The organism is Prosthecobacter fluviatilis (assembly GCF_042655725.1).
GTDB classification, from domain to species: domain Bacteria; phylum Verrucomicrobiota; class Verrucomicrobiia; order Verrucomicrobiales; family Verrucomicrobiaceae; genus Prosthecobacter; species Prosthecobacter fluviatilis.
On sequence record NZ_JBHSMQ010000002.1, the window covers coordinates 686,312 to 743,362 of the forward strand.

A 57,051-nucleotide genomic window follows, 5' to 3' on the forward strand; every position below is an offset into this window, starting at 1 on the left:
GGCTGCTTCAGGAGCGCGAGTATGAGCGCCTGGGTGAGGCCACGCCGCGCAAGGCCAATGTGCGTGTCATCGCGGCAACCAACCGAAACCTTCAGGAGTGGGTGGCTGAAGGGCGTTTTCGCGAGGATTTGTTTTACCGGCTGAATGTGATTTCGGCCGTGATGCCTCCGCTGCGCGAACGGCCTGAAGATCTCATCCCTTATGCAGAACGTTTTTTCAAATTCTTCACGCGTGAGTTTGGTCGCAAAGTCCGTGGATTCAGCCATGAGGCTCTGCAGGCTCTGCGTGCGCATGACTGGCCTGGAAATGTGCGCGAGCTGCGCAATGCCATCGAGCGTGCGGTGATCCTGGCCGAGGGGGAGCAAATCACTCCATGTGATCTGCCTGAGGCCGCTCATGCCGCGCGCTCAGGAGCTGAGGATTCCAAGCTGACCGTCGGCGGGCGCGTCAGCATCGAGCTCCTGGAATGCGAGCACATTCGCCGTGTCATGGCCAGCACGGCTTCGCTGGATGAAGCTGCCCAGGTGTTAGGCATCGATTCCGCGACACTTTACCGGAAGCGAAAGCGCTATCAGCTGGACGGTCCCTGAGTCAGGGAAACGACGATTGCTTATGCCTTCCGCAGGTGCAAAAAAAGGGCGGATGAAAATGATTCATCCGCCCCGGAGGATGTTGTTTTTTACAGGCCCAGTGAAGCGCCTACATTGGCATTGATGCCAGCTCCAGACTGGCTGCGATGATGACTGTGCCTTGGTGATTGTGCGCGGGCTCGCGCATTGACGTGGGTTTCACAGCTTGGCATCAGGCAGACAATCACTGCGAGGAATGTCAGGGGGAGAATGTTTTTCATGGTGTGTTTCAGGTGTGGATGGTGCGATTGAGGGTCTGCTGCAGTGGCCGTCCGTCAAAAGATGCCGAGACGTGTCGAGCTGTTCACGTTGAGAGGCAGTCTGGTATTGGCATTCACCCGGGCATTGACCCCGCTCTTTTTCCACTGCCCGTAGGGGACTGGTTTGGCCCTGTAATGATCGTGGTGATAACGGTCATGGTCATGCCATGAGTTGGAGTAGTACTTCGGCGGCGGGGGAACTCGGCGATAGGCGGGGTATCCTGGGCGTGCCGCGACGTAGCCGCCTCCATCCACGTAAGTTGAGCAACTGGACAAGCCCATGCTTGCTGCTGCCAGGGACAGGATGAGTATGGTGTGTTTCATAGTATGGGTGTGGTTTCTTCTGGTTGTGCCAGGTTGGACATACACTTGAGCTAGAACTGGACCTTGTGATCGGTTCTGAATTAAACCTGTTGATCCACAATGGTTAATGCGATTGGCGTGAGGTGGTTTAACCTGCCGAATCTTGCATCTTGCATGGATTTCTCATGCCTGGGCCGTGCATGTTGCAAGGCTTCGGGGGCAACGACTGGAAGAGAAGACCACAGGGCAAGCAAGCAAGTGCCATGGTCAAATCTGTTTACCAGCAAAGAGAAGAGCATCGGAGCCGTCTATCACTGCCACCATGAAACACCTAGCATCCCTCCTGCTGTTCTGCGGGACACTCGCAGCTGCCGAACCCTTCATCGAAAAACAGGATCTCTTCATCGTCGGAGACAATCCAGCCTTTAAGCTCTACCACATTCCCGGGGTCGTCGTGACTGCCAAGGGAACCGTGCTGACCTGGTGCGAGGCACGCAAGCGTGCCGCCGGAGTCAGTGACTGGGATGACATCCGCATCCTGCTACGCCGCAGCACCGATGAAGGCAAAACCTGGAGCCCTCCGCAAAGCATCGCCAACGTTGAAGGCCCGAAAGCGAAGAACCCCTTCGCGCTCAAGATGAAAAACGTCGATCCCAACGACGTCACCTACAACAACCCCGTTCTGATTGCCGACAAGGACGGCACCGTGCACATGCTTTTCTGCCTGGAATACGAGCGCTGCTTCTACCAGCGTAGCGCGGATGACGGCCTCACCTGGAGCAAGCCCGCCGAGATAACCTCCGCCTTTGCCGCCTTCAAAAAAGACTACGACTGGAAGGTGCTGGCCACCGGCCCGGATCACAGCATTCAGCTCAAAAATGGCCGTCTCGTCGTGCCCGTCTGGCTCTCTACCGGCGCCGGTGGCAATGCCCACCGCCCCAGCGTCACTGCCACCATCTACAGCGACGACCAGGGCAAAACCTGGAAGGCAGGCGAGATCGCCGTGCCTTGCACGGACGAATGGATCAACCCCAACGAAACTGTCGCCATCGAACTCAATGACGGCAGCGTCATGCTCAATGTGCGCAGCGAGTCGAAAGCCCACCGCCGCCTCGTCACCATCAGCAAGGATGGTGCCACCGGCTGGAGCACCCCGAAGTTTGACGACGCCCTGCTTGAACCCATCTGCATGGGCGGCATCGTGCGCTACAATCACGACGGCCAGAGCCTCATTCTCTTCTCCAATCCGCACAATCTGGAAAAAGAGAAAGGCAAAGCCGAGCCCGGCAAAAACCGCGACCGTAAAAACGTCAGCGTGAAGCTCAGCCGTGATGAGGGCAAAACCTGGCCGGTGAGCAAATCCATCGAGCCCGGCCCCAGCATGTACTCCGACATCGCCGTCACGAAGAGCGGCACCATCCTCTGCTTCTATGGCCGCAGTGGCGACGGTTCAGCGCTGGCCCACTTTGCCGGCGGACGCTTGACGCTCGCTCGTTTCAATCTTGAATGGCTGACGGCTCCGGAGTGAAGATGATGCCCGGTTTCCTCTGATGAGGGTTGTTTGTTCGGCTTTGCATTCGCTGCTCTGCGGACGCCTGACGTCCGCAGAGTCTTTTAAGCCACGGTTCACGCCACCATGCCGTTCAAGGGAGCGTAGATTTCCACAGGGGGCTGCGCAGGGCGGGCACTCACACTGAATCAGGGCTGCTGCGGGGGGGCTCACTCCCCGTGCTCACGCCGCCATGCTTTGAGAATGGCGTCCAGCAGACCCGGGAAACGGCTTTCCAGCTCCTTGCGGCGCACCTTGCTCGTCAGCTCCACGCCACGGCGTTCGCTGTAGATGATGCCTGACTCACGCAGGATGCGGTAATGCTGCGAGCAGGTGGACTTCGGCATCGTGCATTTCAGGCGGCTGGTGGTCTCCACGCAGTTGAGCCCTTCCTCGGCCTTGCGCAGTTCGGCCACGATGCTGAGACGCACCGGATCTGACAGGGCGTGCATGATTCCTGCGACGGTGAAACTTTCGGCTGGAGGATGGTGGAGAGGTCTGATGAACGGATGCTACATTAATTTCGCTTGCAGTTCAATCATTCTATTGTTCGGTATTTGTGAACTAAAGAACAAACCTCATGCCCACTCTCTTTGATCCCCTCCAGCTCGGCCCTCTTCACTTGCCCAATCGCATCTTTCTAGCCCCGCTTACCCGGGCTAGGGCCGGGCAGCAGCGTGTGCCAAACGCTCTCATGGCCGAGTACTACCGCCAGCGTTCCAGCGCCGGCCTCATCCTCACGGAGGCCACTTCGGTGACCCCCATGGGCGTGGGGTATGCGAATACCCCCGGCATCTGGTCTCAGGAGCAGGTGGAAGGCTGGAAGCTCGTCACCCAGGCGGTGCACGAGGCCGGAGGGCGCATCTTCCTGCAGCTCTGGCATGTGGGGCGTATTTCGGATCCGATGTTCCTAGATGGCGCACTGCCCGTGGCTCCCAGCGCCATCGCGGCCGCTGGACATGTGAGTCTCGTCAGGCCTGAAAAGGCCTTCGTCACCCCTCGCCCCCTGGAGCTTTCTGAAATTCCGGGCATCGTCGAGGCCTATCGCAAAGGCGCTGAAAATGCCAAGCTGGCAGGTTTTGACGGTGTGGAAGTGCACGGTGCCAATGGCTACCTGCTGGACCAGTTTCTTCAGTCCAAAACCAATCAGCGCACGGACGAGTACGGCGGCTCCGTGGAAAACCGCGCCCGCCTGATGCTGGAGGTCACGGATGCCGTCATCTCCGTCTGGGGTGCTGACCGCGTGGGCATGCACCTCGCTCCGCGTGGCGATGCGCATGACATGGGAGATGCCAATCCCCTGGAGACCTTCAGCTACGTGGCGCGCGAGTTGGGCCGTCGCAAGATCGCCTTCATCGCCGCACGTGAGCATCAGGCTCCGGACAGCATCGGCCCTGCACTCAAGAAGGCCTTCGGGGGCGTTTATGTGGCCAATGAAAAATTCACGCTTGAGTCTGGCAATGCCATTCTGGCTGCAGGCGATGCAGATGCCGTGGCTTTTGGCGTGCCCTTCCTTGCCAATCCCGACCTCCCCAAACGGCTGGCCCAGCAGGCCCCCCTGAATGCGCCTGATCCCTCCACGTTTTATGGGGATGGCGCCAAGGGGTACACGGATTACCCTGCGTTATGAAGACGTCCCCGGGCCTCCTTTACTCGGTGCTGGACCTTTCTCCGATACTGGAGGGGGAGACTGCCGCGCAGTCCTTCCGCCACTCGCTGAATCTGGCCCAGCATGCAGAGAAGTGGGGCTATCACCGCTACTGGGTGGCTGAGCATCACAACATCCCCGGCGTGGCCAGCGCGGCCACGTCGGTGGTCATTGGGTACATCGCAGGCGGCACCACCACCATTCGTGTGGGCTCGGGCGGCATCATGCTGCCCAATCATGCACCGCTGGTCATTGCGGAGCAGTTTGGTACGCTTGAGTCTCTGTATCCCGGCCGCATTGATCTTGGGCTGGGCCGTGCACCTGGTGGCGACCAGGCCACCGCCCGCGCGCTGCGGCGTGGGCTCAGCAGCAGTGGCGATACCTTTCCCGCAGATGTGCAAGAGCTGCAGCAGTATCTTGGCAGTGCGCTGCCCGGGCAGAGTGTGCGGGCCGTGCCGGGGCAGGGGCTGAATGTGCCGCTCTACCTGCTGGGCAGCAGCACCTTCAGCGCTACGCTGGCGGCTGAGCTGGGGCTGCCTTTTGCCTTTGCCTCCCACTTTGCACCTGAGCTGCTGCATCAGGCGCTGGACATCTATAGGAGCCAGTTTCAGCCCTCTCGTGCGCTGGAGGAGCCGCATGTGATGATCGGAGTGAATGTCTTTGCCGCAGAGACAGATGCAGAGGCTCAGCGGCTCTTCACCTCCCTGCAGCAGGTGTTTCTCAATCTCGTGCGTGGCAGGCCGCGGCAGTTGCTGCCGCCGGTGGAAGGCATGGACCGTCTGTGGACTCCCACGGAGGCCGCATATGTGGACCGCATGACGCGCTGCTCCGCTGTGGGCGGTCCGGAGAGTTTTCGCCAGCAGATCGAAGTGCTGCTGAACGACACCGGGGCGGACGAAATCATCGCCACGGCACACATTTACGACCAGCAGGCCAGGCTGCGTTCGTTTGAAATTGCAGCAGATGTTTTTCAAAGTCTGCGTGGCTCTGCACACTGACTCAGTTCATTTTCATCCCAAACACGAACACACCCCAACGATCATGGAATACAGACAACTCGGCGGCTCCGGCTTCAAAGTGCCGGCTCTTACTCTCGGTACCGGCACCTTCGGTGGAGGCACAGAATTTTTCAAGGAATGGGGCGCGTCCGATGTCGCGGAGGCCTCACGTCTCATCGACATCTGCCTGGAGCATGGACTGAACATGTTTGACTCAGCAGACATTTACTCAAACGGGCTGGCAGAGGAGATTTTGGGGCAGGCCATCAAGGGCCGCCGCGATCAGGTGCTCATTTCCACCAAAGGCACCTTCCGTTTTGGTGAGGGGCCAAACAACGTGGGTTCCTCGCGCTGGCATCTCATCCGCTCCGTGGAGGGCAGCCTCAAGCGCCTCGGCACAGATTACATCGACCTCTACCAGCTTCACGGCTTCGATGCCATGACCCCGGTGGAGGAGGTCGTGGGCACGCTGGACGATCTCGTGCGTGCAGGAAAGATCCGTTACATTGGCGTCTCCAATTTCTCGGGCTGGCATCTCATGAAGTCTCTGGCGCATGCCGACAAGTTTGGCCTGACCAAGTATGTGGCCAATCAGACCTATTATTCACTCGTCGGCCGTGAGTACGAGTGGGAGCTCATGCCGCTGGGGCTGGACCAGAAAGTCGGCGCGGTGGTCTGGAGCCCTCTGGGCTGGGGCCGCCTCACCGGCAAGATCCGTCGCAGCCAGCCAAAGCCGGAAAGCGGCCGCCTCTCGCAGAAGCTCAGCAGGGAAATGGGCCCCCAGGTGGAGGACGAATACCTCTTCAAAGTCGTGGATGCCCTGGATGAAGTGGCCGCCGAAACCGGCAAGACTGTACCTCAGGTGGCGCTGAACTGGCTGCTGCAGCGGCCCACCGTCTCCTCGCTCATCATTGGTGCACGTAATGAAGAGCAGCTCCGCCAGAACCTCGGCGCCGTCGGCTGGAATCTCACCACCGAGCAGGTGGCCAAGCTGGATGCCGCCAGCGAGAAGCCAAAGATCTACCCCTATTGGCATCAGGCGGGCTTTGATGAGCGGAATCCTTTCCCAACCAAGTAAGCCGCCTGCTTCTGCATGGCGCTGATGCCGGGCCCGGATCTGAGCTGGTTTTACCAGAAAAATCAGTCCGGGCTCATTTTCTCGCTCTCTTGGTATGATGGCGGCGGCATCTCATGTTGCTTCAATGAAATCACAGTCAGGAGCCAGGAATAAGCTCGCGTAGAGAGCGCCATCCTCGGAAAGTGCTTCGACATTTGCAGAAACGATCCACTGTGGGCAGGTAGTAACATCCTCCATCTGCAAAGGCGGATATTGCAGCGAAAGGCGGTGCCGAAATTCGTTACAGGGCGTGATTTCACCGCCCTATGAACTGGCTTTCTTTAATCCTGTCGCTGCTCATCACGGTTCCCATCTTGAGCGGCGCCCCCGCAAGCAAACCGGACGTCCTTGTCATCTTGGTGGATCAGTGGAGCCCCCGCTATCTGAGCTGGGAAAATCCGCAGGTGCGCACCCCGCATCTCGACAAAATCGCCGCCGAGGGCATGGTCTTCGACCGCTGCTACACCACCTCTCCGGTCTGCATGCCCGCCCGCGTGTCTTTGCTGACGGGCCTGTATCCGCACAATGGCGGCCACGGAATCTGGGGCAATGCGCTGAACTACCATGGGTCACCTGAAGAGGCCACCATGTTCCGGGACATCAAGGCGGCTGGCTACACCACCGCACAGATCGGCAAGACTCACTGGACCTCCGGCCCCAGCGTGCGCGAGGCGTTTCCGAAGATCGAAGACTATCACCGCGCCCTCGGCCTGGACTATGTCTGTGATGTCTCCGGCCCGGTGGACTCGGTCACGGAAAAGAACTCTTATGCCGAATATCTGCGCAACCTGGGCTTGCTCGAAAAAGTCGCCGAGGAGATGCATGATCGCTATGTGAAGTGGGAGTTTCAGCCCAAGCCAAGCCTTGTGCCGCCAGAACACTACCACGATGTATTTGTGAGCCGTGAAGCGGCGGACTTCGTCGGAAAACAGCCCGCCGCTCAGCCTCTTTGCATCGTGTTGAGTCTTCATTCGCCTCATCCGCCGCTCGATGCCCCTGGCGGATATGCCACCATGTATGACGCCGGGAAGCTCACGCTGTCTCCCAGCGTGCCCGAGACTTTCCGCCGCGAGATGCGCACCATCGGCCATCCTGAAACACGCGAGATGCTGGCAAACTACCTCGGCAAAATATCCCTCGCGGACGACTGCATCGGCCGCGTGGTGGAGGCCTTCCAAAAGCGCGGCACCTGGGGGCGGACACTCGTCTGCTTCACTGCCGACCATGGCGAAATGATGGGCGCTCACGGCATGCTGACCAAAGGTCGCATGTATGAGGAGTCCGCGCGCGTGCCGCTGGTGGTGCGCCTGCCGGGGCAGGTAAAGGCCGGACACACGAAGACACCCGTGCAGATGTTTGATGTCTATCCCACCGTCGTCGAAGCCATCGGCGGCACCCTCTCACCACGCCGCCAGGCCGTCTCGCTGCTGCCGGTGGCGACAGGCAAAACCACCTCGGTTCGCAAGCTCGCCATTAGCGAGATCGGCACCCATTCTCCTCTGAACATGATGGCCTCCGACGGCCGCTGGAAATGGTGGGCAGATGAGAAAGGCGAATTCCTTTTCGACCTCGACGCCGACCCCTACGAGATGACCAATCTCGCCGCTGATCCAACCCATCTGGCAAAGCTCCACGAACTGCGGCAGGACATGCTGACACACCTTCGCTCCACGCAGACCAATCTCTCCGAAGGCTACAAGTCCAAGGTCCAGCGCATGCGCGAAGCCGAAGGGCTGCCCATCAAGGGCAAAAAGAAAGCTGCCGGCAAACTCCCATGAAATTCATCCTCCCTCTCCTCATCCTGTCGCTGAGCACTCTGGCTGCGGCGGACTTCAATGTGCTCTTCATCATGGCGGATGATCTGCGGCCCGAACTCGGCTGCTACGGCGCAAAGCACATCCATTCACCCAATATCGACAAACTCGCCGCTCAGGGGACTTTGTTTGAGCGCGCCTACTGCCAGGTCGCGGTCTGCAATCCATCACGCGCCAGCCTGCTCGGCGGCGTGCGCCCGGACACCACAGGCGTGCTGGACAATCAGCACTTCCTTCGTCCGCAGTTGCCGGACATTGTCACCCTCCCGCAGCATTTCAAAAACAACGGCTGGCACACCCTCTCGCTTGGAAAAATCTTCCACCACAGCGAGCGCGAGCCGGGAGACGATCCCCAGTCCTGGAGCGAGCCTTCATGGTATCACAGCCTGCCAGATCGGAGCTGGTTCAACAAGGAGACCGATGAAAAACTGAAGGCCATCAAAAAACTCCCAGCCGACAAACGGCCCAAACTCGTGCGCGGTCCACCCTATGAAGCCGCCAGCGAACCCGACGAAGTTTACAGCGATGCCAAGATCGCCGCCAAAGTAATCGAAACCCTTCAGCGCCTCAAAGCCATCGACAAGCCCTTCTTCCTCGGTGTCGGTTTTCACAAGCCGCACCTACCGTTCACCTGCCCGCAAAAATACTGGGACATGTATCCGGCGGACACCATCAAGCTTCCAGACAACTACCAGCCCTCTCCCGATGTGCCCGCTCCAGCCCTGCACAACTGGTATGAACTCCGCAGCTATGGCGATGTGCCTGCGGCAGGCGGCATCCCCAATGAGATGGCGCTCAATCTCATTCGCGGCTATCGCGCCTGCACCAGCTTTGTCGATGCCCAGATCGGCCGTGTGCTCGATGAACTGGACCGCCTCGGGCTTCGTGAAAAAACCATCGTCGTCCTGCTTGGCGACCACGGTTATCACCTCGGCGAAAACGGCATCTTCACCAAGATGACCAACTTTGAGCTGGGCACCCACGCCCCCCTGATCGTCAGCGCACCGGGGCAGAAGCCCGGCCAGCGCACGCGCGGCTTCGTCGAGTTTGTGGACATCTACCCCACCCTCGCAGAACTCTGCGGCCTCAGGCTCCCACCACATCTCGAAGGCACCAGCTTTGCTGCCTTGCTCACCAATCCCGAACAGCAGTGGAAGGCCGCCGCCTTCAGCCAGTACCTGCGTCCCGGCAAAGAGAAGTTCATGGGCCGCTCTGTACGCACTGACCGTTGGCGCTACACCGAATGGAGAAACATGAAGCATGAAGTCGTCGGCACCGAGCTTTACGACGAGACCGCCGATCCCCAGGAAAATCATAACCTCGCCAAAGAAACCGCCTGCGCCGAGATATTTGACGCCCTGGCAAAGCAGTTGCACGAGGGGCCAAAGAAAATGACCTCAGCCACAGCGAAGACCCAGTCACCATGATCACCCGTCGGCAGTTCATCCACAGCGCAGGCCTGCTCACCGCCGCCAGGCTCCCTGCGGTGGACCCATCACGCGCCGCACCCCGGATTCTGTACAGCAACGACACCACCAATATCACCTCCTGCATCAGCCCCTTTCACAAGGAGCGGGAGTCCTTTCGCAAGGAGATGCTCGAAGCCACCGTGGATGAGGTCACAGGCCTCGTGGACGCACACCTCCTCCAGCCCGGCCTCGGCATGGTGCCCATGTGGCCCAGCAAGGTCCTCCCACTCTCGGAGCACTACGCCTGGATCAAGCAGCGATATGGCATGAAGCCCGATCCCTTCGGCCAGTTTGTCCTGGATGGCGGTGACATCGTTCAGGTCTTCATCGACCGCTGCCGTCAGCGGCAACAGGCTGCGTTCATCTCCTTCCGCATGAACGATGCGCACCACAAGGAGTTCAGCGATCCCAAGCCCGGTGACAAACCAGGGAGCAGCATCGGCATGAGCGTAACGAAATTTTACGTCGAGCATCCCGAATACCGCATCATACCAGGCTCCCTGCGAGGAGCCGATCTCGTCCAAAACTGGGCCGTTCCAGAAGTGCTCGCGCAAAAGTTCGCCCTCATCCGAGAACTCTGTGAAAACTACGACATCGACGGTCTTGAGCTCGATTTCCTCCGCTTCTACAGCTTCTTCCGCGTGGAAGAAACACCCCTGGATCGGCGACGCGCCATCATGACCGGCTTCATACGCGAAGTGCGCGCACTGCTTGATCAAACCACCCGCAATGGCAAACGCCGCTGGCTCTGCGCCCGCGTGCCCTGCCATCTCCCCGCATTGGATATTCTCGGCCTCGATTTGAAATCCCTCGTCGCCGCTGGTCTCGACATGGTCAACGCCTCCGAGCATTACTTCACCACCCAGCAGCACGATCTGGCCGCGATCCGCGGGCAGACACACGGAGCCAGACTCTACTTCGAACTCTGCCACACCCTCTGGAAAGGAGACAAAGTCGCCAAAGGCTACGATGTCTTTCCCTTCCGCCGTGCTACTCGCGAGCACCTCCACACCTCCGCGCACCTTGCCTATTCGCGCGGTGTGGATGGCATCAGCCTCTTTAATTTCGCCTACTACCGCCAGCATGGCCAGGGCGAAGGCCGCGGCGTCTTCGGCGAGCCACCGCTCGAAGCGATCAAAGACCTGCGCGATCCAAAAGCCCTCGCACGTGAACCTCAGCACTGGTTCATCGCTCAGGGCTGGCGTGCCCCCGGCATGAAGCCGATCCCTGTGCCGCGCAAAATCGAGCCGGGCAAACCCGCCAAGTTCAACTTCGACCTCGCTCCGCCCGCAGGTGGCTGGAAACAAGATGCTCGCATCCGCATTCAATCCGACAAGATCCTCGGCAGCAGTGAATGGACCGCAACCTTCAATGGCGAGCCCCTCGTTTCGAGCAGCGATGTCTCCGAGCCTTTCCCTGTGCCTTACCCATCCCTGCTTGGCAAACCAGAGGAGCTGCGCGCGTGGACCCTTCCTGCCAAACTCCTGCGCGACGGCAAAAACAGTCTCGAAGTCACGCTCAAATCCGGCGAGCCGGTCCCGATAGTCTTTGTCGATCTCGCCATTGGTCAGTCCGGTTGACCAGCAAGGCGGGCGACGTTCTTACGTCTGGTTTCAGACAACCCCATGAAATCACTTCTGCTCGCCCTTGCCTTGTCCTCCTGCTTTGCCACCGCTGCGGTGGTTGAGTCTGATGTGTGTGTCTATGGCGGTACCAGCGGTGGTGTGGCGGCTGCGGTGCAGGCGGCGCGCATGGGGAAAAAGGTTGTCATTGCAGAACCAGGACGCCATCTCGGCGGCATGACCAGCGGCGGCCTCAGTGCCGTGGACATTGGCGATCCCCGCTCTGTCGGCGGCATCGCCCGCGAATACTTCACCAAGCTCGCCGCCACCGCAGGTGTCACACTTGCCTGGGACAAAGCCTTTGAGAGCAAAGCCGGCGGTCCCGCCACCGGCGGCGCTTATGCCATCGAACCCCACAAGGCGGAGCAGGTCTTCAATGACATGGCACGTGTGGCCGGAGTAAAAGTGCATTTCAAAGCACGTCTTTCGTCGGTCAAAAAAGACGGTCCACACATCACCGAATTCGCCACCGAGGACGGCACCGTCTTTCGCGCGAAAGTCTTCATCGAAGCCACCTATGAGGGTGACCTCATGGCAAAGTCCGGCGTGAGCTACACCCTGATGCGCGAGGGCAATGCAAAGTATGGCGAAACGTACAACGGCATCCACTACGCCGAAAAATTCCTGCCCCACGCCACATACTCACAGCCCGGAGAAAATGGCCGTCTCAAAGGCGGGCAGGGCGTGTGGGATCGCGATTTCCCGCTCGATCCTTACCTGGTCAAAGGCGACCCAACGAGCGGCCTGCTGCCCCTGATTCAATCCGGCGAACCCGGCACTCCCGGCGATCCGGCCCCCGGTGTCCAGGCCTACTGCTTCCGCCTCTGCCTCACCACCAATCCGGCCAACATGATCCCCATCACGCCGCCTTCCGACTACGATCCCAAGCGTTACGAGATCGTCGTCCGTTTCATCGAAGCCTGCCTCGCCAATGGCGATGCCATGGACCTCCGCTGGTTCTCAAAGCACGACGCATTACCAAATGACAAATGGGACTTCAACACCGCGACCTTCGGCGGCAATCTCCCCGGCGCCTCACACGCATGGCCGGAGGCCACCTGCGCGCAGCGTGAGAAGATCGCAAAGCAGCACGAGGATTACCATCGCGGCCTGCTGCACTTCCTTGCCACCGATCCCCGCGTCCCCGAGCAGGTGCGCAAAGACATGCAGCGCTTCGGCCTGCCCAAGGACGAATTCACCGACAATGGCGGCTGGCCGCACCAGATCTACGTGCGCGAGGCACGCCGTATGATCAGCGATCTCGTGCTCACCGAGCACCACACCTTCGGCCGCCAAAACGCCCCCAAGCCCATCAGCCTTGGCAGTTATGGCACAGACACGCATGAGATCCGCCGCATCGTGAAGGACGGCTTCGTCACCCGCGAAGGAAAAACCGCTGGTGGTCGCGATGGCGCACCACCCTATGGCATCGGCTACGAAGCCATCGTGCCAAAGCAGACCGAGTGTGACAATCTGCTCGTCACCTTCGCCCTCAGCGCCAGCCACACCGCCTTCAGCAGCATTCGCATGGAGCCCGTGCTCATGTGCACCAGCCAGAGCGCCGCCACCGCCGCCTGCATCGCGATTGATGACAAAACTCCCGTGCAGCAGGTGGACTACACCAAGCTCAAATCACGCCTTGAGCAGGACGGGCAGATCTTGGAATGGAAGCATCCCGTCTCCAGGAAAAAGTCCGCGCATTGAAGTGGCGAAACCTCTTGCTGATGCTCGCGCGGCGGGAATGTATGCCGCCACGAATGGAACGCGAAAATTTGCCTCTGGACCGCCGCTTGCGGCAGGAAATCTTGTTTGCCCGTGAGCGCGTCTACCGCTTTGGCCAGCCCACGCCCATGGAGCGTCTCATCCTGCCCGGCTCAGAGCCCGGCCCTGAAATCTGGGTGAAGCGCGAAGACCTCTCCCCCGTGAAATGCTACAAGTGGCGCGGTGCCTGCAACGCCATGACCGAGCTCACCCCGGAGCAGCGCGCCAAAGGCGTCGTCACCGCTTCCGCTGGCAATCACGCACAGGGCGTGGCCCTTGCTGCCAAAACCCTCGGCATTCACGCCCGCATCTACATGCCGCGCTCCACGCCCAAGGTGAAACAAAACGCCGTGCTGCATCACGGCGGCGCATTCGTCCGCATCATGCTCGCAGGCGACAGCTACGACGAAGCCGTGACCTCCGCACGGGAAGACGAGCGCAGCAGCGGCGCGACCTACGTGCATGCCTATGATGATCTCAAAGTCATGGCAGGGCAGGGGACCCTCGCAGATGAGGTCGTGCTCTCAGGCCACGGCCCTTTCGATGCCGCCTACCTTCAAATCGGCGGCGGTGGCATGGCCTCGGCCGTTTCCTGCTGGCTCAAAACCTACTGGCCCCACATGGAGGCCGTCGGTGTCGAAGGCGTGGGCCAGGCTTCCATGAAAGCCGCGCTCGCCGCAGGCAGCCCCGTCGAACTCCATGACCTCGACATCTTCTGCGATGGCACCGCCGTCCGCAAAGCCGGCACCCACCCCTTCGGCATCTGCCAGCAGTCTCTGGATCGCGTCGCCACCGTCACCAATGCCGAAGTCAGTGCCGCCATCCGCGTGCTCTGGGAGACGCTGCGCTGCATCTCCGAGCCCTCCGGGGCTATGGGCCTTGCCGCAGTCATCAAAGACCGCGCCGCACTTGCAGGGAAAAAAGTCCTCATCGTCATCACGGGTGCCAACATCGACTTTCTCCAGCTCGGCCTCATCGCCCAGTCCGAAGGCTCCAGCAGCACCGCTTCACGCGCCCTGCGTGTCCGCATTCCCGAGCGCCCCGGTGCCATGCTTGCCCTGCTGGATTCCTGCTTCGATGGCCTCAACATCGCCGACTTCCAGTACGGCCTGCACCGCACCGACGAGGCATGGCCCGTCTTCACCGTCACATCGGAAAATGCCGACACCCTGGCCGCGCTCCCGGCACGCCTTGAGTCCGGCGGTTACCTTTGGGAAGACCTCACTGGAGCCGTGGATGTTGCCTTCCGCGCCATCCCGCTGCGCGGTGATCTGCTCACCCATCCCGTTTTCCTGCGTCTCGACTTTTACGAGCGCTCCGGTGCTCTCCACGACTTCCTCTCCCGCCTCATCCGCGACCGCGCCAGCCTCTGCTACTTCAATTACCGCCAGTCCGGCGAGCGTATCGGCCGCGCCCTCATAGGGCTCGATTTCCACAGCGCCGAAGCCCGGGCCGCCTTCCTCGCCGAGCTCCCTGAGCACGGCGAAGGCTACCGCTCCTGCAAGCCGGTGGATGACGCTGTGCTCGCTCGCATGACGGCATAGCACCGGGGTTCCTCGGAAGAATCATGCCTCACCCTCGTATGCAACCGCCCATGTCTGCCAGATCCCATCTTCTCCCCATTGCCACCGGCCTGCTCCTTTTCACAGCCAGTCTTCTCCATTCCCAAACTCCTGCCGCCCCTGTCGAGACAGACCAGCGTCTTCACGCCGATGGCAAAAGCTGGAAGTTCAACAAAGCCGTCATAGTCGACAAATCACGCCCGCGCGTGCTCCTCATCGGAGATTCCATTCTTGGCGGCTACATGAATCCGGTGATCGAGGCCATGAAGGGCAAAGCCTATGTCGATGCCTGGATGCACCCACACGCTCAGTCGGAAAATCTCAACAAACTGCTCGCCGCCGCTTTGCAGGAGCACGGCCCCTACGACATCATCCATTTCAACATGGGCCTGCATGGCTGGCAGCCGGGCCGCATCAAGGAAGGCACCTTCAAGCCGCTCACGCTCGCCTTCATCCAGGTCATCCGCACCCAGCTTCCCAAGGCAAAAATCATCTGGGCCAGCAGCACGCCGGTCACCGTCAAAGGCAGGCCCGGCGAGGCGGATCCCGTCATCAATCCCATTATCATCGAGCACAATCGTCTGGCTGCCGAAGTCATGGCTGAGGCGCATGTGCCCATCGACGACCTCTATGCACTCCTGGCTCCGAAACTGGACCTCGCCCGTGGCGACCAGTTCCACTGGAAACCCGAGGCCTATCAGTTGCTCGCCAAGTCAGTGACCGAATCCCTCCTGCAAAACCTGCCAGCCGCAGCTTCCAAATAGCCACGGTCACACGGTGGTCTGCTGATTTGACCCTGCAAGCCCTCCCGGTCTTGTCGGCCGAGTTTGTGGCTTCAACACTTTGAATCAGTGCTGGAGCGGGTGATGAGAATCGAACTCACGTATCAAGCTTGGGAAGCTCGTGTTCTACCATTGAACTACACCCGCGACTGACTTGAGCCAGTTCACACATTCTGGCTGGCCGCAGGAGCCTTGTCAAATGCGCTGCGTCAGATTGAAGGAGGCATCGGGGGCATGATCAGCGCCCGGTTCATGCCACCCCTGCCGTAGGTGGCCGAGGGTGATGCGAGGAAGGAATTGCGTTTGGTGGAGTATTCTCGGTACAACCGGCTGTAGGTGGCCGCCAGGCGCTGACGCAGCGCCGCATTTTCTGAGGTTTTGGGCAGTTTCCTCACACTGTGGCGCAGGTAAAACATGGCCTGCCCCACGCTGACATAACGGATGTCCGGCCCCTCGGCAGGGGGGGCTGAGTGAGTGGAGCCAAACCGGGCAATCACCTGGGTGTCTTTTCCCTTCGGACCGATCATGTGGCCGGCCATCGACTCTGTGCCGAAGTCATCATATGCAAACGGAGGGCCGGGAATTGCGTTTGCATTGGCACCGCAACTGACGAGAAAAACAATGCAGAAACAGGCTGCCAGAGCAGGGAGCAGGAGTTTTTTCATGTTTCTCCTCATACCACAGATGGCAATGAAAGCGAATCCTGGCTCGTGGAAGAGCATTGGCATAAAGCCTAGATTTTTTAGGGGTTTTAACTTGCCGGACTCTGGCCAAAACGCTTCTTCCCCAAGCTGGGCTTATGGTTCCTGTGAAAGCTTGTCGGGTCTGTCAATTTGAGGCGAGGCCGCATTTTGATGGTTGAGACGGCTCCTGCCAGACGTAATTTTGCTCCATGAAGCGTGCGTCACCTCCATCTCTTTTTGCCACCGTCCTAGCAGCCTTGCTGTTTGCTGCTTCAATTCTGACGGCACAGCAGCCGCAGCGCATCGATGAAAAAGACCTGCGAGACTGGGCTGACCGTGGTGACGCCGACGCTCAGTTTGAGCTCGGCCTGCGTCTGATCACCGGGGAAGGTTTGAAAAAGAACACCGAGGAAGGGGTGAAATTCGTCGAAAAAGCCGCCAAGCAAAAGCACCTGCGTGCGCAGCACGTGCTTGGCAATCTGTTTGAGGACGGCGAAGGGGTCAAAAAAGATCTGGCCAAGGCCGCAGAATGGTATCGCAGTTCGGCAGAGCTCGGCTTTGCTCTGTCCCAGCATCGTCTGGGGGTCATGTACGAGGAAGGCAAAGGTGTGAAGAAGGACACGGCAAAAGCCGCAGAATGGTTCAAGAAGGCCGCTGATCAGGGGGATCCCCCCTCACAAACTGCCTATGCCTCCAAGCTGGAACGCGGAGATGGCATCGCCAAAAGCGCCTCCAAAGCGGCGCTCTGGTACCTCAAGGCTGCACAGCAGGATTTCGTGCCTGCGATGACCCGTCTGGCAAATCTCTACTACACCGGGCAGGGGGTGCCGGTGGACTACCGCCGTGCCGGTGCCTGGTATCGCCGTGCCGCACGTTCTGAAGATCCCTGGGCCTCCAACAACCTGGCTTGGTTCCTGGCCACCTGTCCGGAAGATAACCTGCACAATGGCGAAAGCGCCGTGCTTCTGGCACGCCGAGCCTTGAAGCTTGTCGCCGAAGTCGTGCAAAGCGACGAGCAGCCATACGAAATGATCGACACGATGGCCGCCGCGCTCGCCCGCAACGGAGAATTTAAAGAGGCCGAGCTCTGGCAGAAGCGCTGTATCGCGCTTCTCAGCGAGGACAAAGACCTGCCTGAAGAAGACCGCAAAAAGCTGCAGGAGGAGTTCGATTCCCGCCTCAAACTCTACCAAAAAGCCACCCCTTTTGCAGAGCCTGACCCCAAAGGTGAAGAAGGCGCGGAGCCTCTTCCCCAGGACACGATTCTTCAGGATGAAGGGCTGCCCGAGTCCAAGCCAAGGAAAAACACACCCAAGAGCGGTCGTGGCACGGTGGTTTGACGCGTAGAGAGATCGCTTTCTCCATTTTTTGTAGCCTTTCTCATCCCGTTAAAGCTCAATATTCGCATGCTTTAGCGCAATATCTGCAAGACCAAGCCCCGCATGTGCGGTTAAACCGCACACTCTTTTCATCCGGCACTCCGCCCCTCTTCCCCCTCACTCATGTCTGCTGCTGTCGTCCGTTCTGCTGCCCTTCCGCCTCCCATTCCAGGCCTGAACCGGCGTATCCGCCAGCCGAAGAAAAACATCCCGCAAACCAAACAGGACCGGGACCAGATTCTCGGCTGGGTGCGTGCCTATGCCGAGGAGAACAGGCTTGTGCCCCCGGTGCCAATCGCTGAGCTCCAGGAGCATACGGACAAAATTCTCGCCATCCACGCCATCGACAAAATCCATCGCGACTACGTCGGCGTGCTCCTTGCCAATGAAACCTGGCGTGAGTCTCTCGCCACGGTGCCTTTTGAAAAGCGGCTGCTGCTGATGCCGAAATGCCTCCGGGTTGAAAGCAAATGCCCGGCCCCCTTTGATGAGTTCGGCCTCCTCTGCAAGCAGTGCGGCCTCTGCTCCATCCAGGATTTCCAGAACGAAGCTGAAAAGCTGGGCTATGCCGTCCTCGTCGCCGAAGGCAGCGCCATCGTCATGTCCCTCATTCAGACTGGCAAGATCGAGGCCATCGTTGGCATTTCCTGTCTGCCTGTCCTTGAGCGCACCTTCCCCTACGTCGAGGCCGCCGCCATCCCCGCCGTCGCAGTGCCCCTGCTGCAGGACGACTGCATCGACACCCTCGTCGATATCGACTGGGTCTGGGACTACATCCACCTCACCAGCGACGACAAAACCCGCCGCCTCAATCTCAACGCGCTCCACGACGAGGTGAAAACCTGGTTCACCTTGGATTCCCTCAATGCGCTCATGGGCCCCTCCCGTGGCCACAGCGACGAGATCGCGCGGGAATGGCTCGCACGTGCCGGCAAACGCTGGCGCCCCTTTCTCACCGTTGCCGCCTACCAGGCCCTGCGCGAAGACCCCGAAGGCCCCATCTCAGACACCGTCAAGAAGGCCGCCATCGCCGTCGAAATCTTCCACAAGGCCTCCCTCGTTCACGATGACATCGAGGACGGCGACGCCGAACGTTACGGTGAAACCACCCTCCACACCGAGCACGGTGTCCCCGTGGCCCTGAACATTGGCGACCTGCTCATCGGCGAAGGCTACCGTCTTCTTGCTGACAATGACGCCGCCGCCCATGTCCGCAGCGCCGCCATTCTTGTCGCCGCCGAAGGCCAGCGCGAACTCTGCATCGGTCAAGGCGCGGAACTCCTCTGGACCCGCCATCCCGTGGCTCTGAGCAGCACGCAGGTTCTCGAAATCTTCCGCAGCAAAACCGCCCCCGCCTTTGAAGTCGCTCTCAAGGTTGGTGCCGCGCTGGCCGGCCAGCTCGACGAATGCGCCGATGCATTGCACACCTACAGCGAGAACCTCGGCATCGCCTACCAGATCCGCGATGACCTTGACGATCTCGGCGAAGACTCCGCCGCAGGCAACGAATGGAACATGCGCCCCAGCATTGTCCTCTCCCTCCTGCGGGAGAAGGGCAAAGGCGAGGTCAAAGACCAGATGGAGGCCCTTTGGAACGGCGCCTCCCAGGCCAAGCCTGACAACGCCACCATCCGCCAGTGGGCGCTCGACAGCGGCGCGCACGAGAAAGCCATGACCCTCCTCGAAGGCTACAAAGAAGCCGCCATCCGCTCCCTTCAGGAAGTCGAACTCCCCAATCTCAAAGGCCTCCTCCGCCGTGTCATCGGCAAGATCTTTAACGAGCTTGAGATCAAGGGCTGGTGCCGTGAATTCGAGCAGAAGAACCTCAATCCGGAGCTCCGTGCCGAGGCCGCCAAAGCTGCCGAGCATCTCGTGCCAAACGTGGCTTCTTAAAGCTGCTAGTTCCAGTGGCCGAGCTTCGTTTGAAGCCGGACCATGAAGTTGTCCCTCCTGTTTGCCGCTTTAGCCTGTGTCTCCCTCCACGCCGCCGACTCGCGGCCCAACGTTCTTTTCATCGCCATCGATGACCAGAATGACTGGATCGGCTGCATGGGCGGGCACCCGCAGGTGAAGACGCCCGCCATCGATGCCTTGGCAAAACGCGGCACCCTCTTCGCCAGCGCGCACTGTCAGGCGCCCTTGTGCAATCCTTCGCGCAGTTCCTTGCTCACCGGCCTCCGCCCCTCCAGCACCGGCATCTACGGCCTCGCTCCCGGCATCCGCGAAGTGGAGCAGACCAAGCATCATGTGACCCTTCCGCAGACTTTCACGCAGGCTGGCTATTACACCTTCAACAGTGGCAAAATCTACCACGATGGGTCCATGCGTGGGGGGGATCAAAAAGCCGAGTTCAATGAATGGGGCAATCGCGGCCCCATGCCCAAGCCGAAGACCCCCATCGCCAATCTCCCCGGCCCGGTTCGCCATCCCGCCATGGATTGGGGCGTCTTCCCCGAGAAAGACGAAGACAACGCCGACTGGAAAATCGCCGACTCCGCCATTGATGCATTGAAGCGCGCCCCTGCCGACAAGCCTTTCTTCATCGCCGCCGGCTTCCGCCTCCCTCACGTCCCATGCTTCGCCTCACAGAAGTGGTTTGATCTCTATCCAGATGCCACACTGCAGATGCCCCCGGTCAAAGAAGACGACCGTGCCGACCTTCCCAAATTCGCCGATTTCCTCCACTGGAAGCTGCCCGAGCCACGCCTCTCCACGCTGCGCAAATACAACGAATGGCGACCCCTCGTCCGCGCCTACCTCGCCTGCATCAGCTTCATGGACAGCCAGGTCGGCCGCCTCATGCACGAGCTCGAAGCCACCGGCCGTTTGGACAACACCATCGTCGTCCTCTGGGGCGACCACGGCTGGCATCTCGGCGAAAAACTCATGACGGGAAAAAACACCCTCTGGGAGCGCAGCACGCGTGTTCCGCTCATCTTTGCCGGGCCTGGCATCAAGGCTGGGCAGGTGTGCGAAAGCCCCGTGGAGCTGCTCGACATCTTCCCATCCCTCCTCGCCCTTGCTCAACTGCCCGCACGCAGCGACCTCGAAGGCCACAGCCTCATGCCGCAGTTTCAAGACGCCAGCGCGCCCCGCGAATGGCCAGCCATCACCACGCACAACCAGGGCAACCACACCATCCGCACCAAGGAATGGCGCTACATCCGCTACGCGGACGGCAGCGAGGAACTCTATGACGAACTGAAAGACCCCAACGAATGGACCAATCTCGCCAAAGACCCCCAATATGCCGGCAAAAAGGCCGAGCTGGCGAAGTGGCTGCCCAAAATCGACAAAGGCCCTGTGCCTGGCAGCAAGAGCCGAGTCCTGACCTACGAGCCTTCGACCGGGGAGGCGATCTGGGAAGACAAGCTGATTGATAAAAGCGCTCCGCTGCCTGAACCGTAGCGCGTGTTCGCCCCTTCAGACAAGCTTCGCCTCAACCTCGTCCTAGGCTTTCTCGCCTTCGTCATGTTGGGCTCGCTTCTGCTTCTGGCATGGCTGCAGTACCGCGAAGAACTCGAGTCCCGCCGCCTGTTTGCTGCTTTCGCCAAATCGCAGGCCGACTTTGTCCGCGAGATGCATCTCCCCCGCAGCCCCAAGCTGGCTTCGGATCTCGCTCGGCTCTCCGGAGTGGGCGTTCATTTCCGCCAAGGGAACCGCATCGATGGGGCCATCGTTCAAATCTTGTCGGACGCCCCCGCCGACGGCCAGCTCATCAGCCTGCCCAAAGGCCGCGAGGCCCTCATTCTGCGACTGGACGAAAAGGAGGACATCATTTTTGTCCGCAGACATCCTGGGTCGAGTCTCTCCCTCGACGACCCGGCGACGCGCAATGTCTTTCTCGCCTTCTGGGTCGTGTCAGGTTTTGTCGGCTGGCTCCTCGTCCGCGAACGCCTCAAGCGTGCCCAGTCTGAGCGCCTCGCCATGCTCGGTCGCGTCGCCACCAGCCTTGCCCATGACATCAAGAACCCCCTCGCCTCCATTCAGCTGCACGCACAGCTGATGACGCCGCAGAATGAGGAGGACGCTCAGGCAATCAGGCTCATTGAAAATGAATCCGAAGTCATCGCCGGACTGGTGAACCAGTGGCTTCACCTTGCCAATCCGCTGCCGCCGAGGCTCGTCAAACTGGACCTGGCCGCCTGCATCCGCACCGTGGCCGGAAACCTGGAAGCCCAGGCACGGCATGCCGGAGTGGAGGTCGGGATAGATCTGCCAGATTCGGTCTGGATCATGGGCGACTCCCAGCGTCTGGCCCAGGCGGTGCGAAATCTCATGGTCAATGCCATTCAGGCAATGCCGCGAGGTGGCAGGCTTGGTCTCAGCGGCCGGTTTGCGGACGGCTTTTTTGAGCTTCGCTGCACGGATTCCGGTGCCGGCTTTTCCGAACAGGCGCTTGCACAGGGCACGGAGCTCTTTTTTACGGAGAAGGAAGGCGGCATGGGCGTGGGTTTGAACATTGTCTCCACCATCATTTCAGCGCATGGTGGCAGCATGAATTTGCAAAATGACCCCAAGGGAGGGGCCGTTGTCACCGTCCTGCTACCCTTCATCTCTGCATGACTCCCGCCATCCTCATCATTGAAGACGAATACGCCCTGGCCGCCGCGCTCTCGACCGTCGTGCGTCGTCTTGAAGCAACCCCGGTTGTTGCAGCCAGCGGCCAGGGAGGGATCGACAAACTTGGCACCCAGCCATTTGAGCTCGTGATTCTCGACGTCGGCCTGCCAGACATGAGCGGTCTCAAGGTCCTGGAGAAAATACAGGCGCTGCCACAGCCGCCGCCGGTGATGGTCATCACCGCCCACGGAACCTTGGACACGGCCCTGGAGGCACGAAGGCTCGGGGCAAGGGAGTATTTTCTCAAGCCGCTCAACCTGTCTGACATTCAGCGGGCGATCCGCGAAGTGTTTGCACCGGCGAAAACCGAGCAGCCCGCGCCGGCAACCATGATCGGCTCCAGCGATCCCATGCAGCGCGCGTTTGCCATTATTGCCCAGGCGAGCAGCAGCGATGCCCCTGTGCTGCTGCTCGGCCCGCCGGGGAGCGGCAAGAGCCTCTCCGCCCAGGTAATCCACCGCCACAGTGCGCGGGCTGAAAAACCGATGATCGTGTTCCGCGCCGATGAATGGCCGGAGGAGCGTGCGGAGGCCGCGCTGGATGAGTCCATCTCCAAAGCTGGGGATGGCGTGCTGTTTCTGGATGAAATCAGCGCCTGGTCCAAGCCGCTGCAGGCAGCTCTGCTGCACCGGTTGAGCGCAGGCATGGTGAAGGCCCGCCTTTTCAGCTCAGCAAGCCAGGAGGCGGCGCCCCACCTGCGGGAAGACTTGTTTTACGCCCTGGCTGTCCTTCAGGTGCAGCTGCCCCCGCTGTGTGAACGCACCGCAGACATCCCTGCGCTGGCGTCTGCTTTTCTGGGCGGGCAGGTGCTCTCGGCAGATGCGCTGGCGCTGCTCAAAGCCCACGAGTGGTCGGGCAACGTTCGCGAACTGAAAACAGCCATGGCGCACGCCGCCGCCGTTTGCAGCGGGGGCACCGTTTTGCCGCATCACCTGCCGGCAAGCATTGTGAAGCCGGATGAGTCCAATCATCTCGAGGAGACCATGAAGCGCTCCCTTGCTGCGTGGCTGGACCAAAAAACGACCGGTTCTGATGAAACGATGCCCGCCTACGATGACCTGCTCGAAACGGTGGAGTCCTTCATGCTGGAGACGCTGCTCAGGCGCTTCGACAGCAAGCCCACACGTCTGGCGACTGCGATGAAAATGAACCGGGCCACCCTGCGCCGCAAATTGCGGGAGGAGTGATCACCTGCCATCCGCCTTGCCGGGCACTCGCGGATCATTGGCCGGGAAGAAGAGCTGTTTGCTTCGGTCAAAGTAGATGGCCTGGCAGGCGCCGAAGCTTTCGGATTCCGCCAGCTTATGCCCCAGGGCTCTGACGCTGGTCAGAGTGGCCTGTCCAAACGCCTTCTCGATCTTGAGTTCGTCCGGGTTCCACTGATGGTGAAAGCGCGGTTGCGCCAGGGCTTCAGCCGGGAGCATTCCATCGTCAATGATGTGGGTCAGCAGCAGAAGTGCCTGTGTGATGATGGTGGGCCCGCCTGCAGCCCCGGTCACGATCACAGGTTTGCCATCCTTCAGAACGATGGTGGGGCTCATGCTCGAGAGGGGGCGCTTGCCTGGCGCGATGGCATTTGCTTCCGCACCGACGAGCTTGAAGGCGTTCGGAATGCCAGGCTGCACGGCAAAGTCATCCATCTCATCGTTGAGAAGCACTCCTGTGCCTGGAATGACCACCTTGCTGCCAAAAGCGGTGTTGATCGTTTGGTTAAGCGCCACCCAGTTGCCCTCGGCATCGGCAGTGCACAAAAAAGTGGTGTGCTTGCCAAAAACATCCCCCTCCCAGTGCGGTGGCATGTTGTGTGAGGGGACGGCGGTGGCATGATCCAGGTCGATCTTTTTTGCCAGTTCGGCAGCATAGCCTGGTTCCACCAGTCCTCGCGGCACCGGCGCAAAATCAGGGTCGCCCAGCCAGTGGGCACGGTCTGCGAACGCCAGTTTCATGGCCTCTGTGATCACATGGACGCGGCTGCTCTCACGCAAATGCCGGATCGGGAAATGTTCGAGAATGTTGAGGATCTGCGCGACATGAACTCCGCCTGAGCTCGGCGGCGGCATGGTGACGAGATCGTAGCCCCGGTATTGTGAGCGGATCGCCTCGCGTTCCGGGGCTTGGTATCCGGCCAGATCTTCTGCCGTCATCATGCCGCCGTTGGCTGACATCCACTCAGCGGTTTTTCGGGCGAATTCACCGCCATAGAACCATTCGATCCCGTTTTCCGCCACAGCGCGGTAGGTTTTCGCGAGGTCGCTTTGCACGAGAATCTGTCCCTTTTCGAGGGGCTTCCCGTTCTTCAAAAAAATGGCCGCTGAAGAGGGAAACTTCGCCAGTTTGGTGGCCGTGGCCGCGAGCTTGCGCGCATAGACAGTGTCGATGGCGAACCCTTTTTCTGCGATTTCAGCGGCTGGCAGCAGGACATCGGCCAGTTTGAGTTTGCCGTGTTTCTTTTGCGCGCTGGCACAAGCTTTTAGATAGCCCGGGACACCTGAGGCAAGAGCGCCGGTCTTGCTCGCTTCGTCGTCGAGCTTGCCATCAATCACGTACATGTCGCGCTTGGCGCCGGAGGGGGCCATCTCACGGCCGTCAATGCAGGTGACGGTGCCATCAGCCGCACGAATGACGAAGAAACAGCCTCCGCCGATGCCGGAATTGTGGCCATCGACGACACCCAAAGTCAGACCTGCCGCAATGGCGGCGTCAACGGCATTGCCTCCCTTTTCAAACGCCTTCTGTGCTGCTTCTGTGGCAAGCGGATGAACAGTCGCGATGGCGTGCCGGGAAAAGGCTGCATCAGCCGCGAACAGTGCCGGGTGTGCTAAAAGAATAAGGGCGGCCAGGACTCTCATGCACCCAATGCTAGTCATGGCAGCGGGTGCGTCGAATCAAAACCGCCCATCCGTCCGGGGCTGAGTGCTTCTTTGCTAGGCACTGCGCTTCCAACTCACCCAGGCATGGCGGTAGGTGAATGCCATGGCCATGATGCCTGCAAAGAGCAGAAGTGCACGGCTGGGTTCAGGCACAGTGTGCACGGTGCTGAGGGTAGTCTCGGCCAGGCTGCTTTCCAATACTGAGCCCCTTTCAGGCTCTGTCGCACCCACAGCTATGGCGGCAGCGATGCTGCAAGCGAGCCAGTAGCTAAAGGAACGGAAAGTCATGTATTTAATCACAACTCTACCAGGATCTCCTTTAGGAGAACAAGGTTTTTCTTGTGCCAACATTGCCCCAGAATTCTCATTTTCAGCAGATTGGTTGGTTTCACCTAGGTTTTTTATTGGGTTTATCAACGCTAGCCTTCTTGCTTGCACCCGACACGCGTCTCCGCCATGACTACTGCCCCTCAATTCCGGCAAATCATTCATCATGTCCAACGTCAGCTCCCCTCGTGTCATTAACATAGGTTTAGCCGGTTTAGGCAATGTGGGGGCGGGAGTGTTCAAGAATCTGAAAAAGAACCGTTCTTTGATCACCCAGCGCACTGGGGCGACGCTCCAAGTCTCCAAAGTGGCCGTGCGCGACCTCTCCCGACCAAGGGATGTCTCGGTGCCTGCCGAAATGCTCACCACCGACTGGAGGGACCTGGTTAGCGATCCGGAGATTCCCGTGATCGTCGAACTCATTGGCGGCACCTCCACGGCCTACGACATGGTGGCTGCGGCCCTGAGGGCCAAAAAGATTGTCGTGACCGGCAACAAAGCCCTGCTGGCCGAGCGCGGGAAGGAACTGTTCGCGCTGGCCGAGGAATGCGGTGTGCCGATTTATTTTGAGGCTGCTGTCGCCGGCGGCATCCCGATCATCCAGGTGCTGCAGGAGGGGCTGGTGGGAAATCACATCCGTTCAATCCACGGCATCATCAACGGCACTTGCAATTACATCCTCACCCGGATGTCTCAGGCCGGGCTAAGCTATGCGGATGCCCTGCAGGAGGCCCAGGACAAGGGCTATGCCGAGGCTGACCCCACGCTGGATGTGAGCGGCTGGGATGCAGCGCATAAGGCGATCATTCTGGCCTCATTGAGCTATGGATTCTGGATTCCGCAGGACAAGGTGCACGTGGAAGGCGTGGACCGCGTCAATATCACGGACTTCCGCTTTGCCGCACGGCTGGGCTACACGATCAAGCTTCTCTCGGTCATCCGTGCGGATGAAAACGGCCTCGTTGAGGTTCGGACCCAGCCCTCCCTGGTGCCGCTCTCTCATGTGCTTGCCAGCGTCAGCGGTGCATTCAACGCGGTGCTCGTTAACGGAGATGTCGTGGGCGAGACACTGTTTTACGGGCGCGGCGCCGGCCAGGATCCGACCAGCAGCAGCGTGATCAGCGATCTCTGTGAAGCCGCAGCTGTTTTGATGCATGGCGCCCGTCACAGCGGCTTTGTACCGCATGGTCTTTACGGCAAGTCAAAGCCCGTGGATGACACTGTTTCACATTATTATTTGCGGCTGACCGTTGACGACGTGCCAGGAGTGCTGGCCCAGGTCGCCACCGCGCTTGGTGAGCGTGGCATTGGTATTTCCTCGATGATTCAGCCGGAAGATCTCGAAGACACCAGCGGTGAAACTTCACTGGTGCTGATGATACACGACGCACGTCTCGGAGACATGAAAGCGGCTCTGGCCGCCATAAGTCAGCTCAAGTGCGTGCGCGGAGAGCCTAGCTGGATGCGTGTGGAAACATTGCAGGGCTAGGAATTTGAGAAACAATCGCAGCGCGGTTGAAGATTGGCGTGGAATGAGGCTCTAGAGATGAGATGGTGCCGGACATGAAAATCGCGCTCTCCAACCTAGCAAATCTCGTCGGAGGCACAATTTTGTGCGGTGACCCCACAGATCAGATCACCGGCTTTGCATCCCTGAAAGAAGCCATGGCCGGCGATCTGAGCTTTTTCCACGATTCTCGGTACAACGAAAAACTGGTCAAAACCCAGGCCAGCGCCGTGCTAGTGCCTTTGGGGTGGCGGGACTTTCCGCCGAACACCTCCTGCATCGAGGTCTCTGACCCTTCACGTTCCTTTGAGCAGATCGTCGAGGCCTATGGATTTCAGCCCGAGCCGTTTGCCCCTGGAGTGCATCCCTCAGCAGTGGTGGCTCCCAATGTTAAATTTGACCCGGAGCGTGTTGCCATCGGCGCCAATGCCGTGATCGAGTCAGGGGTGGAGCTGGGGAATGAAGTTGAGATCGGCCCCGGCAGTTTTGTGGGCCGGAATGTGATCATTGGCAAAGGCTCCAAGCTCCATGCAAATGTCACGGTTCATGCCGAATGTCTTTTGGGTGACGGGGTGTTTCTGCATTCCGGTGTCGTCATCGGGGCCGACGGCTTTGGATATGAATTCAGTCAGGGGCGCCACCGCAAGGTCCGCCAGGCCGGCATCGTGCAGATTGACAATGATGTGGAGATCGGGGCGGGCAGCACAGTGGATCGTGCGCGGTTCGGCCGCACCTGGATCGGAGCGGGGACCAAGATCGACAACCTCGTCCAGATAGGTCACAATGTGGTGATCGGAAAGCATTGCATCATTGTCGCCTGCACCGCCATCGCCGGTAGTGCGATCATTGGCGACTACGTGGTGATCGCCGCCCAGGTGGGGATTGCCGGGCATGTGCACGTGGGCTCCCAAAGCACGCTGGCCGCACGTAGCGGCGTGACGCGTGACCTGCCGGCCGGCCAGACTTATCTGGGATTTCCCGCCATACCGGCAGGGGAGGAAAAACGCAGGCTGGCCAGCATCAACCGCCTGCCGCAGCTGGTGGCGAGGGTCAAGGAGCTGGAGGCGCAGCTTGCCGCCCAAAGGGAGGCCTGATCACCAAAATCCCCACTGGTGCGTCTTCAGCACGTAGAGGCCCAGGGCCAGATTGCCAATCGCGTGCATAAACACGCATGCGCCCAGGCTCTTGGTGCGCACCGCCACGAAGTACATCAGGGAGCCCCAGACGAAGGCGCCGAAATAGTCCTCAGTATTGTGAATCAGCATCACGGCGAGCGTGACGATCCAGAACATCTTCCAGCGATGTTTGCCGAAGGGGACACGCTCAAACCGGCCGTCTTCCGTCAGCAGATAGCGCATCAAAAATCCGCGCCAGAACAGCTCTTCGACAAAGGGCACCACCAGCACCATTCGGGCTAGGCGCATGCCCACAGCAAGGCTGAACCAGAGCGGTGAATCCTGCGCAATCATAGGGTCAAAACCCTTTAGACGTTCGGCAAGCCCGAGCCACACCCACCATGCTGCGGGTTCGTGTCCCTGCCGGATCAGTTGCTCTCTCAGCAAAGACGGCGCTACCCAGATGGCGATGCCGGCGACTCCCAGGGCAAAAGCCAGGCCCATGCCGCGCCATGGCCTGAATGCGTAGTGCTGGCGAAAAAACAACAGCACTGCAGCACAGAGCACCGTCTGCAGCGGGTAGGCCCAGTGCTCCGGCGCACGCACATGCCAAGGCAGCTCTGAGTTGGCGACGCGGAACATGCCCGGGACGGCATTCAGCAGTGTGAACAGCAGCAGGGGCAGCACATAGGCTGCTGTGGATGAGGAGCGCAGACGTGCAAACATCAGGCCAGGCGGTTAGGGCAGCGCCAGTTCCTTCGCGCGTTCGCGGTTCAGCAGCCATCTGGAGCAGCCCTTGAGATACATCCGGCTGCATGTCGAGAGGGTGCTGGCTCCCGAAGCCATGAGCGCCAGCGTCCGGGAGCTGATGCTCTCCATCATGTTGCTGAATCTTCCCGGGTAGTCCTTCTTGAGCTGCATGCCGCGCTCATAGAAGGCCACAATGCGGCCATCATAAAAATACTCGATCAACTCGTGCCAGGCCTCATGCCAGGCACGCTGGCGTTTTTCATAGCGGCCCAGCTCCTTGAGCAGCCGTTCTGGCTGATCGAGCAGCTTTTCACCCTGCCGCGCAAACATGGCGCTGAGGGACTCCGCAGCATCCAGCGCCAGAAAAACCCCGGGGGAAAGCATGGGGTCAACAAAGCCAAAAGCGTCTCCTGCAGACACCCAGCCAGGGCCGTGTGCCCGGTCGGATATGAGCTGGTAATTCGTGTAGGTGTAGGTGTCGCTGACACGCTTGCGATTTGAAGTCAGAGCGGACAAGGCGGGGTCAGTGGCTAGCACCCGGTCGAGCCTTTCCTCGGCATTGGCCCCGAATTCCGGCAGCGATTTGGGGTGCATCACGATCCCGAAGCTCAAAGAATCTGGCAGCGGAATGCGCCAGCTCCAGCCCCATGGATGGTAGGTGATCACAATCTGTCCTGCGGGGTAGGGGTGCTCAATGCCGGTGAAATGCGCAAAATGTGCCGTGTCCCTGCGCGGTCCGGTTTCCGCCCCGATGCCAAGCAGCCGTGCGGAGGTCCGTGTGCGGCCGCTGCAGTCGATGATGAGATCCGGCTTGCTGCCATTTTCATACCCGCCGGCGGCGAGCGCCGCTGCATCCAGCGTCAGTTCAGGACTTCCCCCCGGATGGGCCAGCAGACCGGCACGATGTTTCACGAAACGCACCCCCAATGACTGGGCGTGTGTTTTGATCACGTCGTCAAAAGCCGGACGTGGCACGTTGTAGGCGTAGGCCGGCAGGCGGCCCGCCACGGTGCGGAAATCAAAATGCATCTGTGTGCCGCGGTGGTGGATGAAGCTGGCTCCGGGTTTGAACTGGGAGATGGCGGCCACCTTGTCCTCGATGCCCATGCGCTGCAGGATCGCCACGATGCCCGGGATCAGAGACTCTCCCACCAGCATGGCAGGACGCTTCTCATCATCGAAAACAAGCGACTGGATGCCCTGACGGGCAAGCATGGCAGCGAGCGCGCTGCCAGCTGGACCTGCACCTAGGATGGCTATGCGTGGAGTTGAGCTCATGAGTCAATAGCGGCGGAGTTTGCCGCTGGCGGTCAGCGGCAGTTCTGTCACGAAGGTATAGAACAGCGGAACTTTGTAGGCGGAGAGTCGCTCCTGGCAAAGCTTTCTCAATTCAATCACAGGAGGGGGGGACTCGGTGTTATGAGGGATGATTTCCGCCGACGGCATGGCCCCCAGCGCAGGGTGTGCACGGGCGGTAACCCGGGCCGCCTTGACGCCGGGATGTCCGCACAGCACGGCCTCCACCTCTTCAGGGAAGCACTTCAGTCCGCCTACATTGATCACGCTGCGCACACGGCCGCGCAGGTACAAGCAGCCATCCGCATCTGTTTCAGCAATGTCCCCTGTGGCAAACCAGCCGTTGCGCAAAACCGACTCACGCGGCTGCCATGGAGTCAGATATGCATCGAAGACACCCGGGCCGCGCAGCATGAGTTCTCCGTCTTCCAGTTTTACTTCAAACGCTGGCAGCGGCTTGCCGATAGAGGTGGGCCGGTCTTTGGCATGGGCCAGGTTCAGGATGGGCAGCCCGGCTTCGATGATGCCCATTCCCTGGGTGAGGTGCAGCCCCGTTTTGCTGGCAAAAAGCTCCGCCACCTCATCGGTCAGCGCAAACGCGGTGGAAACCGCCAGGCGCAGAGATCCGAGTCTGCCTGCGTCCGGCTGGCCGGAGAGCATGGTATAGTGGTAGGGCGAGCCATACATCACCGTCGCGCCATGCTCCTGCATCATCTGCAGCATCACTTTGGGGTCGCTCGCAGGAGCCAGGATCGTGGTGGCTCCATGGTAGAGATAGAGAACAATCGAGACTGCGAAATGATGCGCCATGGGCAGCACCCAGAGCACTCGGTCCTGGGGTCCGATGCAGAGACCTTCATTTGCCGCGGTGATGCGCGCCAGCAGCGTTTCATGCGAAATGACGATGCCCTTTGATGTGCCTGTGGTGCCGCTGCTGAAGCGGATGAAGGCGGGGTTCAGGGCTGCCAGAGCCGCCTCATCAAATGCAGGCGGTGCATCGTGCGTCATCGTTTCGATGTGCCACTTCTGCGCATTCTCTGCATGCACGATGGCGTCCAGCGCAGTCGCCTTGGCAAGCTGCGCACGCTCGCTGCCCGTCAGCTCGGCGGGAATCGGAACAAAGCAGGCGTTCTGCTGCAGAATGGCCAGCGCCACCACGATGTAATCCGCACCGCTCGGCGCATTGAGGCCGATGCGCGGACGCTGTTTCTTTGGCCAGCTGGCATCTTCACTCAGGCTTTGCGCACAGCCCTGCATGCGCGCTTTCAGTTCACCAAAGGTGAGCTGCAGCTCCGGGCTGATCACGGCGGAGTGAGTGGCGATGCTGCGGTCAAAGATAAGATCGACGATGTTCACTTGGAGTGTTCCAGTTGGCTCAAAACGTCACGCACCTGCAATGCCAGGCTGGCGGTGTCTTGTTCAGTTAAAGTGGCGGCGATGCCGGCGGCCTGTCCGGTGGCCAGGGCTGTGCCCATGACGCGCGTGCTCGCCTGCGCCCGATGCGTGGCTGAAAGGCAGCGCCCTGCGACGAACACATTCTGCAAATCACGCGCACGCAATGCCCCCAGGGGAATGTCGCAGGCTTTCGGCTCCTTGGGGTAGATCAGCCGCGGTCCACGTGCCGTTTCACGCAGTTCGATGGGCCAGGTCGCATTGGCAACGGCTTGCGTGCTGCTCCGGCTTTCAAGGATGTCCTCCTCCGTCAGAACCGCCTCCCCGATCCACCTTTTGCTTTCACGAATACCGGCCCGCACAGGCAGGGTCGTGATGCGTGCTCTGGCAAAGCCTTCGAGCTCCGCTTTCAAATGTGCCACGATGGCGGCCGTCACTTCACGCCCCTGCATTTCGATCCAGGTCAAACTCCGGGCATCCGTCGCATCAAAGACGCATTCCGGTGAGTCTCCATGCAGATCAAGCGTCAGGAAAACTTCGTTCGGGGCGGCGCTGGCGCGAAAGTGCGCTCCCGCAGCGGCCGCAGGCAGCTTTTTCTCACGAATCGCCCTGGCGAGACACCCGGCGATTTTCAAGGGGCCGTCGCCTTGCAGGGACGGCGTGTCCACATCGCCGAGGCCCACAATGTAGGCAGGGCGTTGCAGCTCCTGGGCTGGAGTGCTGTCCCACGGCTGGTTTGTCAGTGAGGCGAGCACGGCATCGCCGCTCGCATCGACGAGAGTTCGCGGGCGCAGCTTCCAGGTCGTGCCACGGCATTGCAAAGTCACCTCGGCAGCTCGCCTCCCTTCCACTGTGCCCGCTGTGACTTCGGTGTGCAGCAGCACCTGCAGGCGGGGTTCTTTTTGGCACCACTGGTCGTAGAACAGGGCTAGAAGCTGCGGCTGGTGCATCAGCACATCCACCCTGCCCATCCTTAGCGGGCCGTGGCCGATGCCCCGCGCCAGAAGCTCCCGTTCCAGCTCCGCCGGGAGGCCCGGATTGGCAACATGTGGCCGAGCATCCGGTGTTGGCGGCAGATCATAGAGACCGCAGAACGAATGCACGAGCGAAGCCGTGCCTGCGCCGCCCAGAAAGCCGTGGCGCTCCACCAGCAGCGTGTCCGCGCCCCGACGGGCCGCCGCCAGGGCTGCCGCCACGCCTGCACTGCCGCCGCCGATGATGAGAACGTCGGGATTCATGGCCGCATCATTCACCGAGAAGATCAGAACGCCAGCGCTCACGCATCAGCTCTGTCTCAGTTTCGCTGAGGCAGGAGTCCAGATAACTCACCGTCACCGTGAGCTGGTCCTGGCATTCGGAGACAAACAGTCCGCTGCCCGGCGGGGCGTTGACCGTGGGCAGGTGGATGGCGTTGATAATGTCCCCCCCGCAGAATGTGGTCATCCCTTCGCCAAAGCTGCCAGTGTAGGCATGGTAGCAGGAGGAGATCTCTCCCCGCTGCGCAAGCCTGACCATGTCCAGCATCGTTTTGCCCGGCATGCCGCGCATCAGCAACTGCAGCGAGTTGAAGGACAGATGCCGTTTGAGTTTGAGGTGCTCCATGTGCTGCTTCATGAGCACCTTGCTCGCCGTGGCCAGATCAGCAAGGTCGGCATCCTTCAGAATGAAGAAGAACATCGACATGTGGTTTTGGAAGATCGCCGTGCGTCCGGCGCTGTCTTTCGGACGCTGCTGCACCGGCATGGTCACCGCGTACGTGAGATCGGAGTGCCCCCGGGCGTGAAACACGGCCTGGTGGCAGCGCGCCGCGAGACCCGCATAGAAAAAGGTGCGCATCATGTCACCGCCGATCCTGCCGAGTGTGAGTCTGATGCGTGCCGTGTCCTCCTTGGAAAAGGTCTCCCAAAAGCAGCAGCGGCGCCCGGAGACGGCTTTGCCACGGCTTGCGGATACGAAAGGCTCGGCACCCAGGTTCATGAGGTGTTTGCTGCAGCTCTCGCTTTCCTGAAACAGCTTCCACCATGGCTTGTCATTGTGCACCACCGGCTGCCGTGGTGACTCAGCCTGCGGGTCCAGCCACAGCTCGTTCATGTGCTTGAAAAGCAGCTCCACTCCCGTGCCGTCCAGCAGCAGGTGCGACCAGTTCATCAAGATCGTCCAGGTGACATTGCTGGTGCGGACCACATCCAAGCGAATGTGCGGCGGGCCGAGGGTGGTGCGCCTATGCCCCTGCATGCGCAATCTTCGAAGGGCGGAGATGGACTCGACCACCGATTTTTCAGCCCCCTCAACGCCGCTGGTCCGATGAAACTCGATGGGGACGGGAGCCGCCTCTCCGGAGCATTCCCAGTAAGGCACGCCAAACAGGCCGTCTTTGCGCAGCGTGGCATGCAGCAGGGGCAGGCGCTTGGGCAGTTCTGCCGCCAGCCAGCGCAGGCGTTCTTCGTCCGGCTGCCCGCTCAGCTGGATCTCACTCAAAGCATCCAGCCCGCGACCATCCGCTGATCGTGCGAGGTGATCGAGCGCCACGACAAAGCCGTCGGTGCCAGAGATCGGGAACTGGGGAATGGACGGGGTGCGTGTGCTCATGCGCCTGACGCTTGTCCTTTTACCAGCGCCACCATGGCAAGGCCGCTGCGAAAATTGGCGCGACTGAGTTCGGCTGGCTCCACCTTTTTGCCAAACCGCTCTTCGAGATACATCACCAGTTGCATCACACCCATGGAATCGAGCCCGGCTTCAAACAGATCGGCCCCCACGCTGAAATCAGCAGGCAGATCTGGCAGGACGGTTTCACGCACGAGTTCAATCATCGTGCCGGGGGTGATTGCGACGGTGTCTGGCATGTGTGTTTATGTGCTGAGTGGAAGGGGAATGCAAATCACAGCTCAAGGATACTCATGGCCCAGATTGTCATCGGTGATGATCTCTGCGCTTCCCCAGGCGGCTTGCATGGCCGGGCGGCGGCACCAATGCCACATGTCGCCGGGGACGGGAAGGGCTTCATTCTTGAGGAAGTCGAGCACGCCTTCGATTTGCTCCGCTGCGACGACCGGCTGGCCGTCGATTTGATAAGCCGCCAGAACTTTCTTCCAGCGCTCACGGCTGGGCTCAAGCGGGGCGTTGCTGGCCAGGCAGTGGTTCATGATCATCATCGTATGCGGAAACACCTCCATGCCCGTGCGTGCCGCACGCGGGGACTCGGTGCAGTTCCAAAAGGCGATGCCCTCAGGCTTCAGGTGGGCTTTCACCTCCGTCAAAAACTCACGCGAGAGCAGGGCTGAGGCAAACTCCCGCCAGTGATGCGTGGTGTTCATCACAATCGCATCAAACTGCGCCTCCGGGTGCTGGCGCAACCAGCGGCGTCCATCATCGATGACGAGTTCGAGTTTGGGATTGCTGAGCAGGCCGGAAACTTCCGGGCGTGCTCGGATGAGATCCAGGTAGCCATGGCTGAGCTCGATGGCGGTTACCTTTTTTACCTGCGGATGGTTGACCAGAATCTGCGTCCAGGATCCGCTGGCCACTCCGATGACAAGCACGTTTTCGATACGGTCCTGCACGGCCGAAAGAAAGTAGGGGCGCACAAGCCAGGATTTTGGCTCCAGCCTGGTGCCGATCATGCCATCGTAGGCGCCGTTGCCGTAAACCGCGCCGCTGGTGTCCACCGTGATGACGCCATGGCGTGACTCGATGGTCTGGGCGAAGTGCATGCCGTGGGCGAATTCGTGCTTGTACTGCAGGCGCTCGTAGAAGCTTTGAAACGGACTGAGGCTGACTGACATCAGGCACAGCGGCAGCCAGCGCTGTTGCTTGGGTAGTGCAAAACGCCCGATGACCTCCGCCCACACCCACGAGAGGCCGAGCAGCAGGACGCTGAGCAGGTGCAGGCTCATCCATTCCATGAAAAGAAAGCCCGTGAGCAGGCTGCCTGCGCCAGAACCGATGATGTTGGCGAGATAGAGCCGTGAAAGCTGGCTGCCGGTGTTTTGTCCGGGAGGAATCGCTGCGTGGCACAGCAGGGGAAAGGTGAGGCCGATCAGCGCTCCTGCGATGACGACACACACATAGCCGCACTCCCAGAACAGCTGCCTGGCAAAGATGGCGGTGAGAGGTGCCACGATGAATCCCATGACGCTCGAAAACATCACCCAGCATGCCAGCCTGGCTCGCAGCTTGCCGGCTTGAGCCAGCACTTGAGGACTCAACAATGACCCCAGCGCGAGACCGAACAGGTAGCTGCCGAGCATGTAGCCAAACACCGGGGCCTTGGAGGCGCTGGCAAAGTTGAAGACCCGTGACCAGATGATCTCCCAGGAGAGCGCCAGAAAGCCGGAGCATGCAGACCAAAGCAAGGCGGTTCGGAAAGGGATCTCGCATCCCGCAATGGCCGCAGGTTCCTTTGCCTGGTCTGCGGACTCTGCGGCAGGCTTTCTCAAAGCGAGCAGTACAATCAGTGCTGCGGCGGCATTCAGGCTGGCGGCGATGCGTGTGGTGCCGCTCATGCCATAGCTGCCAAGGAGCCAGCGCGCGGCAATGAAGGCTCCCAGCGCCGCGCCGAGCGTGTTCACAAAGTAGAGCCGGCTTACGCTCATGCCCACATGGGCGGTATTGCGCACCTGCTGCGCCACCAGCATGGGCAGCGTGGCTCCCATCAGCAGCGTCGGCAGAAACACCAGAAGGAAGACGAGGGTGCCCGTGGTGAGGCCGTGTGCCTGCGCCGAAGTCAATGCGCCCACCGCATCGAACAACTTCAGCGAGATGAGCCCATAGCCGCCCACGCCCAGTTCCGCGAGGCCAAACAGCAGCACCAGCGGTGCGCGCGCGGATTTCGAAACCCAGCCGCCCACGATGCTGCCCATGCCGAGCCCCGCAAGAAACGCCGCCACGACCATCGCCACAGATTCGACGTTGCTGCCGTAGATCGTCAGCAGCGCACGCTGCCAGACGAGCTGGTAGATCAGCGCCGAGATGCCTGAAAGGATGAAGACGCCATGCAGTACCATGGCGTGAAGGCGGCTTGGCATGGGATCACTCGAAGCCGTTGGCGCGCAGGAATTTCAGACTGCCGGGAATCTGCTCCAGCGAAGTGGAGGACTCATCCTCGATGAAGTAGTGCTGCACGCCGTTCTTGCGGGCGGCGGCAAAGATGGAGCCCCAGTCCATCTGGCCGGTGCCGAGGGTGACATCATTTTCCACGTCCGTCTTGCCGGTGAGGAAGCCGGTGGCCACGCCCTTTTTCAGATCCTTGAGGTGCATGAGCTTCCAGCGGCTGCTGTATTTTTCCAGCAGCTTCACCGGATCCTGGCCGGGGAAAATGATCCACAGGATGTCCATCTGCATGGAGACAAACTCGGGTTTCGTTTCGCGCAGGAAGAGATCCAGCAGTGTGCCGTCTCCGTAGGGCTCGAATTCAAAGCCGTGGGCGTGGTAAAACATCGTGATGCCCTCTTTTGCCAGTGCCTCACCTGCTTTGTTGAAGACGGCGATGGCCTCCCGGCACTCCGCTTCATCAAACTTGTCCTTGTGGTCGATCCACGCACAGCCCGCATATTTGAGCCCCAGCGTCTTCGCTTCCTTCACCACATTGTCGAGATCGTTTTTGTAACGCGCATACGGAAAGTGGCTGCTCACAGCCTTGAGGCCGCGCTGTTCCAGCTCTGATTTGAACTGCTCTACAGTCAGGTCATAGGTGCCCGCCAGCTCCACTTCCTTGATGCCAAACTCCTTCACACGGTCCAGCGTCCACGGCACACCACGCAGCTTGAACTGGCTGCGCAGGCTGTAGAGCTGCAGGCCGGCGGCATTCGGCGCATCAGCGGCAAAGAGGGGTGCCGCGAACGTAAGTGCGAGAAGGAGTGATGTGAGTTTCATGGGTCGAGAATGTTCGCAGGCGCTCGGCAGGTATCCAAATGAAATCCCGGTGAAATCACGCAGGGCTCCTGCCTTCAAACCCGCCGGATCGCCGCCGCAAAGGCCCCGTCCATCTGATCCTCGGGCGGAAAGCTGTGGCGTGTGGTGACGAGTTCGTAGCCGGGCGTGGTTTCGAGGACGCTGGCGACGAGCTGCTCGTTTTCCGCAGGTTCAATGCTGCAGGTGCTGTAAACGAGGATGCCGCCGGGCTTGAGGACGCGCAGGCAATTTTTGAGCAGCAGCGTCTGAGTTTCCACCTGGGCGGTGATGTCCTCGGGCGTTAAACGCCAGCGCACATCCACGCGGCGGCGCATGACGCCGGTGTTGGAGCAGGGGACATCGAGCAGGATGCGGTCAAAGCCTGCTGCGGCGAAGGGGGGAGGCTGTGGCTCCGCCCAGTCATGCTGCTCGATCTGGGCATTGGCGACGTGCAGGCGGTACAGGTTTCCCTCCAGCCGCCGCAGGCGACCCGGTGAGACGTCGCAGGCGATGATCTCGCCCTTGTTTTCCATGAGCTGTGCCAGGAGGGCGGTCTTGCCGCCTGGAGCGGCGCAGGCGTCCAGCACGCGCTGGCCGGGCTGCGGAGCGAGCAGACGCGGGGCCAGGGCGGTGCTGGGGTCCTGCATGTAAACTTTTCCTGCGCCCAAATCCTCGCGCGGCAGTTGCTCGCAGACGATGAAGTCGTCGCTGGCAGAGGCATTCTCCGGGTGCAGGTGGTTCACCCGGGCACACATGGGGGCGGGGACTTGGTTCCACTCGCAGAGGGCGGTGGTTTTGGCTTCCCCGAACAGGCCCAGCCAGTGCTCGATGAGCCATTTTGGGTGGGAGGTGCGCGTCTCTAGCGGCAGTGCGGGCACCATGGCCAGCAGTTCCTCCGATTCGCGGCAGGCACGGCGCAGCACGGCATTGATGAGGCTGCGAGCACGGCCGGTGGCTGCCACGGTCTCATTCACGGCTGCATACTCTGAAACCTTGAGAATCAACACCTGACACAGCCCGATGCGCAGGCCCCAGCGACTGCGGTGGTCGAGGTGCTTGCCCTCCGTGATCACGTCGATCCAGTGGTCCAGCAGGGAGAGATTGCGCAGGGTGGTGAGCACGATATCCCGCAAAAAGGCGGCGTCGGGCTGGCTGAGTCCGTTTTCGCGCTGGATGTAATCCAAGAGATCAGCGGCGAAGCGCTCGCCTTTGGCCCATTCGCCCAGCACATCGAGCGCCATGCCTCGGATGGGGACGGCTGGTGGACGGGAGGAGGCTGATGGGGGGCGTAGGCTCATAAGCGGCACGACTAAGGCGGTGTGGCGCAGGACACAAGCCGCCCTTTGCCCCCAGTGGGAGGAATGATTGACAAACTTCCCGCCCCCGCCTTTATAGACAACCCCCCGCCATTTTCACACGCCCAACCACCCTAGACCATGGATTTTATTGCCAAGAACATCGCCGAAGTCGCTCCTTCAATGACCCTTTCCATCACCGCCCAGGCGAAGGCATTGAAGAAGCAGGGTGTGGACGTGCTCAGCTTTGGTGCCGGTGAGCCGGACTTTAACACCCCAGCCCCCATCATCGCTGCCGCCGTCGAAGCCCTGAACTCCGGCAAAACCCGCTACACCGAAAGCGCCGGCATCCTCGAGCTGCGCGAATCCATCGCCGCCAAGCTGATGGTGGACAACAACGTCCAGTACGAGCCTTCCCAGATCAGCGTCAACTGCGGTGCCAAGCACTCCTGCTACAACGCCATTCTCGCATGCGTCAATCCTGGCGATGAAGTCATCATTCCCGCTCCCTACTGGACCAGCTATCCTGAAATGGTGCGCATCGTCGGCGGCATCCCGGTGATCGTCGAGACCAAGCGCGAAAACGGCTGGAAGCTGACTCCGGAAGAGTTCGAAGACGCCATGTCTCCGATGACGAAGATGATCATCCTCAACACCCCCGGCAACCCGACCGGCTCCATCTACTCCCGTGAGGAGCTCACTGCTCTGGCCGAGATCGCTGTGGGTGAAGGCATCATCATCCTCTCTGACGAAATCTACGAAAAGCTGGTCTATGGCGGCAACGAGCACGTCAGCATCGCCTCCCTGAGCAAGGAGATCTACGACCACACCATCACCATCAACGGTTTCTCCAAGGCCTACGCCATGACCGGCTGGCGCCTCGGCTACACGGCTGCTCCCAAGAAGATCGCCGACGCCATCGACACCATCCAGAGCCACACCACCAGCAATCCGACCAGCTTCGCCCAGTATGGAGCCCTGGCCGCCCTGCAGATGGATCAGCAGATCGTCAGCGACATGCGCGATGAGTTCGACGTGCGCCGCCAATACATGCTGGGCCGCCTGAACAACATCAAGAACGTGCGCGTGGTCGAGCCAATGGGTGCCTTCTACTTCCTGGTGGACATCGAACCCACGCAGATCAAGAGCGTCAACTTCTGCGAAAAGCTTCTCAGCAAGCAGAAGGTCGCCATCGTTCCCGGCGTCGCCTTTGGTGCCGAGCATACCGTGCGCTTCAGCTACGCTACCGGCCTGGACGTGATCAACGCCGGCATGGACCGCTTCGAAGAATTCTGCAACCAGCACTAACTCTCTCAGCGGTCACACAAAAGGCCTGCTCCGTCCCTCCACAGCTAACCTCCAAACATCATGGGCATCTACAACAACATCGTCGAAACCGTTGGTAAAACACCGCTGGTGAAGCTCAACAAAGTCACCGCAGGACTGAACGCCACGATCGCTTTGAAGTGTGAGTTCTTCAATCCTCTCGGCAGCGTGAAGGATCGTATCGGCATGGCCATGATTGAGGATGCTGAGAAGCGCGGCATTCTCACCCCTGACACCGTCATTGTGGAGCCCACCAGTGGCAACACCGGCATCGCGCTCGCCTTTGTGGCCGCTGCGAAGGGCTACAAGCTGATCCTCACCATGCCTGAAACGATGTCCCTGGAGCGCCGCACGCTCCTGGCGCTGCTCGGTGCAGAGCTCGTGCTCACTCCTGGTGCTCAGGGGATGAAAGGCGCCATCGCCAAGGCCACCGAAATCGTGGCCAGCACGCCAAATGCCTGGATGCCGCAGCAGTTTGAAAATCCTGCCAATCCGGCCATCCACTCGAAAACCACCGCCGAAGAGCTTTGGGCGGACACGGACGGCAAGATCGACATCCTTGTGGCCGCAGTCGGCACGGGTGGCACCATCACGGGTGTGACGGAGGTCATCAAGCCTCGCAAGCCCACCTTCCAGGCCATCGCGGTTGAGCCAGACGCCTCCCCGGTCATCAATCAGACCCTTGCCGGCCAGCCCGTGCAGCCGGGTCCGCATAAAATTCAGGGAACAGGCGCCGGCTTCGTCCCCGCAAACCTGCACCTCAAAGACAGCGCTGGCAACGCGCAGATCACTGAGTGTGTCAAGGTCAGCAATGACGACGCCTTTGCCATGGCCCGACGTCTGGCCAAGGAAGAAGGCATCCTGGTTGGCATCAGCACCGGTGCCAATGTCTGCGCTGCCATCGAAATCGCCAAGCGTCCGGAAAATGCAGGCAAGCTCATCGTGACTGTCGCCTGCTCCACTGGCGAGCGTTATCTCTCCACCGCGCTTGCAGATGAAGCCCGCGCCAAAGTAGGGGCCTGAGCTCCCTGATGAACAAAGAGCAGCGAATGACGAACGGTCACGTGCCTCCCATTGTGAGATCAGCGGGGCCATCCTTCGTCATTCGTTATTTTTGAGCCCACCTCCCGATTTTCCAACCACCCTGTTATGTCCCAACTCGATTCTACCTCTCAAGTGCTCCCGGCCACCGGCATGGAAAAGTTCTTGGAGGACAACATCCGCAAGATCATCTGGCTTTTCATCCTCGTGCTGGTGGGGCTTGGTGCCTTTGGCCTGATCCATCAGCAGAACAAAATGAAAGCCAAGGAGGCCGCCGAGGCCTTCACTGGGGCTAAGACAGTGGAAGACTGTGATCTCGTCATGTCACGCTACGCCGGCACCAATGCCGCCGCTAATGCGCTCCTGCTCAAGGCCGATCTCCTTTGGGAGCAAAACAAAAAGTCTTCCGCTGTGGAGGCGCTCAAGGAGTTCACCACCAAGGATGCCGGTCACCCCCTCGCGGTTTTTGCTCTCCTCGGTCTTGGTTCCAAGCTGGACGCCATGGGCGAAAGCAAAGAGGCTCAGGCGGTGTTTGAGCGCATCGTCAGTGAATTCGGTTCCACTGAGGCGGCCCCCATGGCCCAGGTGCGTCTCGGTGACCTGCTCTGGGCTCAGGGCAAGGCGGACGAGGCCAAGAAGGCTTACGAAGAACTTTCCGTGAAGTTCCCTGATATGGCTGAATACCAGGCCATCAGCCAGACTCGCCTGGGCTGGATTGCAGCATCGCTTCCAACCAAGGAAGTCGATCCTCCACCAGCGCCAAAAGTGGAGGCGAAGCCCTCTGCGGCACCTGGAATTCCGGGGCTCAAGCTGACAGCGCCAAGCAGCGGTGGCATTGGTGCCACCATCGCGCCTCCAGCAGCGCCTGCCATCCCATCTGCCCCGACCACACCTGCACCAGCGCCCAAGACGGAACCTGCGGTCCCCGCACCTGCGACACCCGCACCTGCGACACCCGCACCGACTCCTCCGTCTGCTGCTGCTGCTGCTCCAGCACCCGCGCCGACGCCTGCAGCCCCGGAAGCTCCAAAACAGTAGCGCACGGGCTCTTGAATGGCCCGCTGCCTGGCTTATTTTTCATCCCAACCCTCCAGCAACGACGGACAGTGATGTCCGTCGTTTCTTTTTTCAGTTTCAGGCCAGCCACTCTCCGATGGCAGCGATCACTTCTTCGCGCTGCGTCTCTGTGAGCTCGCCGTAAATCGGGATGCTTAGCACCTCTCCCGCCACCCGGTGGGAGACTTCGCAGCCTGAGAGCGATGCGGCAGGAAGATCGGCAAAGCACTTCTGCTGATCCAGCGTGACGGGATAGTAGATGTCACAGCCGATCTTTTTGGCCACGAGGTGGTCGCGCAGGGAGTCGCGTTGTCCGCCAAGTACGCGGATGGTGAACTGGTTCCAGATGTGCTCGTTGTGCGCGTAGCTCACGGGCAGCACGATCTTGGCATGCTGTGCGCTCAGCCAGGTGTCTTGCGTGCTCACACACTTGCAGTGCGTAGGATCCGCCTGCACCACGCCGGGCAGTTTTGAAAGCGCCTCGATGTAGTGCGCTGCATTGCGCTGGCGGTCGGCCGTGTATTGCGCATATCGTTTCAGCTTCACGCTCAGCAGGGCGCATTGCAGCGTGTCCATGCGGAAATTTCCACCCACGTAGTGGTGGTAGTACTTCGGCTTGCCGCCGTGCACGCGCAGCACACGGGCGTACTCGGCCAGTGCGTCGTCATTCGTCACCAGCATGCCACCGTCGCCAAAGCCGCCGAGATTCTTGCTGGGGAAGAAGCTGTAGGTGCCAAAGTCTCCCATCGTGCCGCTGCTGGTCCCACGATATTTGGCACCGATGGACTGCGCCGCGTCTTCGATGACCTTCAGTCCATGTTCCTTGGCCAGGGCCAGGATGGGAATCATGTCGGCACACTGGCCAAAGAGATGCACTGGAATGATGGCCCGGGTCTTTTCGGTGATCTTTTTCCGTGCGTCGTTCACATCCAGGTTGAAACAGATGGGGCACACGTCGGTGAAAACCGGCACGGCACCGAGGCGCGATACCGCTCCCGCCGTGGCAAAAAAGGTAAAGGCCGGGCACAACACCTCGTCACCGGCCTTGATGTCCAGCGCCATGAGCGCCAGCAGCAGCGCATCCGTGCCGGAGGAGACGGACAGCGCATGCTTCACCCCCACCATCTCAGCGACCTCCTTTTCAAACGTCTCCATCTCAGGCCCCATGATGAATCTGCCATGATGCAGCACCTGCGTGAAGGCGGCCTGGAGTTCGGATTCTAGGGGCAGGTTCTGGGCGTTGACGTCGAGAAGTGGGACGGGCATGGCGAATCAATGAATGACGAATGCCGAATGTGCCAGCGATTCCTTATTCGTCGAGCTTTGGCCAGCCGCCCACGTCATTTTGAGAGCGTACCACCGGCTGAAATCTTCTCTCCCTCACGCTGATGATCACACGCTGGTCCGCCGCATCTCGGGCGTGCGAGCATCCGGCGCTCTCCAGCACACGGCTTAGCACCTCGTCTGCGCTCTGCTTCGGGATTGGGGCAGGGGAGGTGAAGACGGGTGTCTCCTGCAGCTGCTTCAGGGCGTCCTCCATGAGGTTTTCACGCCCCTTGGTGTCGCTGAGACCCACCTGCTTTCGATCATCCACAAAGGCATGCACACCTGCATGCACCCCATGCTTCATCACCGCCTCGATGGCGGGCCGCTTTGGATCGCCAAGATACACATTGCCGATGAACTGGAAGGCATAACCCTTTGGCGTTGCCTCGTTCTTGTGGTCTTCGATGCCCGTGGTGTAGCGGGAGCCCGACTTCTGGTAGTCAAACATCACATTGTTTACCGCTTCCATCTGCACCGCGTAGTCATCGCCTTTGCGCATGTCGTTGGCCTCAAACTGCGGCCCCCGCATTACGTAGCGCGCAAAGAGGCAATGGTGTACGCTCAGGGTGTCCGCGCTGGAGTTGAAGCAGAAGGCGTGGTTGTCGCCATAGGGATGCAGCTCGGGATTGCTCAGCGGCTCGGCCAGCAGGCACCACTGCACCGTCACATTCTGGCAGTGCACCACGCTGAAAAGTTCATCGCAGCTCCAGGAGGTGGAGACGTGGTCGATGATCGCATCCCGGCAGCGTGTCAGGCCTATGCAGTCCAGCGCATTGGAGTGCTCCGGCCGCTTGAGGTTTCGTTCACGGTTTTTGCGCTTCGTCGTTTCATCCCCCAGTCGCACGCGGATGTTTCTCACGATGATGTCGTGCGTGTCTTTGAACTCCAGCGATCCGCCACGCAGGCACACGCCCATCCCTGGTGCATCGCCGCCATCAATGGTGATGAACGGCTCCCGGATCTCCACGGCATCTTGCAGCATGATCGTGCCCGCCACACGAAACTTCACCATCCGTGGTCCCTTCTGCATCACCGCCCAGCGGAAGGAACCCTCGGCTGGGTTTTTCAAATCGTCGTCCAGCCGGCTGACTTCGATGACTCTGCCGCCTTTGCCCCCCTTGGCGCAGGCTCCGAAACCGGCAGCGCCTTCAAAAGCAAGGTCTTCAACAGCAGGGGCTGTGACGGCCAGGCTGAGGCAAAGGAAAAAAACGAAGAGGCGCATGGCTTGCGGAAACTCCCGCTAAAGACCGCTTCTTCCAAATTTTCACTCTCACGGTACAGCTCTACATCCGCTCCGTCGTCTGGATGCCCAGCAGTCCGAGACCGGTCTTGAGCACACGGCCGGTGGCTTCGCAGAGCGTCAGGCGGGTGTTGCGCACGGTGCCTTCGGAGCGCAGCACATTGCAGGCTTCAAAGAAGGCATGGTAGGCAGATGCCAGCTCGTAGAGATAGTTGGCCAGCAGGTTCGGGCGGTGGTCGTCGAGGATGTCGTGGGAGTTCTCTGCAAACTGCGCCAGCTTCATCGCGAGGGCACGCTCAGCAGGCTCCGTGATGGCGAGATCGTCTGTCAGCGTGACAGCTCCATCCAGCTTGCGGAAGATGCTGCGCGTGCGCACGTAGGCGTTGATGAGGTAGGGGGCGGTGTTGCCTTGCAGGGACAGCATTTTGTCCCAGCTAAACTTGTAATCGGTGAGACGGTTCTGGCTGAGCTCGGCGTATTTGACGGAGCCACCGCCGATGATGCGGGCAATCTCGTCTTTCTCAGCATCGCTCAGCCCCTGCTCCTTTTCATCAGCAGCAGCGCGGGCGCGCTCGATGGCTTCATCAATCACCTCCAGCAGGCCCACGGTCTCGCCGCTGCGTGTCTTGAACATCTTGCCGTCTGGTCCCAGGATGCTGCCAAAGGCGATGTGGATCATCTTGGTGGTCACACCACGGCGCTGCGCGGCGGCGAACACCTGGCGGAAGTGCAACTGCTGCGGGGCGCCGACGACGTACCAGATTTCGTCCGCCTTCCATTCCTTCACGCGGTAGTCGATGGTGGCGAGATCGGTGGTGGCGTAGAGAAAGCCGCCGTCGCCCTTGCGGATGATGCAGGGCGCGGCCTTCCACTCGTCTTTCTCACGGATCAGGAATGGATCGTTTTCCGGCTTCACGCTGCCGTCGCTGAAGACCACCGTAGCGCCATCGCTGATGGTGGCGATGCCCTGGTTCAGCATGTCGGCCACCAGCGGAGCCAGGGCGTCATTGTAGAAGCTCTCACCGAGGTAATAGTCGAACTTGATGTCGAGCGCGCCGTAGACTTTTTCGAGCTGTTCGAGCGTGAGACGCACGCATTCCTTCCAGATGCCGAGGTTTTCGGCGTCGCCCTGCTGGAGCTTCACGAGTTCGCCTTTGCAGATTTCGAGCACGGCTTCATCCGCTTTCGCGGCGGCGTTGACGGCTTTGTAAACGCTGACGAGTTCATGGATCGGGTCCGCCTTGAGCTTCTCCTGATCGAGCTGCGTCTTCCAGCCGTGTATGATCATGCCGAACTGCGTGCCCCAGTCGCCGACGTGGTTGTCGGTGATGACCTTGTGGCCGATAAAGCGCGCCACACGGGCCAGCGAGTCGCCAATGAAGGTGCTGCGGATGTGGCCCACATGCATCGGTTTGGCGATGTTTGGTGCGGAAAAATCCACCACGATGGTCTTTGCCTGCGCCACCGGCGGCACGCCCACATGGTCATCTTTCACGATCACGGAGAGCCTCTCCGCCAGTGCGGCGGCGCTGAGCGTCAGGTTCAGGAAGCCGGGGCCGTCCACCGTCACTTTCTCACACAGGTCCTCCACCTGCAGCGCCGCCTTGATCTGTTCTGCCAGCGCACGTGGGTTTGTCTTGAGCTGCTTGGCCAGAATCATCGCCGCATTGCTTTGGTAGTCGCCAAAACGTGTGTCGGATGCGATGACGACACCTGGGGTGAAACCTTCAGGCAGATCAATGCCGGCGGCCGAGAAAGCTGCCTGGAGACGGGACGTGAGGAGGGCGCGAAACATGGGCGCGCATTTTGAATGCCGAATGGCAAAAGTCGAACGCGGAATTAGATCCGCCTGACCTCGTCGGCGCTTGTCAGCGTGTGGGAGCTTCCATCTGGAAATTCAAGAATGAGGTGCCCCTCCTCGTTCAAATCCAGCACGCGGCCAAAAACCTCACCATGGGGTGCCCGGGCCCGGATCTGGCGGCCGATCAGCCAGCTGCGCTTTCTCACTTCAGAGACGGCAGCGCTGAAACCGTCTTCAATTTCCTGAAACTCAGCATGAAGGCAGGCCAAAAGACGGCTTGCAAGAGAGTTGCGGTCTATCTCGCGGAGCGCAGCCGGCTGCAGTTGCTGCAGCAGTGAGGTGGCGCAGATCTCACTTGGGAAATCCAGCGTGTTAACATTCAAGCCTATGCCCAGCACGATTTTCATCCCCTCACGGGTGGAGACGGTCTCCGCCAGCAAACCGCTGATCTTGCGGTCTTTCAGATAGATGTCATTCGGCCATTTGATGAGCGGCTGCAGCGGCAGCTCGGCCTCGATGGCCTTGCAGATGGCCAGCGCCGCCAGCGTGGTGATGCGTGGCCATTTCTCCATGCCTGCCGCAGGCTTCATGAGCAGGGAAAACATCAGGTCTTTGCCACGTGGGGCGATCCAGCGGTTCTCCCGGCGGCCACGGCCTGCTGTTTGAGACTCCGCGAAGACCACGGTGCCCGCAGGCAGGGTCTCGGCATTCTGTTTGAGCCAGTCACTCGTGGAGCCCACTTCTTGCAGCACGGTGATGTCCCATGGCACCGTTTCGTCCTGCAGCATGCTGCCATCGAGCGGGATCATGCGCGTATCCGATGTGGGTCACTTGCCTCTCCGTGCTGGTGCAGCTCATCATGGTCTCCCTGGCATTCGAGGTGAGTGGTGATCAGCACCGGATTTGCCACACTGGCCTGCACGGCGTTTTCGATCTCGGTTGCGATTCGGTGTGCGTCTCGCAGCATGATGTCATCGTCAAACAGCAGATGAACCTCCACATAGTGCATTTCACCGGCATCCCGGTGGCGTAACGCATGAAAATGGAGGCCGTGTTTCTCCGTCTCGCGGCGCAGTGCCGCATCCAGTGCGGCATTGAGTTCTGGATCGGCCGTATCCATGAGCCCGCCGATGCTCTGGCGCATGAGGCCATACCCGGTCCAGATGATGTTGGCTGCCATGAGGAGCCCGCAGATCGAGTCCCAGCTGTGCCACCCTGTCAGCGCCACGAGCCCCAGGCCGATGATGGCCCCCAGGCTTGTCCAGACGTCCGTCAGCACATGCTTGCCGTTGGATTCAAGGATCAGCGAGCCCTGCTTTTTTCCTGTTCGGATGAGATACGCGCCGAGTGCGGCATTGATCACAATCGTCAGCGCGGTGAGAGTCAGCCCCTGATCCAGGTTTGCAGGAGGCAGATGCAGCAGCAGGCGCCGCACTGACTCATAAATGATGAAAAGGGCTGCCAGGATAATGAGCCCCCCTTCGATACCGGCGGAAAAAAACGCGATCTTGCTGTGGCCGTAGGGATGGTCTGTGTCCGCAGGCTTGTGCAGCAGGCCCAGGCTGAACGTCGCAAACATCACGGCGGCCACGTGGACGACCGACTCCGCCGCATCTCCGAGGATCGCCGCCGAGCCGGTCAGCACATAGGCCCCCATTTTGAGCACAAGCATCAGGAACCCCACGGCGAGCGAAAGCCGCATGGCACGCGTGGCGTCTGAGGTTGTGCTCATGAAAGGTCAGTCTCGGAGCAGCAGCTCGACAGTTGCTGGCACATCGGCAAACGATTCGACGCAGCGCCAGGGATTCAGGGCACTGAGCTCGGCATGAGAATACTGGCCGGTCGCCACCGCGAGGCACTTGGCACCAAAGGCTTCGGCGCAGCGGATGTCCTTCGGGGTGTCTCCAATCACGATGACATCGCTGATGTCATAGGTCGTACCGGTGGCCTCCTGCATGCGTTGCAGCGCCACCGGGCCCAGCTGGTTGCGGTCATGGTGGTCGCTTCCAAAACCGCCTTCGATGAAGTGATCGTAGATCCCATGGCGGGAGAGCTTGATGACCGCGCCGCGTTTCACATTGCCGGTGAGCAGGCCCAGATGGGCCTCGCTTTCACCGCGCAGGGCCAGCAGCAGATCATTCACTCCCGGCAGGGTGTGGCCGCTGAAATCCTCCGCCTGCAGGCGGCGCTGGAGATGTGACAGGTAGCGGTCGAGAAACGCAGTCACCTCCTCGGGCGTGTGGCTGCGGTTCATGTGGCCAAACACATCCATCGCAATCGCAGGATCGGTGGCACCGGCCAGCTGCAGCGGCGGCAGCTGCTCACGCTGAATGCCGAAGTGCTCCTCGGCAGCGTCCAGAATAGCCGCACCACCAGCACCGTTGCTGTCGATCAAAGTGCCGTCGATGTCGAAAAGTAGCAGTCTTGCCATCTCAATGAGGCTTGGAGGCTGCGGCGGGCTTGTGGGCGGCGCCACCGGTGTTGGACGGGGCGTACTTGGCCACCAGGAAGGCTCCGCTGGCAGCCATCAGGCAGCCAAGGATGAAGGGGACCGGCAGTGACTTGAAGCCGCCTTCCGGTGGATGCATGAGCATCGCGGTGATGGTGTTGATCACCGGTGCGCCGGCAAAGACAATAGGCATGACTGCAGCAGCAGCAGCGACACCGAAGCCGCCACCACCTTTGATGATCGGAGTGGCTGCAGCACCCAGGGCGAGGACCAGGGTCAGCGCACCCAGCGCCCCTGCCATGCCGGCCACCAGACTGAGGGGGATGCCATTGCCGGTCTCTCCCGTAAAGCTCCAGTTGGTGCCACGGGCCTTCAGCACGACTGCCGTCACGACGCCAATGATCGCATACGCGATGCAGACAAAGAGGAAGGCCTTCAGGCTGGCATTCGGCGTCTCAGCCCCCATCGGCATTTTGGAGCGCGCCGCGTGAAGAATGACTCCGTAAACGCCCCAGGAGAGCACGGTGAGGAGAGCGTAAATGAGCCAGGTCTGCATGATTTTGGTTTGGGGTTGGGAGTTCACGGAGGTGGGGTGGGGAAAGCAATGACTTGCCTTGAGAAAACGCCTGTCACAACGGCTTTGTTCACTTTTTGTCCCGCCTCTGCAGCAGCTCCGGCGGGGCTGCCTCGATCTTGTCGCGGAAGCGCTGCGGGATCACCACGGCCTTCATCTGGCCGGTGGCTTTGTCCTTGCGCACACAGGCGGCGGTGATGCGGCCTTCGGCGGCCAGGGTGCCGTCCAGCTTCCAGAAACGGATGAAATGACGGATGACCTTGCTGCGCACTTCCTCCACCAGCAGCTCACATTCAAACTCCTCCTCCACACGCAGCGGAGACATGTAGTCGCAGGAGGCGTGTACGCGCGGCCAGCCGACGCGCTCCTCACCTTCCGCCGGTTTGTCCACAATGGAGAAGCCCAGGCTGCGGAAGAAGGCATGCTCCACCCTCTCCATGTAGCGGAAGAAATTCGAGAAATGGACGATGCCGGCCATGTCGGTGTCGGAGAACTGGACGCGCTCGATGCAGGTGAAACGGTGGGCCATGAGGCGGCATGCTTAACCGCTGAACGCACGATTCTCAAACACTCATCCACGGGCCTCAAATCTCCGGCGGCGGCAGGGCAGGGAGCATGAGTCTGCGGTCCATGCCGCCAAAGGGCTGGATAAAGGAGCCGCTGAGCGCATTGTTGTAGCGCCTTTTCTGCAGCGGGTAGAGCCGGGCATAGGTGGCGCGGAGGCGCTGGCGCAGGGGCTCATTGGCAGCTGTAGGCGGCAGCTTGCCCACCTCCTGCCGCAAAAAGTTCAGGCTCTGCAGCACATTCACATAGCGCACGTCCTCCGGCCCCGAAGGGGTTAAGTCCTTAAATCCATAATGCGCGATGATGACGGTGCGGGCGCCACGTGGCCCCAGAAACGGAGCCGCCATGCGTTCAGGACCGAAGTCATCATAGCTCAGTGTGAGGGATTGTCCGGAGAAGGCGCGGCTCAGCCCGCCCGCAGTGCAGCCTGAGAGGAGCACCACTGGCAGCAGCCATAGCAGCAGGGAGCGTGATTTCATGACCATGTCTCTTCGGGTTAGGTTGTGTGGGAGATGACAGCAGGCTCGCACCCCTGGGCCTCCCGCATTTTATGCGCGGACTCGATCACCACATGCGCGGCTTCTTCAGCATCGGCCTTGGTGTTAAATCGGCTGAAGGAAACGCGCAGCGTGCAGGCTGCATCGCGGGCGCTCACCCCCATGGCCTCAAGCACATGCGAGGCATGCAGCGCTCCGGTGTGGCACGCGGAGCCGGCAGAGCAGGCGATGCCCGCCTGATCCAGCAGAATGAGCATCCCGGCCGCATCCAGCCCGGGCAGGCAGAGCGAGCTGGTAGTGTGCAGCCGGTGCGTCAGGCAGCCGTGGATGCGTGTTTCAGGCAGCGCTGCATGGATCAGGTGCTCAAAACGGTCTCGCAGAGTCTTCAGCCGGCCTTTGGTGCCATCCTCCAGGTGCAGGCGTGCCAGCTCGGCCGCCATTCCGAGCGCGACGATGCCTGGCACGTTTTCGGTGCCGCCCCGGCGCTCATTTTCCTGGCCCCCGCCCATCAGCAGCGGTTCAAAGCGTACGCGCTGGCTGGCATACAGGGCGCCGATTCCTTTGGGGGCATGCATCTTGTGCCCGCTCAGGCTCAGGAAATCGACCGGCGTCGTCTGCACATCGAGATGGATTTTGCCCGCCGCCTGCACCGCATCCGTATGCACCAGGGCGCCGGCGGCATGCGCCAGCGAAACAATCTCATTCATCGGGGCGACGACACCGGTTTCATTGTTCGCCCACATGATGGAGACCAGCGCCGTGATCCCTGGCCGCAAGAGCGTGCGCAGCGCATCTAGATCTACCCTGCCATCCGGGTGCACGGGCACGGTTACGACTTTTCCCCCGTCTGCCTGCCAGCGCCGGGTGGACTCGAGCACGGCTGCATGCTCCGTGCCTGAGATCACGATTTCAGGCTTTTCAGGCCACAGTGCGCGCACAGAGGCGTGCACGGTGTTGATGGACTCTGTGGCCCCGCTGGTAAAGATGATCTCGCCCGTGCTGGCGCCCAGCAGCGCTGCCACCTGGGCGCGAGCTCCCTCGAGCGCCCGTCGCACCCTGCGCCCGCCGGCGTAGCTCGCGGAAGGGTTGGCGTAGTGCTCGCGCAGAAACGGCAGCATCGCCTCCAGCACTGCTGGATCGACCGGCGTGGTGGCGTTGGCGTCGAGGTAGATCACAGCCGGAAGGTCGGACTGCGATTCCCGCTGTCAATCCCCCTTCCTGCACTCGACAAGCCGCTTCCTCCCGCTAACCTCCCTCCCCCTATGCTCGACATCCGCCTTATCCGTGACAATCCAGACCAGGTCAAACAGCGCCTCGCCAATCGCAGCGGCGACTTCGCCTCATTGGTGGATGAAGTCATCAGCATCGACACTCAGCGCCGTGCCGCTGAAACCGAGCGCCAGAAACTCCAAAGTGACCGCAACCGCATCAGCAAGGAGATCGGCATCGCCAAGAAGAAAGGTGAGGACACCACCTCTATCGAAGCTGAGGTGCGTGGCATCGGCAGCCGCATCGAGGAAATCGGCCGCGAAGCCGATGCGGCAGACATCCGCCAGCGCGACATCCTTCTCAGCATTCCCAATCTCCCGCATGAAGCCTGTCCCGTGGGCGGCAGCGCGGAGGAAAATCCTGAGGTGCGTGTCTGGGGCACAAAGCCAGCCTTTGATTTTCAGCCGAAGGATCATACGGCTCTCGGAGCGGCTCTCGGCATGCTCGACTTCGAAGCCGGTGCCAAAATCTCCGGCAGCGCTTTTGTGGTTTACCGTGGTGCAGGCGCTCGTCTGGAGCGCGCCCTCATCAGCTTCCTGCTCGACCTTCACACCACACAACACGGCTACGAGGAAATCAGCCCGCCGCTACTTGTGAAATCGGAGTGCCTTGTTGGCACCGGACAGCTCCCAAAATTTGGAGACCAGGTCTATCACAGCGCCACGGATGATCTCTATCTCATCCCTACCGCAGAGGTGCCGGTGACGAATCTCCACCGCGATGAAATCCTGCCGCTCGAAAAACTTCCCGTAAATTACGCAGCCTACACGCCCTGCTTCCGGCGCGAGGCTGGCAGCGCAGGCCTCGGCACCCGCGGGCTCATTCGCATGCACCAGTTCGACAAGGTCGAACTCGTTAAGATCACCACGCCAGAAACCAGCATGGCGGAGCTGGAAAGCCTCACCGCCAATGCTGAAAAAGTGCTTCAGCTTCTCGGCCTGCACTATCGCGTGATCGAGCTCTGCACCGGTGACATCGGCTTTGGTTCAGCCAAAACCTACGACATCGAAGTCTGGGCTCCGGGGCAGGGCACCTACCTCGAAGTCTCCAGCTGCTCAAACTTCGGCGACTATCAGGCCCGTCGCATGAACCTGCGCTACAAGGATGAAAACGGCAAAAACCGCGTCCCCCACACGCTCAATGGCTCCGGCACGGCACTGGCGCGTCTGTTTGTCGCCCTCGTCGAAACCTACCAGCAGGCTGACGGAACTATCCGCATTCCAGAGGCCCTGCGCGGCCACTTTGGCTCCGAAAAAATCGGCTGAGGCCTATGAAACACGCCTGCGCTCTGCTGATTTTGCTGGTCTCCGCCCGCATGGCCTGCGCGCAGGCGCCAGGCGTGCCGGTGTATTCGGAAGGCCGGGGCGCACGGCCGAATGCCGTTCTCACAGACCAGGCGAAAAAGCTGCAGGCTGCTTCGGAGCTGCTGTCGATGACCAAAGCTCTCGAGCAGGCGCAGCGCACCCAGTGTGTCATCGCCCTGCCTGCTGCTGATTCCAAGCCCCTCTCGCCACGCGAGCGCTGGCAGCGGGCGCGCATGGCACACCTTCGTGTGGGGCAGCTCTATTTGTGCTCCAAGTGTGACAAGTGGCATCTCGATCTGTCAGGCGGCTATGCCCTGACGGCAGACGGCACGGTGGCCACTTGCGCTCATGTGATTGCCCCGCCTCCCAGCATGAAGGAAGGCTGGCTTGTTGCTGCTACGGAAGATGATGTGATATTGCCTGTCATCGAGGTTCTTGCATGCAACGCCGCGACTGACTGCGCCATCCTTCGGGTGAAGTCAGACCGGCCGCTCACACCGCTGCCTCTCAGCCTGGACGTGAGTCCGGGGGATGCCGTGTGGTGTTTCAGCGACCCAGGAGGCAAACGCGGCTATTTCAGCGAGGGCATTGTGAGCCGCTTCGTGAAGCGCCCCTTCATGACCAAAAAAGAAGCAGGCAAACTGCCGGAAGGCACAGAGCTTCCCAAGCCGGTCTGGCTGGAGACAACCACCGACTGGGCGCCAGGATCCAGCGGCTCGGCGCTTGTTGACCAGTTTGGCAATGCCGTGGGGCATGTCTCCGAAATCCAGACCGTTCTCGAAGAGTCCCTGCCTGCGCGGAAAAGAAAAAATGAGGCCACAGTCAGCCAGCAGTTGGGCACCCAGATCGTGTTTCATCAGGCCATTGGTGCCGTGGAAATCCTGGCGCTTGTGAAAAAGCCCTGATCATTTTCCGCAACTTCGGCGCGCTGCGTGGGTTCGATGCTTCACCCCTAAAGCATCATGGTCGGCAGCCCACATCACATTCTATCCTCTTTCCGCCCAGTAAAGAGCGCCACTGTCGGCTGTGCCTCTCCACTTGATGACCTGCCGGCGCTGATCACACGGACAAACATCCACTTCCAGGCCCTGGTGGAGCGCATGCTCAGGGAGCTCCGGCTGGACGGGTTGCTGCAGCCTGGCATGGCTCCGGTTCTCTTTGCGCTCTATGAGCAGGATGGCTGCATTATCAAGGAGCTCGCAGCCCGCACCCAGCGTTCGGCATCAGCGCTGAATTCTCTGCTGGGCCGTCTGAAAAAATCAGGTCTGGTCACCATGAGCCCTTGTCCGCAGGATGGTCGTGCAGTGCGGGTGCGCCTCACGGCGCTGGGCCTTGAAATCGAGCCCCGTGTCCGCGAGCTCCATCATCGTGTGCTCGCTGCGGTGGAGCACGGATTGGCGCCTGACGAGGCAGTGCAGGTCTCAGGAATCCTGCTCCGCATCATCACCGCTCTGCAGCAGGATGACGCCCTTCAGCATTCGTTTTTGACGGGCCATCCCAACCACCGCCGCACTCATTCATGAAACACATCGCCTGCATCCTTCTGATGGCGGCCTCCTGCTCCCTCCTCCGGGCACAGCAGCCGCGACTTCCCGCCGGAGTCAGAGAGATCCATGATCTCACCTATGTCGAAGGCGGTCATGAGCGGCACAAGCTGGACCTCTATCTGCCGGAGAAAGCCGAAGGCCCACTGCCTCTTATCATCTGGGTCCATGGAGGCGGCTGGCAGAATGGCAGCAAGGAGGGCTGCCCACCCCTGCGTGCCGGTTATGTCGCGCAGGGTTATGCGGTGGCCAGCATCAACTACCGTCTCAGCGGTCATGCCGTTTTCCCCGCGCAGATCGAGGACTGCAAGGCCGCCATCCGCTGGCTGCGGGCGCATGCCAAGGAGTATTCGCTCAATCCTGAGCGCTTCGGCGTCTGGGGCAGCTCGGCTGGCGGGCATCTGGTGGCGCTGATCGGCACCAGCGGAGATGTGAAGGAGCTCGACGTCGGGGCAAATCTCGACCAGTCAAGCCGCGTGCAGGCGGTGTGCGACTACTACGGGCCGACGGACTTCACCGTCTTCGTCACCACACCGGGATATGAGAGTCATGCCACGGATGCTTCACCCGAGGCGAAACTCATCGGCGGGGCTGTGATGCAAAACAAAGACAAGGCCGCCCGCGTCAATCCGATCACCTATGCCACCAGGGATGATCCTCCTTTCCTCATCGTGCATGGCGACAAGGACCCCACCGTGCCGATCAATCAGAGCCAGCTCTTGTTTGATGCGCTCAAGCAGTCGGAGGTCAGCGTGCATTTTCACACGATCCACGGTGCCGGACACGGCGGACCGGGTTTTGCCGGCAAAAACATCGACGACATGGTCAGTCAGTTCTTCGCCGAGCGTCTGAAAAACAATTCGGCAAAGGTTGAAGCCCTGACCACCGAAAGCACTGCGGATGCGGCGATGATGCAGCGTGATCCGCGCAAAGGCACGCCTCCAACCGGCGGTCGGCGTGGCATTCCCTGGGAGGTCATCACTGGCCGCGACGACAAGGACAGGGACGGCAAGGTCAGCAAAGAGGAGTTCAGCGGTCCGCCTCAGCTCTTTAAGGCGCTTGACCTAAATAACGACGGCCTGCTGGAAAAAACAGAGCATGAGGCCTTTTTGAACCGTCCCGGTCCACGCCCATGAGGGGGCGAAATTTCGCTTCCCAAGCGATTTTTGAACCATTAACATCTCCTGAACTCCAACAGGACATGCACCAGCATCGCATCACTTTCGCCTTGGCTGCTCTTCTAACCCTAGCCTCGGGCATCTCCTCAAAAATCCGTGCGGAAGGAGACTGGAGCATCAAAAGCGCGGAGCGGCCCAAGGTCGCCATCTATGCTGAGGATGTGACGGTGGATGGCACCCGGCGCCCTGATCTGGGCCGGGCGCTGGCAGACAGCCTCAGCACCCACCTGCTGCGCCGCGGTCAGATGCGTGTCTTTAACCTGACCACTCAGGAAACCACCACAGGCACCCAGACGCTGGCATTGCCCAAGGCTGCGCCAGACAAAGGGCCCGCACTCGGAAAGGACATCGACTACCTGCTCAGCTTCAATCTGTTTTCGAATGCCAGCGAGCATCGCTTGACCGTCAAAAAGACACGCGTCTCCGATTCGGAGCTGATCGACTCATACCAGTTTTTCAAGTATGGCCGGGTGAGCGATGTGTTTGCCCTCGTCGGGAAAATCGTTGAGCGGGTGGATCCGTTGCCCGTCCGCCACAGCTTCCCAGTCACACAATCTCCCGCCGCCATTCGGGCTGCACAGCCAGACCCCACTCCCTATCAGCGGCTCTGGACTGGCGACTACGCCAATCCTGCCAGCCTCGCCTACGACCCCTGGCGCGCGCACAATGTGGCCCAGTATGACCTCAAAAATGTGCCGAAAGCGCTCACCTACCAGGAGCTCGGCTCCATTCAGCACATCGACACCACCTGGAGGTTTACCGTCGTCAAGCCCGTGCAGGGCGTGCAGCTGCGCTCCCGCGACCCGCTCCACGTTCTCTACGACGAAGGGGACGTGTATGCCAATCTCCGCGTCGGCACCGTGGAGCGTGAAGGCGTCATCGCCGATTACGGCGGCATGACCCCCGAGCATCACAAACTGTTTAACGGAGACAAGGTTTTTGGCTGGTACGCTCCGCCTCAGGAGAAAGCGGCAAACGCGAAGTAGGGTTGATATGGCTTTGGCGTGGGCTATTGGCTCAGTCGCCAAAATCCCGCCCGCATGCTGCAGCTCTCTCAGGTTCTCCTTCCCGTCGATCACCAGGATGACGATCTGCGTCGTGCCGTGGTGAAACAGCTGGCCGTACGTGACGAAGACGTGATCAGTCTCAAGGTCAAGCAGCGGGCCATCGACGCACGGCGCGGCCATGTCGAGTTCAGCTTCACCCTTCTTGTCGAAGTGAAGGACGAGGCTCGCGTGC

51 protein-coding genes and 1 tRNA gene (2 of these 52 only partly in view) are annotated in these 57,051 nt (G+C 60.5%); 27 read left to right on the top strand and 25 right to left on the bottom strand.

Annotation, left to right across the window (positions count from 1 at the left end):
- On the top strand, nucleotides 1–590 hold the 3' portion of the coding sequence (locus ACFQDI_RS07740; RefSeq protein WP_377165124.1) for a sigma-54-dependent transcriptional regulator. 763 nt of this gene lie to the left of the window's left edge; the window shows 590 of its 1,353 coding nt (coding positions 764–1,353); the start codon falls outside the window, past its left edge; the stop codon is at nucleotides 588–590.
- Nucleotides 591–904: 314 nt separating this feature from the next.
- On the opposite strand, the gene ACFQDI_RS07745 is transcribed toward ACFQDI_RS07740, so the two are convergent.
- A complete protein-coding gene (locus ACFQDI_RS07745) occupies nucleotides 905–1,213 on the bottom strand; it encodes a hypothetical protein (RefSeq protein WP_377165126.1) in 309 nt (102 codons plus the stop codon).
- A 301-nt stretch (nucleotides 1,214–1,514) separates the two neighbouring features.
- Here ACFQDI_RS07745 and ACFQDI_RS07750 point away from each other — a divergent pair, with 301 nt between their 5' ends.
- The gene (locus ACFQDI_RS07750) at nucleotides 1,515–2,720 is read left to right on the top strand and encodes a sialidase family protein (RefSeq protein WP_377165128.1); all 1,206 of its coding nucleotides are present in this window, start codon (nucleotides 1,515–1,517) and stop codon (nucleotides 2,718–2,720) included.
- A 191-nt stretch (nucleotides 2,721–2,911) separates the two neighbouring features.
- On the opposite strand, the gene ACFQDI_RS07755 is transcribed toward ACFQDI_RS07750, so the two are convergent.
- Nucleotides 2,912–3,193 (bottom strand): ArsR/SmtB family transcription factor, encoded by a 282-nt coding sequence (locus tag ACFQDI_RS07755; RefSeq protein WP_377165130.1) that lies wholly within the window; start codon nucleotides 3,191–3,193, stop codon nucleotides 2,912–2,914.
- A gap of 128 nt (nucleotides 3,194–3,321) precedes the next feature.
- On the opposite strand from ACFQDI_RS07755, the gene ACFQDI_RS07760 reads away from it, so the two are divergent.
- The 9 genes from ACFQDI_RS07760 (at nucleotide 3,322) to ACFQDI_RS07800 (ending at nucleotide 15,496) form a co-directional block, all read left to right on the top strand.
- A complete protein-coding gene (locus tag ACFQDI_RS07760; RefSeq protein WP_377165132.1) occupies nucleotides 3,322–4,371 on the top strand; it encodes an alkene reductase in 1,050 nt (349 codons plus the stop codon).
- A complete protein-coding gene (locus tag ACFQDI_RS07765; RefSeq protein ID WP_377165134.1) occupies nucleotides 4,368–5,387 on the top strand; it encodes an LLM class flavin-dependent oxidoreductase in 1,020 nt (339 codons plus the stop codon). Before ACFQDI_RS07760 ends, ACFQDI_RS07765 begins: the two co-directional genes overlap by 4 nt.
- Before the next feature lie 43 nt (nucleotides 5,388–5,430).
- The gene (locus ACFQDI_RS07770; protein WP_377165136.1) at nucleotides 5,431–6,465 is read left to right on the top strand and encodes an aldo/keto reductase; all 1,035 of its coding nucleotides are present in this window, start codon (nucleotides 5,431–5,433) and stop codon (nucleotides 6,463–6,465) included.
- A gap of 305 nt (nucleotides 6,466–6,770) precedes the next feature.
- Nucleotides 6,771–8,282 (top strand): sulfatase family protein, encoded by a 1,512-nt coding sequence (locus tag ACFQDI_RS07775; RefSeq protein WP_377165138.1) that lies wholly within the window; start codon nucleotides 6,771–6,773, stop codon nucleotides 8,280–8,282.
- Complete coding sequence (locus tag ACFQDI_RS07780) at nucleotides 8,279–9,745, top strand: sulfatase (RefSeq protein ID WP_377165140.1); 1,467 nt, start codon at nucleotides 8,279–8,281, stop codon at nucleotides 9,743–9,745. The genes ACFQDI_RS07775 and ACFQDI_RS07780 overlap by 4 nt, the downstream gene beginning before the upstream one ends.
- Nucleotides 9,742–11,367, top strand: a complete 1,626-nt coding sequence (locus ACFQDI_RS07785) for a glycoside hydrolase family protein (protein ID WP_377165142.1) — start codon at nucleotides 9,742–9,744, stop codon at nucleotides 11,365–11,367. Before ACFQDI_RS07780 ends, ACFQDI_RS07785 begins: the two co-directional genes overlap by 4 nt.
- A 45-nt stretch (nucleotides 11,368–11,412) precedes the next feature.
- Nucleotides 11,413–13,113 (top strand): FAD-dependent oxidoreductase, encoded by a 1,701-nt coding sequence (locus tag ACFQDI_RS07790; protein WP_377165144.1) that lies wholly within the window; start codon nucleotides 11,413–11,415, stop codon nucleotides 13,111–13,113.
- 53 nt (nucleotides 13,114–13,166) lie between these two features.
- Nucleotides 13,167–14,714 (top strand): pyridoxal-phosphate dependent enzyme, encoded by a 1,548-nt coding sequence (locus tag ACFQDI_RS07795; RefSeq protein ID WP_377165146.1) that lies wholly within the window; start codon nucleotides 13,167–13,169, stop codon nucleotides 14,712–14,714.
- Nucleotides 14,715–14,764: 50 nt separating this feature from the next.
- Nucleotides 14,765–15,496: an SGNH/GDSL hydrolase family protein gene (locus ACFQDI_RS07800; RefSeq protein ID WP_377165148.1), complete on the top strand. Its 732-nt coding sequence runs from the start codon at nucleotides 14,765–14,767 to the stop codon at nucleotides 15,494–15,496.
- A gap of 91 nt (nucleotides 15,497–15,587) precedes the next feature.
- On the opposite strand, the gene ACFQDI_RS07805 is transcribed toward ACFQDI_RS07800, so the two are convergent.
- Nucleotides 15,588–15,661: transfer RNA gene (locus ACFQDI_RS07805), tRNA-Gly, on the bottom strand.
- Between the two features lie 62 nt (nucleotides 15,662–15,723).
- A complete protein-coding gene (locus tag ACFQDI_RS07810; protein ID WP_377165150.1) occupies nucleotides 15,724–16,179 on the bottom strand; it encodes a hypothetical protein in 456 nt (151 codons plus the stop codon).
- Nucleotides 16,180–16,406: 227 nt separating this feature from the next.
- Here ACFQDI_RS07810 and ACFQDI_RS07815 point away from each other — a divergent pair, with 227 nt between their 5' ends.
- From ACFQDI_RS07815 to ACFQDI_RS07835, 5 genes are all read left to right on the top strand, one after another.
- Complete coding sequence (locus tag ACFQDI_RS07815; RefSeq protein WP_377165152.1) at nucleotides 16,407–17,537, top strand: tetratricopeptide repeat protein; 1,131 nt, start codon at nucleotides 16,407–16,409, stop codon at nucleotides 17,535–17,537.
- 162 nt (nucleotides 17,538–17,699) lie between these two features.
- Nucleotides 17,700–19,469 (top strand): polyprenyl synthetase family protein, encoded by a 1,770-nt coding sequence (locus tag ACFQDI_RS07820; RefSeq protein ID WP_377165154.1) that lies wholly within the window; start codon nucleotides 17,700–17,702, stop codon nucleotides 19,467–19,469.
- Nucleotides 19,470–19,511: 42 nt separating this feature from the next.
- Entirely contained in the window at nucleotides 19,512–20,984 is a 1,473-nt protein-coding gene (locus ACFQDI_RS07825) for a sulfatase (RefSeq protein ID WP_377165157.1), read from the top strand.
- A gap of 3 nt (nucleotides 20,985–20,987) precedes the next feature.
- Nucleotides 20,988–22,142, top strand: a complete 1,155-nt coding sequence (locus ACFQDI_RS07830) for a sensor histidine kinase (RefSeq protein ID WP_377165159.1) — start codon at nucleotides 20,988–20,990, stop codon at nucleotides 22,140–22,142.
- A complete protein-coding gene (locus ACFQDI_RS07835) occupies nucleotides 22,139–23,386 on the top strand; it encodes a sigma-54-dependent transcriptional regulator (protein ID WP_377165161.1) in 1,248 nt (415 codons plus the stop codon). Before ACFQDI_RS07830 ends, ACFQDI_RS07835 begins: the two co-directional genes overlap by 4 nt.
- Here the strand turns inward: ACFQDI_RS07835 and ggt are convergent, their stop codons facing one another.
- Nucleotides 23,387–25,048 (bottom strand): gamma-glutamyltransferase, encoded by a 1,662-nt coding sequence (gene ggt / locus ACFQDI_RS07840; protein WP_377165163.1) that lies wholly within the window; start codon nucleotides 25,046–25,048, stop codon nucleotides 23,387–23,389.
- 75 nt (nucleotides 25,049–25,123) lie between these two features.
- On the bottom strand, nucleotides 25,124–25,639 hold the full coding sequence (locus ACFQDI_RS07845) for a PEP-CTERM sorting domain-containing protein (RefSeq protein WP_377165165.1): 516 nt from the start codon (nucleotides 25,637–25,639) through the stop codon (nucleotides 25,124–25,126).
- Here ACFQDI_RS07845 and ACFQDI_RS07850 point away from each other — a divergent pair.
- Both ACFQDI_RS07850 and lpxD read left to right on the top strand, forming a co-directional pair.
- Complete coding sequence (locus ACFQDI_RS07850) at nucleotides 25,563–26,885, top strand: homoserine dehydrogenase (RefSeq protein ID WP_377165167.1); 1,323 nt, start codon at nucleotides 25,563–25,565, stop codon at nucleotides 26,883–26,885. The two genes, ACFQDI_RS07845 and ACFQDI_RS07850, sit on opposite strands and share 77 nt — an antisense overlap.
- 74 nt (nucleotides 26,886–26,959) lie before the next feature.
- Nucleotides 26,960–27,997: a UDP-3-O-(3-hydroxymyristoyl)glucosamine N-acyltransferase gene (gene lpxD / locus ACFQDI_RS07855; protein ID WP_377165170.1), complete on the top strand. Its 1,038-nt coding sequence runs from the start codon at nucleotides 26,960–26,962 to the stop codon at nucleotides 27,995–27,997.
- Here the strand turns inward: lpxD and ACFQDI_RS07860 are convergent, their stop codons facing one another.
- The 9 genes from ACFQDI_RS07860 to ACFQDI_RS07900 form a co-directional block, all read right to left on the bottom strand.
- Complete coding sequence (locus ACFQDI_RS07860; RefSeq protein ID WP_377165172.1) at nucleotides 27,998–28,705, bottom strand: CAAX prenyl protease-related protein; 708 nt, start codon at nucleotides 28,703–28,705, stop codon at nucleotides 27,998–28,000.
- A gap of 51 nt (nucleotides 28,706–28,756) precedes the next feature.
- Nucleotides 28,757–30,046 (bottom strand): NAD(P)/FAD-dependent oxidoreductase, encoded by a 1,290-nt coding sequence (locus ACFQDI_RS07865; RefSeq protein WP_377165174.1) that lies wholly within the window; start codon nucleotides 30,044–30,046, stop codon nucleotides 28,757–28,759.
- Between the two features lie 3 nt (nucleotides 30,047–30,049).
- The gene (locus tag ACFQDI_RS07870; protein WP_377165177.1) at nucleotides 30,050–31,420 is read right to left on the bottom strand and encodes a class I adenylate-forming enzyme family protein; all 1,371 of its coding nucleotides are present in this window, start codon (nucleotides 31,418–31,420) and stop codon (nucleotides 30,050–30,052) included.
- Nucleotides 31,417–32,694, bottom strand: a complete 1,278-nt coding sequence (locus ACFQDI_RS07875) for an FAD-dependent oxidoreductase (RefSeq protein ID WP_377165179.1) — start codon at nucleotides 32,692–32,694, stop codon at nucleotides 31,417–31,419. The genes ACFQDI_RS07870 and ACFQDI_RS07875 overlap by 4 nt, the downstream gene beginning before the upstream one ends.
- Before the next feature lie 7 nt (nucleotides 32,695–32,701).
- A complete protein-coding gene (locus tag ACFQDI_RS07880; RefSeq protein ID WP_377165182.1) occupies nucleotides 32,702–34,045 on the bottom strand; it encodes a hypothetical protein in 1,344 nt (447 codons plus the stop codon).
- A complete protein-coding gene (locus tag ACFQDI_RS07885) occupies nucleotides 34,042–34,302 on the bottom strand; it encodes an acyl carrier protein (protein WP_377165185.1) in 261 nt (86 codons plus the stop codon). The genes ACFQDI_RS07880 and ACFQDI_RS07885 overlap by 4 nt, the downstream gene beginning before the upstream one ends.
- Nucleotides 34,303–34,344: 42 nt before the next feature.
- Nucleotides 34,345–36,483: a spermine/spermidine synthase domain-containing protein gene (locus ACFQDI_RS07890; RefSeq protein WP_377165187.1), complete on the bottom strand. Its 2,139-nt coding sequence runs from the start codon at nucleotides 36,481–36,483 to the stop codon at nucleotides 34,345–34,347.
- Between the two features lie 4 nt (nucleotides 36,484–36,487).
- A complete protein-coding gene (locus tag ACFQDI_RS07895) occupies nucleotides 36,488–37,330 on the bottom strand; it encodes a sugar phosphate isomerase/epimerase family protein (protein ID WP_377165189.1) in 843 nt (280 codons plus the stop codon).
- A 74-nt stretch (nucleotides 37,331–37,404) separates the two neighbouring features.
- Nucleotides 37,405–38,646: an RsmB/NOP family class I SAM-dependent RNA methyltransferase gene (locus ACFQDI_RS07900; protein WP_377165191.1), complete on the bottom strand. Its 1,242-nt coding sequence runs from the start codon at nucleotides 38,644–38,646 to the stop codon at nucleotides 37,405–37,407.
- A 138-nt stretch (nucleotides 38,647–38,784) separates the two neighbouring features.
- Between ACFQDI_RS07900 and ACFQDI_RS07905 the strand changes: the two genes are divergently transcribed.
- From ACFQDI_RS07905 to ACFQDI_RS07915, 3 genes are all read left to right on the top strand, one after another.
- Nucleotides 38,785–39,951, top strand: a complete 1,167-nt coding sequence (locus ACFQDI_RS07905; protein WP_377165193.1) for a pyridoxal phosphate-dependent aminotransferase — start codon at nucleotides 38,785–38,787, stop codon at nucleotides 39,949–39,951.
- 60 nt (nucleotides 39,952–40,011) lie between these two features.
- On the top strand, nucleotides 40,012–40,992 hold the full coding sequence (gene cysK / locus ACFQDI_RS07910; RefSeq protein WP_377165195.1) for a cysteine synthase A: 981 nt from the start codon (nucleotides 40,012–40,014) through the stop codon (nucleotides 40,990–40,992).
- A 126-nt stretch (nucleotides 40,993–41,118) separates the two neighbouring features.
- The gene (locus ACFQDI_RS07915; protein WP_377165197.1) at nucleotides 41,119–42,048 is read left to right on the top strand and encodes a tetratricopeptide repeat protein; all 930 of its coding nucleotides are present in this window, start codon (nucleotides 41,119–41,121) and stop codon (nucleotides 42,046–42,048) included.
- Nucleotides 42,049–42,144: 96 nt separating this feature from the next.
- Here the strand turns inward: ACFQDI_RS07915 and ACFQDI_RS07920 are convergent, their stop codons facing one another.
- The 10 genes from ACFQDI_RS07920 to ACFQDI_RS07965 all read right to left on the bottom strand — a co-directional run bounded on the left by ACFQDI_RS07920 (nucleotide 42,145) and on the right by ACFQDI_RS07965 (nucleotide 51,692).
- A complete protein-coding gene (locus ACFQDI_RS07920; protein WP_377165199.1) occupies nucleotides 42,145–43,332 on the bottom strand; it encodes a DegT/DnrJ/EryC1/StrS family aminotransferase in 1,188 nt (395 codons plus the stop codon).
- A gap of 43 nt (nucleotides 43,333–43,375) precedes the next feature.
- Nucleotides 43,376–44,614, bottom strand: a complete 1,239-nt coding sequence (locus ACFQDI_RS07925) for a hypothetical protein (RefSeq protein WP_377165201.1) — start codon at nucleotides 44,612–44,614, stop codon at nucleotides 43,376–43,378.
- Between the two features lie 61 nt (nucleotides 44,615–44,675).
- Nucleotides 44,676–46,427 (bottom strand): arginine--tRNA ligase, encoded by a 1,752-nt coding sequence (gene argS / locus ACFQDI_RS07930; RefSeq protein WP_377165203.1) that lies wholly within the window; start codon nucleotides 46,425–46,427, stop codon nucleotides 44,676–44,678.
- Between the two features lie 44 nt (nucleotides 46,428–46,471).
- The gene (locus ACFQDI_RS07935; protein WP_377165205.1) at nucleotides 46,472–47,242 is read right to left on the bottom strand and encodes a biotin--[acetyl-CoA-carboxylase] ligase; all 771 of its coding nucleotides are present in this window, start codon (nucleotides 47,240–47,242) and stop codon (nucleotides 46,472–46,474) included.
- Entirely contained in the window at nucleotides 47,239–48,165 is a 927-nt protein-coding gene (locus tag ACFQDI_RS07940; protein ID WP_377165207.1) for a cation diffusion facilitator family transporter, read from the bottom strand. The genes ACFQDI_RS07935 and ACFQDI_RS07940 overlap by 4 nt, the downstream gene beginning before the upstream one ends.
- A gap of 6 nt (nucleotides 48,166–48,171) precedes the next feature.
- The gene (locus tag ACFQDI_RS07945) at nucleotides 48,172–48,864 is read right to left on the bottom strand and encodes an HAD family hydrolase (protein WP_377165209.1); all 693 of its coding nucleotides are present in this window, start codon (nucleotides 48,862–48,864) and stop codon (nucleotides 48,172–48,174) included.
- Between the two features lies 1 nt (nucleotide 48,865).
- A complete protein-coding gene (locus ACFQDI_RS07950) occupies nucleotides 48,866–49,438 on the bottom strand; it encodes a hypothetical protein (protein ID WP_377165211.1) in 573 nt (190 codons plus the stop codon).
- 88 nt (nucleotides 49,439–49,526) lie between these two features.
- A complete protein-coding gene (locus ACFQDI_RS07955) occupies nucleotides 49,527–49,985 on the bottom strand; it encodes an acyl-CoA thioesterase (protein ID WP_377165213.1) in 459 nt (152 codons plus the stop codon).
- 55 nt (nucleotides 49,986–50,040) lie between these two features.
- Nucleotides 50,041–50,499, bottom strand: coding sequence for a hypothetical protein (locus tag ACFQDI_RS07960; protein ID WP_377165216.1), 459 nt, complete (start codon nucleotides 50,497–50,499; stop codon nucleotides 50,041–50,043).
- Nucleotides 50,500–50,516: 17 nt separating this feature from the next.
- Nucleotides 50,517–51,692 (bottom strand): cysteine desulfurase family protein, encoded by a 1,176-nt coding sequence (locus ACFQDI_RS07965; RefSeq protein WP_377165219.1) that lies wholly within the window; start codon nucleotides 51,690–51,692, stop codon nucleotides 50,517–50,519.
- Between the two features lie 87 nt (nucleotides 51,693–51,779).
- Here ACFQDI_RS07965 and serS point away from each other — a divergent pair, with 87 nt between their 5' ends.
- From serS to ACFQDI_RS07995, 6 genes are all read left to right on the top strand, one after another.
- Nucleotides 51,780–53,051 (top strand): serine--tRNA ligase, encoded by a 1,272-nt coding sequence (gene serS / locus ACFQDI_RS07970; protein ID WP_377165221.1) that lies wholly within the window; start codon nucleotides 51,780–51,782, stop codon nucleotides 53,049–53,051.
- 5 nt (nucleotides 53,052–53,056) lie between these two features.
- Entirely contained in the window at nucleotides 53,057–53,995 is a 939-nt protein-coding gene (locus tag ACFQDI_RS07975; protein WP_377165223.1) for a S1 family peptidase, read from the top strand.
- Between the two features lie 57 nt (nucleotides 53,996–54,052).
- A complete protein-coding gene (locus tag ACFQDI_RS07980) occupies nucleotides 54,053–54,613 on the top strand; it encodes a MarR family winged helix-turn-helix transcriptional regulator (RefSeq protein ID WP_377165225.1) in 561 nt (186 codons plus the stop codon).
- Entirely contained in the window at nucleotides 54,610–55,770 is a 1,161-nt protein-coding gene (locus ACFQDI_RS07985) for an alpha/beta hydrolase fold domain-containing protein (protein ID WP_377165227.1), read from the top strand. Before ACFQDI_RS07980 ends, ACFQDI_RS07985 begins: the two co-directional genes overlap by 4 nt.
- 92 nt (nucleotides 55,771–55,862) lie before the next feature.
- The gene (locus ACFQDI_RS07990) at nucleotides 55,863–56,798 is read left to right on the top strand and encodes a hypothetical protein (RefSeq protein WP_377165229.1); all 936 of its coding nucleotides are present in this window, start codon (nucleotides 55,863–55,865) and stop codon (nucleotides 56,796–56,798) included.
- Nucleotides 56,799–56,852: 54 nt separating this feature from the next.
- Nucleotides 56,853–57,051: the 5' portion of an NAD(P)/FAD-dependent oxidoreductase gene (locus ACFQDI_RS07995; protein ID WP_377165231.1), read on the top strand. Its footprint extends 1,403 nt past the window's final position; only the first 199 of its 1,602 coding nucleotides appear in the window; it begins with the start codon at nucleotides 56,853–56,855; the stop codon falls past the right edge of the window.

Coding starts and splice junctions, on each gene's coding strand:
- ACFQDI_RS07755 (WP_377165130.1), bottom strand. CDS start 3,193: ATGCACGCCCTGTCAGATCCGGTGCGTCTCAGCATCGTGGCCGAACTG.
- ACFQDI_RS07955 (WP_377165213.1), bottom strand. CDS start 49,985: ATGGCCCACCGTTTCACCTGCATCGAGCGCGTCCAGTTCTCCGACACC.
- ACFQDI_RS07935 (WP_377165205.1), bottom strand. CDS start 47,242: ATGATCCCGCTCGATGGCAGCATGCTGCAGGACGAAACGGTGCCATGG.
- ACFQDI_RS07835 (WP_377165161.1), top strand. CDS start 22,139: ATGACTCCCGCCATCCTCATCATTGAAGACGAATACGCCCTGGCCGCC.
- ACFQDI_RS07765 (WP_377165134.1), top strand. CDS start 4,368: ATGAAGACGTCCCCGGGCCTCCTTTACTCGGTGCTGGACCTTTCTCCG.
- ACFQDI_RS07880 (WP_377165182.1), bottom strand. CDS start 34,045: ATGAGCACACGCACCCCGTCCATTCCCCAGTTCCCGATCTCTGGCACC.
- ACFQDI_RS07900 (WP_377165191.1), bottom strand. CDS start 38,646: ATGAGCCTACGCCCCCCATCAGCCTCCTCCCGTCCACCAGCCGTCCCC.
- ACFQDI_RS07750 (WP_377165128.1), top strand. CDS start 1,515: ATGAAACACCTAGCATCCCTCCTGCTGTTCTGCGGGACACTCGCAGCT.
- ACFQDI_RS07985 (WP_377165227.1), top strand. CDS start 54,610: ATGAAACACATCGCCTGCATCCTTCTGATGGCGGCCTCCTGCTCCCTC.
- ACFQDI_RS07820 (WP_377165154.1), top strand. CDS start 17,700: ATGTCTGCTGCTGTCGTCCGTTCTGCTGCCCTTCCGCCTCCCATTCCA.
- ACFQDI_RS07895 (WP_377165189.1), bottom strand. CDS start 37,330: ATGAAACTCACATCACTCCTTCTCGCACTTACGTTCGCGGCACCCCTC.
- ACFQDI_RS07925 (WP_377165201.1), bottom strand. CDS start 44,614: ATGCGCCTCTTCGTTTTTTTCCTTTGCCTCAGCCTGGCCGTCACAGCC.
- ACFQDI_RS07950 (WP_377165211.1), bottom strand. CDS start 49,438: ATGCAGACCTGGCTCATTTACGCTCTCCTCACCGTGCTCTCCTGGGGC.
- ACFQDI_RS07785 (WP_377165142.1), top strand. CDS start 9,742: ATGATCACCCGTCGGCAGTTCATCCACAGCGCAGGCCTGCTCACCGCC.
- ACFQDI_RS07945 (WP_377165209.1), bottom strand. CDS start 48,864: ATGGCAAGACTGCTACTTTTCGACATCGACGGCACTTTGATCGACAGC.
- argS (WP_377165203.1), bottom strand. CDS start 46,427: ATGTTTCGCGCCCTCCTCACGTCCCGTCTCCAGGCAGCTTTCTCGGCC.
- ggt (WP_377165163.1), bottom strand. CDS start 25,048: ATGAGAGTCCTGGCCGCCCTTATTCTTTTAGCACACCCGGCACTGTTC.
- ACFQDI_RS07905 (WP_377165193.1), top strand. CDS start 38,785: ATGGATTTTATTGCCAAGAACATCGCCGAAGTCGCTCCTTCAATGACC.
- ACFQDI_RS07770 (WP_377165136.1), top strand. CDS start 5,431: ATGGAATACAGACAACTCGGCGGCTCCGGCTTCAAAGTGCCGGCTCTT.
- ACFQDI_RS07810 (WP_377165150.1), bottom strand. CDS start 16,179: ATGAAAAAACTCCTGCTCCCTGCTCTGGCAGCCTGTTTCTGCATTGTT.
- ACFQDI_RS07800 (WP_377165148.1), top strand. CDS start 14,765: ATGTCTGCCAGATCCCATCTTCTCCCCATTGCCACCGGCCTGCTCCTT.
- ACFQDI_RS07795 (WP_377165146.1), top strand. CDS start 13,167: ATGGAACGCGAAAATTTGCCTCTGGACCGCCGCTTGCGGCAGGAAATC.
- ACFQDI_RS07760 (WP_377165132.1), top strand. CDS start 3,322: ATGCCCACTCTCTTTGATCCCCTCCAGCTCGGCCCTCTTCACTTGCCC.
- ACFQDI_RS07975 (WP_377165223.1), top strand. CDS start 53,057: ATGAAACACGCCTGCGCTCTGCTGATTTTGCTGGTCTCCGCCCGCATG.
- ACFQDI_RS07790 (WP_377165144.1), top strand. CDS start 11,413: ATGAAATCACTTCTGCTCGCCCTTGCCTTGTCCTCCTGCTTTGCCACC.
- ACFQDI_RS07815 (WP_377165152.1), top strand. CDS start 16,407: ATGAAGCGTGCGTCACCTCCATCTCTTTTTGCCACCGTCCTAGCAGCC.
- ACFQDI_RS07980 (WP_377165225.1), top strand. CDS start 54,053: ATGGTCGGCAGCCCACATCACATTCTATCCTCTTTCCGCCCAGTAAAG.
- ACFQDI_RS07885 (WP_377165185.1), bottom strand. CDS start 34,302: ATGCCAGACACCGTCGCAATCACCCCCGGCACGATGATTGAACTCGTG.
- serS (WP_377165221.1), top strand. CDS start 51,780: ATGCTCGACATCCGCCTTATCCGTGACAATCCAGACCAGGTCAAACAG.
- ACFQDI_RS07775 (WP_377165138.1), top strand. CDS start 6,771: ATGAACTGGCTTTCTTTAATCCTGTCGCTGCTCATCACGGTTCCCATC.
- lpxD (WP_377165170.1), top strand. CDS start 26,960: ATGAAAATCGCGCTCTCCAACCTAGCAAATCTCGTCGGAGGCACAATT.
- ACFQDI_RS07780 (WP_377165140.1), top strand. CDS start 8,279: ATGAAATTCATCCTCCCTCTCCTCATCCTGTCGCTGAGCACTCTGGCT.
- ACFQDI_RS07745 (WP_377165126.1), bottom strand. CDS start 1,213: ATGAAACACACCATACTCATCCTGTCCCTGGCAGCAGCAAGCATGGGC.
- ACFQDI_RS07920 (WP_377165199.1), bottom strand. CDS start 43,332: ATGCCCGTCCCACTTCTCGACGTCAACGCCCAGAACCTGCCCCTAGAA.
- ACFQDI_RS07850 (WP_377165167.1), top strand. CDS start 25,563: ATGTCCAACGTCAGCTCCCCTCGTGTCATTAACATAGGTTTAGCCGGT.
- ACFQDI_RS07825 (WP_377165157.1), top strand. CDS start 19,512: ATGAAGTTGTCCCTCCTGTTTGCCGCTTTAGCCTGTGTCTCCCTCCAC.
- ACFQDI_RS07940 (WP_377165207.1), bottom strand. CDS start 48,165: ATGAGCACAACCTCAGACGCCACGCGTGCCATGCGGCTTTCGCTCGCC.
- ACFQDI_RS07960 (WP_377165216.1), bottom strand. CDS start 50,499: ATGAAATCACGCTCCCTGCTGCTATGGCTGCTGCCAGTGGTGCTCCTC.
- ACFQDI_RS07875 (WP_377165179.1), bottom strand. CDS start 32,694: ATGAATCCCGACGTTCTCATCATCGGCGGCGGCAGTGCAGGCGTGGCG.
- ACFQDI_RS07890 (WP_377165187.1), bottom strand. CDS start 36,483: ATGCCAAGCCGCCTTCACGCCATGGTACTGCATGGCGTCTTCATCCTT.
- cysK (WP_377165195.1), top strand. CDS start 40,012: ATGGGCATCTACAACAACATCGTCGAAACCGTTGGTAAAACACCGCTG.
- ACFQDI_RS07865 (WP_377165174.1), bottom strand. CDS start 30,046: ATGAGCTCAACTCCACGCATAGCCATCCTAGGTGCAGGTCCAGCTGGC.
- ACFQDI_RS07915 (WP_377165197.1), top strand. CDS start 41,119: ATGTCCCAACTCGATTCTACCTCTCAAGTGCTCCCGGCCACCGGCATG.